The sequence below is a fragment of the Aurantimonas sp. A3-2-R12 genome (assembly GCF_036016755.1).
In the GTDB taxonomy this organism is placed as follows: domain Bacteria; phylum Pseudomonadota; class Alphaproteobacteria; order Rhizobiales; family Rhizobiaceae; genus Aurantimonas; species Aurantimonas coralicida_A.
Genome location: NZ_JAYXIH010000026.1, coordinates 1 through 56,250 on the forward strand (window position 1 = coordinate 1; position 56,250 = coordinate 56,250).

General features: G+C 62.8%; 55 protein-coding genes and 5 tRNA genes (1 of these 60 only partly in view). 26 read left to right on the forward strand and 34 right to left on the reverse strand.

All coding sequences use genetic code 11. The features are described from left to right. The 3 genes from VSX60_RS14080 to VSX60_RS14090 all read right to left on the reverse strand — a co-directional run. Nucleotides 1–246: GTP-binding protein (locus VSX60_RS14080; protein WP_327624856.1), on the reverse strand; the 246-nt coding region annotated here is incomplete at its 3' end. 58 nt (nt 247–304) lie between these two features. Further along, nucleotides 305–378 (reverse strand) — tRNA-Gly (locus VSX60_RS14085). Nucleotides 379–400: 22 nt separating this feature from the next. After that, nucleotides 401–485: transfer RNA gene (locus VSX60_RS14090), tRNA-Tyr, on the reverse strand. A 234-nt stretch (nt 486–719) separates the two neighbouring features. On the opposite strand from VSX60_RS14090, the gene rlmB reads away from it, so the two are divergent. Then, nucleotides 720–1,568, forward strand: coding sequence for a 23S rRNA (guanosine(2251)-2'-O)-methyltransferase RlmB (gene rlmB / locus VSX60_RS14095; protein WP_327624857.1), 849 nt, complete (start codon nt 720–722; stop codon nt 1,566–1,568). A gap of 122 nt (nt 1,569–1,690) precedes the next feature. Here rlmB and VSX60_RS14100 read toward each other — a convergent pair. Next, nucleotides 1,691–1,765, reverse strand: a tRNA-Thr gene (locus VSX60_RS14100). Between the two features lie 162 nt (nt 1,766–1,927). Here VSX60_RS14100 and VSX60_RS14105 point away from each other — a divergent pair. Beyond that, complete coding sequence (locus VSX60_RS14105; protein WP_327624858.1) at nt 1,928–2,701, forward strand: NAD kinase; 774 nt, start codon at nt 1,928–1,930, stop codon at nt 2,699–2,701. A 215-nt stretch (nt 2,702–2,916) separates the two neighbouring features. Here the strand turns inward: VSX60_RS14105 and VSX60_RS14110 are convergent, their stop codons facing one another. The 9 genes from VSX60_RS14110 to VSX60_RS14150 all read right to left on the reverse strand — a co-directional run bounded on the left by VSX60_RS14110 (nt 2,917) and on the right by VSX60_RS14150 (nt 10,578). Continuing rightward, on the reverse strand, nt 2,917–4,056 hold the full coding sequence (locus tag VSX60_RS14110) for a DUF2336 domain-containing protein (protein ID WP_327624859.1): 1,140 nt from the start codon (nt 4,054–4,056) through the stop codon (nt 2,917–2,919). Between the two features lie 111 nt (nt 4,057–4,167). Further along, nucleotides 4,168–4,788, reverse strand: coding sequence for a flavin reductase family protein (locus tag VSX60_RS14115; protein WP_327624917.1), 621 nt, complete (start codon nt 4,786–4,788; stop codon nt 4,168–4,170). 2 nt (nt 4,789–4,790) lie between these two features. Then, entirely contained in the window at nt 4,791–5,375 is a 585-nt protein-coding gene (locus VSX60_RS14120; RefSeq protein ID WP_327624860.1) for a nitroreductase family protein, read from the reverse strand. Between the two features lie 79 nt (nt 5,376–5,454). Beyond that, nucleotides 5,455–6,597, reverse strand: a complete 1,143-nt coding sequence (locus VSX60_RS14125; protein ID WP_327624861.1) for a hypothetical protein — start codon at nt 6,595–6,597, stop codon at nt 5,455–5,457. Nucleotides 6,598–6,898: 301 nt separating this feature from the next. After that, on the reverse strand, nt 6,899–7,873 hold the full coding sequence (locus VSX60_RS14130; RefSeq protein ID WP_327624862.1) for a hypothetical protein: 975 nt from the start codon (nt 7,871–7,873) through the stop codon (nt 6,899–6,901). A gap of 284 nt (nt 7,874–8,157) precedes the next feature. Next, complete coding sequence (gene msrB, locus VSX60_RS14135) at nt 8,158–8,565, reverse strand: peptide-methionine (R)-S-oxide reductase MsrB (protein WP_327624863.1); 408 nt, start codon at nt 8,563–8,565, stop codon at nt 8,158–8,160. A 112-nt stretch (nt 8,566–8,677) separates the two neighbouring features. Further along, nucleotides 8,678–9,376, reverse strand: coding sequence for a ribonuclease activity regulator RraA (locus VSX60_RS14140; protein ID WP_327624864.1), 699 nt, complete (start codon nt 9,374–9,376; stop codon nt 8,678–8,680). A gap of 99 nt (nt 9,377–9,475) precedes the next feature. Then, nucleotides 9,476–10,129, reverse strand: coding sequence for a bifunctional nicotinamidase/pyrazinamidase (pncA, locus tag VSX60_RS14145; RefSeq protein WP_327624865.1), 654 nt, complete (start codon nt 10,127–10,129; stop codon nt 9,476–9,478). Between the two features lie 101 nt (nt 10,130–10,230). Continuing rightward, nucleotides 10,231–10,578, reverse strand: a complete 348-nt coding sequence (locus tag VSX60_RS14150; RefSeq protein ID WP_327624866.1) for a hypothetical protein — start codon at nt 10,576–10,578, stop codon at nt 10,231–10,233. A gap of 388 nt (nt 10,579–10,966) precedes the next feature. On the opposite strand from VSX60_RS14150, the gene VSX60_RS14155 reads away from it, so the two are divergent. From VSX60_RS14155 to VSX60_RS14165, 3 genes are all read left to right on the forward strand, one after another. Continuing rightward, the gene (locus VSX60_RS14155; RefSeq protein WP_327624867.1) at nt 10,967–11,488 is read left to right on the forward strand and encodes a hypothetical protein; all 522 of its coding nucleotides are present in this window, start codon (nt 10,967–10,969) and stop codon (nt 11,486–11,488) included. 379 nt (nt 11,489–11,867) lie between these two features. Continuing rightward, entirely contained in the window at nt 11,868–12,017 is a 150-nt protein-coding gene (locus VSX60_RS14160; RefSeq protein ID WP_327624869.1) for an ABC transporter, read from the forward strand. Nucleotides 12,018–12,239: 222 nt separating this feature from the next. After that, nucleotides 12,240–12,800 (forward strand): hypothetical protein, encoded by a 561-nt coding sequence (locus VSX60_RS14165; protein WP_327624870.1) that lies wholly within the window; start codon nt 12,240–12,242, stop codon nt 12,798–12,800. Nucleotides 12,801–12,959: 159 nt separating this feature from the next. Here the strand turns inward: VSX60_RS14165 and VSX60_RS14170 are convergent, their stop codons facing one another. Further along, a complete protein-coding gene (locus tag VSX60_RS14170; RefSeq protein ID WP_327624871.1) occupies nt 12,960–13,694 on the reverse strand; it encodes a GntR family transcriptional regulator in 735 nt (244 codons plus the stop codon). Nucleotides 13,695–13,787: 93 nt separating this feature from the next. Here VSX60_RS14170 and VSX60_RS14175 point away from each other — a divergent pair, with 93 nt between their 5' ends. The 9 genes from VSX60_RS14175 to VSX60_RS14215 all read left to right on the forward strand — a co-directional run bounded on the left by VSX60_RS14175 (nt 13,788) and on the right by VSX60_RS14215 (nt 24,670). Beyond that, nucleotides 13,788–14,777, forward strand: coding sequence for a TRAP transporter substrate-binding protein (locus tag VSX60_RS14175; RefSeq protein ID WP_327624872.1), 990 nt, complete (start codon nt 13,788–13,790; stop codon nt 14,775–14,777). Between the two features lie 77 nt (nt 14,778–14,854). Beyond that, a complete protein-coding gene (locus tag VSX60_RS14180; protein ID WP_327624873.1) occupies nt 14,855–15,400 on the forward strand; it encodes a TRAP transporter small permease subunit in 546 nt (181 codons plus the stop codon). After that, a complete protein-coding gene (locus VSX60_RS14185) occupies nt 15,397–16,725 on the forward strand; it encodes a TRAP transporter large permease (RefSeq protein WP_327624874.1) in 1,329 nt (442 codons plus the stop codon). Before VSX60_RS14180 ends, VSX60_RS14185 begins: the two co-directional genes overlap by 4 nt. After that, nucleotides 16,722–18,080, forward strand: a complete 1,359-nt coding sequence (locus VSX60_RS14190) for a malonyl-CoA decarboxylase (RefSeq protein WP_327624875.1) — start codon at nt 16,722–16,724, stop codon at nt 18,078–18,080. Before VSX60_RS14185 ends, VSX60_RS14190 begins: the two co-directional genes overlap by 4 nt. Beyond that, nucleotides 18,077–19,606 (forward strand): malonate--CoA ligase, encoded by a 1,530-nt coding sequence (locus VSX60_RS14195; RefSeq protein ID WP_327624876.1) that lies wholly within the window; start codon nt 18,077–18,079, stop codon nt 19,604–19,606. The genes VSX60_RS14190 and VSX60_RS14195 overlap by 4 nt, the downstream gene beginning before the upstream one ends. 123 nt (nt 19,607–19,729) lie before the next feature. Beyond that, on the forward strand, nt 19,730–20,950 hold the full coding sequence (locus VSX60_RS14200) for an acyl-CoA dehydrogenase (RefSeq protein WP_327624877.1): 1,221 nt from the start codon (nt 19,730–19,732) through the stop codon (nt 20,948–20,950). A gap of 282 nt (nt 20,951–21,232) precedes the next feature. Then, on the forward strand, nt 21,233–22,243 hold the full coding sequence (locus tag VSX60_RS14205; RefSeq protein WP_327624878.1) for a DctP family TRAP transporter solute-binding subunit: 1,011 nt from the start codon (nt 21,233–21,235) through the stop codon (nt 22,241–22,243). Between the two features lie 115 nt (nt 22,244–22,358). Beyond that, nucleotides 22,359–23,039 carry a TRAP transporter small permease gene (locus VSX60_RS14210; RefSeq protein WP_327624918.1) on the forward strand — a complete coding sequence of 227 codons (681 nt, stop codon included), beginning with the start codon at nt 22,359–22,361 and terminating at the stop codon, nt 23,037–23,039. Between the two features lie 5 nt (nt 23,040–23,044). Next, the gene (locus VSX60_RS14215) at nt 23,045–24,670 is read left to right on the forward strand and encodes a TRAP transporter large permease (RefSeq protein WP_327624879.1); all 1,626 of its coding nucleotides are present in this window, start codon (nt 23,045–23,047) and stop codon (nt 24,668–24,670) included. Nucleotides 24,671–24,769: 99 nt separating this feature from the next. Here VSX60_RS14215 and VSX60_RS14220 read toward each other — a convergent pair whose 3' ends face one another. From VSX60_RS14220 to VSX60_RS14235, 4 genes are all read right to left on the reverse strand, one after another. Continuing rightward, nucleotides 24,770–25,471 (reverse strand): ABC transporter ATP-binding protein, encoded by a 702-nt coding sequence (locus VSX60_RS14220; RefSeq protein WP_327624880.1) that lies wholly within the window; start codon nt 25,469–25,471, stop codon nt 24,770–24,772. Continuing rightward, nucleotides 25,464–26,237 (reverse strand): ABC transporter ATP-binding protein, encoded by a 774-nt coding sequence (locus VSX60_RS14225; protein ID WP_327624881.1) that lies wholly within the window; start codon nt 26,235–26,237, stop codon nt 25,464–25,466. The genes VSX60_RS14220 and VSX60_RS14225 overlap by 8 nt, the downstream gene beginning before the upstream one ends. Next, the gene (locus tag VSX60_RS14230) at nt 26,234–28,096 is read right to left on the reverse strand and encodes an ABC transporter permease (protein ID WP_327624882.1); all 1,863 of its coding nucleotides are present in this window, start codon (nt 28,094–28,096) and stop codon (nt 26,234–26,236) included. The genes VSX60_RS14225 and VSX60_RS14230 overlap by 4 nt, the downstream gene beginning before the upstream one ends. Nucleotides 28,097–28,190: 94 nt before the next feature. Next, nucleotides 28,191–29,390, reverse strand: a complete 1,200-nt coding sequence (locus VSX60_RS14235; protein ID WP_327624883.1) for an ABC transporter substrate-binding protein — start codon at nt 29,388–29,390, stop codon at nt 28,191–28,193. A 552-nt stretch (nt 29,391–29,942) separates the two neighbouring features. Here VSX60_RS14235 and VSX60_RS14240 point away from each other — a divergent pair. Further along, nucleotides 29,943–30,698 (forward strand): YiiX/YebB-like N1pC/P60 family cysteine hydrolase, encoded by a 756-nt coding sequence (locus VSX60_RS14240; protein WP_327624884.1) that lies wholly within the window; start codon nt 29,943–29,945, stop codon nt 30,696–30,698. Nucleotides 30,699–30,813: 115 nt separating this feature from the next. On the opposite strand, the gene thrS is transcribed toward VSX60_RS14240, so the two are convergent. Beyond that, entirely contained in the window at nt 30,814–32,778 is a 1,965-nt protein-coding gene (gene thrS, locus VSX60_RS14245; RefSeq protein WP_327624885.1) for a threonine--tRNA ligase, read from the reverse strand. Nucleotides 32,779–32,933: 155 nt separating this feature from the next. Between thrS and VSX60_RS14250 the strand changes: the two genes are divergently transcribed. Further along, complete coding sequence (locus VSX60_RS14250; RefSeq protein ID WP_327624886.1) at nt 32,934–33,419, forward strand: LysM peptidoglycan-binding domain-containing protein; 486 nt, start codon at nt 32,934–32,936, stop codon at nt 33,417–33,419. Nucleotides 33,420–33,490: 71 nt separating this feature from the next. Here VSX60_RS14250 and yidD read toward each other — a convergent pair whose 3' ends face one another. Both yidD and VSX60_RS14260 read right to left on the reverse strand, forming a co-directional pair. Beyond that, nucleotides 33,491–33,829, reverse strand: coding sequence for a membrane protein insertion efficiency factor YidD (yidD, locus tag VSX60_RS14255; protein WP_442873103.1), 339 nt, complete (start codon nt 33,827–33,829; stop codon nt 33,491–33,493). Nucleotides 33,830–33,877: 48 nt separating this feature from the next. After that, nucleotides 33,878–34,324, reverse strand: coding sequence for an iron-sulfur cluster assembly scaffold protein (locus VSX60_RS14260; protein WP_327624887.1), 447 nt, complete (start codon nt 34,322–34,324; stop codon nt 33,878–33,880). Between the two features lie 249 nt (nt 34,325–34,573). Here VSX60_RS14260 and folE point away from each other — a divergent pair, with 249 nt between their 5' ends. The 3 genes from folE (at nt 34,574) to VSX60_RS14275 (ending at nt 36,706) form a co-directional block, all read left to right on the forward strand. Then, on the forward strand, nt 34,574–35,197 hold the full coding sequence (folE, locus tag VSX60_RS14265; protein ID WP_327624888.1) for a GTP cyclohydrolase I FolE: 624 nt from the start codon (nt 34,574–34,576) through the stop codon (nt 35,195–35,197). Between the two features lie 8 nt (nt 35,198–35,205). Then, the gene (gene hisI, locus VSX60_RS14270; protein ID WP_327624889.1) at nt 35,206–35,640 is read left to right on the forward strand and encodes a phosphoribosyl-AMP cyclohydrolase; all 435 of its coding nucleotides are present in this window, start codon (nt 35,206–35,208) and stop codon (nt 35,638–35,640) included. Nucleotides 35,641–35,707: 67 nt separating this feature from the next. After that, nucleotides 35,708–36,706 (forward strand): patatin-like phospholipase family protein, encoded by a 999-nt coding sequence (locus VSX60_RS14275; RefSeq protein WP_327624890.1) that lies wholly within the window; start codon nt 35,708–35,710, stop codon nt 36,704–36,706. Between the two features lie 70 nt (nt 36,707–36,776). Here VSX60_RS14275 and VSX60_RS14280 read toward each other — a convergent pair whose 3' ends face one another. After that, a complete protein-coding gene (locus VSX60_RS14280) occupies nt 36,777–37,208 on the reverse strand; it encodes a CBS domain-containing protein (RefSeq protein WP_327624891.1) in 432 nt (143 codons plus the stop codon). A 77-nt stretch (nt 37,209–37,285) separates the two neighbouring features. Next, entirely contained in the window at nt 37,286–38,038 is a 753-nt protein-coding gene (locus tag VSX60_RS14285; RefSeq protein WP_327624892.1) for a rhomboid family intramembrane serine protease, read from the reverse strand. A 393-nt stretch (nt 38,039–38,431) separates the two neighbouring features. Between VSX60_RS14285 and VSX60_RS14290 the strand changes: the two genes are divergently transcribed. The 3 genes from VSX60_RS14290 to VSX60_RS14300 all read left to right on the forward strand — a co-directional run bounded on the left by VSX60_RS14290 (nt 38,432) and on the right by VSX60_RS14300 (nt 41,501). Then, nucleotides 38,432–39,037, forward strand: a complete 606-nt coding sequence (locus tag VSX60_RS14290; RefSeq protein ID WP_327624893.1) for a PilZ domain-containing protein — start codon at nt 38,432–38,434, stop codon at nt 39,035–39,037. A gap of 356 nt (nt 39,038–39,393) precedes the next feature. Beyond that, nucleotides 39,394–40,491 carry an SMP-30/gluconolactonase/LRE family protein gene (locus VSX60_RS14295; protein ID WP_327624894.1) on the forward strand — a complete coding sequence of 366 codons (1,098 nt, stop codon included), beginning with the start codon at nt 39,394–39,396 and terminating at the stop codon, nt 40,489–40,491. 428 nt (nt 40,492–40,919) lie between these two features. Next, on the forward strand, nt 40,920–41,501 hold the full coding sequence (locus tag VSX60_RS14300) for a transglutaminase-like cysteine peptidase (RefSeq protein WP_327624895.1): 582 nt from the start codon (nt 40,920–40,922) through the stop codon (nt 41,499–41,501). Between the two features lie 294 nt (nt 41,502–41,795). Here VSX60_RS14300 and VSX60_RS14305 read toward each other — a convergent pair whose 3' ends face one another. The 3 genes from VSX60_RS14305 to VSX60_RS14315 form a co-directional block, all read right to left on the reverse strand. Then, nucleotides 41,796–42,005 carry a DUF3126 family protein gene (locus tag VSX60_RS14305; RefSeq protein ID WP_327624896.1) on the reverse strand — a complete coding sequence of 70 codons (210 nt, stop codon included), beginning with the start codon at nt 42,003–42,005 and terminating at the stop codon, nt 41,796–41,798. A gap of 71 nt (nt 42,006–42,076) precedes the next feature. Then, the gene (gene cysE, locus VSX60_RS14310) at nt 42,077–42,901 is read right to left on the reverse strand and encodes a serine O-acetyltransferase (RefSeq protein ID WP_327624897.1); all 825 of its coding nucleotides are present in this window, start codon (nt 42,899–42,901) and stop codon (nt 42,077–42,079) included. Nucleotides 42,902–43,099: 198 nt separating this feature from the next. Beyond that, entirely contained in the window at nt 43,100–43,858 is a 759-nt protein-coding gene (locus VSX60_RS14315; protein ID WP_327624898.1) for an alpha/beta fold hydrolase, read from the reverse strand. 155 nt (nt 43,859–44,013) lie between these two features. Between VSX60_RS14315 and VSX60_RS14320 the strand changes: the two genes are divergently transcribed. The 3 genes from VSX60_RS14320 to VSX60_RS14330 all read left to right on the forward strand — a co-directional run bounded on the left by VSX60_RS14320 (nt 44,014) and on the right by VSX60_RS14330 (nt 47,442). After that, nucleotides 44,014–44,259 (forward strand): zinc-finger domain-containing protein, encoded by a 246-nt coding sequence (locus VSX60_RS14320; protein ID WP_327624899.1) that lies wholly within the window; start codon nt 44,014–44,016, stop codon nt 44,257–44,259. Between the two features lie 4 nt (nt 44,260–44,263). Next, nucleotides 44,264–45,454 (forward strand): FAD-dependent monooxygenase, encoded by a 1,191-nt coding sequence (locus VSX60_RS14325; protein WP_327624901.1) that lies wholly within the window; start codon nt 44,264–44,266, stop codon nt 45,452–45,454. A 179-nt stretch (nt 45,455–45,633) separates the two neighbouring features. Continuing rightward, complete coding sequence (locus VSX60_RS14330) at nt 45,634–47,442, forward strand: OmpA family protein (protein ID WP_327624902.1); 1,809 nt, start codon at nt 45,634–45,636, stop codon at nt 47,440–47,442. A gap of 344 nt (nt 47,443–47,786) precedes the next feature. Here the strand turns inward: VSX60_RS14330 and VSX60_RS14335 are convergent, their stop codons facing one another. From VSX60_RS14335 to VSX60_RS14355, 5 genes are all read right to left on the reverse strand, one after another. Beyond that, nucleotides 47,787–48,947, reverse strand: a complete 1,161-nt coding sequence (locus VSX60_RS14335) for an AI-2E family transporter (protein WP_327624903.1) — start codon at nt 48,945–48,947, stop codon at nt 47,787–47,789. Nucleotides 48,948–49,116: 169 nt separating this feature from the next. After that, nucleotides 49,117–49,902 (reverse strand): amino acid ABC transporter ATP-binding protein, encoded by a 786-nt coding sequence (locus VSX60_RS14340; RefSeq protein WP_327624904.1) that lies wholly within the window; start codon nt 49,900–49,902, stop codon nt 49,117–49,119. A 362-nt stretch (nt 49,903–50,264) separates the two neighbouring features. Further along, the gene (locus tag VSX60_RS14345; RefSeq protein ID WP_327624905.1) at nt 50,265–51,743 is read right to left on the reverse strand and encodes an amino acid ABC transporter permease; all 1,479 of its coding nucleotides are present in this window, start codon (nt 51,741–51,743) and stop codon (nt 50,265–50,267) included. An 18-nt stretch (nt 51,744–51,761) separates the two neighbouring features. Further along, nucleotides 51,762–52,952: an amino acid ABC transporter permease gene (locus VSX60_RS14350; RefSeq protein ID WP_327624906.1), complete on the reverse strand. Its 1,191-nt coding sequence runs from the start codon at nt 52,950–52,952 to the stop codon at nt 51,762–51,764. Nucleotides 52,953–53,060: 108 nt separating this feature from the next. Then, nucleotides 53,061–54,080 carry an amino acid ABC transporter substrate-binding protein gene (locus VSX60_RS14355; RefSeq protein ID WP_327624907.1) on the reverse strand — a complete coding sequence of 340 codons (1,020 nt, stop codon included), beginning with the start codon at nt 54,078–54,080 and terminating at the stop codon, nt 53,061–53,063. A gap of 214 nt (nt 54,081–54,294) precedes the next feature. On the opposite strand from VSX60_RS14355, the gene metC reads away from it, so the two are divergent. Continuing rightward, nucleotides 54,295–55,476, forward strand: a complete 1,182-nt coding sequence (gene metC, locus VSX60_RS14360) for a cystathionine beta-lyase (protein WP_327624909.1) — start codon at nt 54,295–54,297, stop codon at nt 55,474–55,476. A 217-nt stretch (nt 55,477–55,693) separates the two neighbouring features. On the opposite strand, the gene VSX60_RS14365 is transcribed toward metC, so the two are convergent. From VSX60_RS14365 to VSX60_RS14375, 3 genes are all read right to left on the reverse strand, one after another. Then, nucleotides 55,694–55,769: transfer RNA gene (locus VSX60_RS14365), tRNA-Arg, on the reverse strand. Between the two features lie 57 nt (nt 55,770–55,826). Next, on the reverse strand, nt 55,827–56,135 hold the full coding sequence (locus VSX60_RS14370) for an ETC complex I subunit (RefSeq protein WP_327624911.1): 309 nt from the start codon (nt 56,133–56,135) through the stop codon (nt 55,827–55,829). A 49-nt stretch (nt 56,136–56,184) separates the two neighbouring features. Continuing rightward, nucleotides 56,185–56,250, reverse strand: a tRNA-Pro gene (locus VSX60_RS14375); it runs 11 nt beyond the window's last position.

Here is a 56,250-nt window from a genome sequence, read left to right on the forward strand (position 1 = left end):
GAAATACTTCGTGATCGCCGCCGTCAACGACGTCTTGCCGTGATCAACGTGACCAATCGTCCCGATGTTCACATGCGGCTTGTTGCGCTCGAATTTGCTCTTGGCCATCGCCGACTCCCAACTTCGCAGGCGGTTATTTTCCGGCGCCACATAGCGAGTGCAGCCGGCAATGACAAGCGTCTGAGCCGCGACGGGCCAAACCAGCCGACGCAACGCCTGGCGACACACGATCGATTTCAGGGACATGCGGGAAACGTCGGACCCGCGGGCCGGACTATGATTTTGAAGAGGGAGGCGGGGATTTTGGAGCGGGTAGCGGGAATCGAACCCGCATATTCAGCTTGGAAGGCTGCTGCTCTACCATTGAGCTATACCCGCACTTCTAGCAAACGGTCGGCAGTGGTGGAGGGGGCTGGATTCGAACCAGCGTACGCATAGCGAACGGATTTACAGTCCGTCTCCTTTAACCACTCGGACACCCCTCCGAACTGCCGCCGACACGCGCAAGCGCTTGGCCGTACATGGATCGCGGCGGCGCATTCGCCAACCCCCGCGGTTCCGAGCGGCCTTATGAAAGGCGCGGAGCGATCTGTCAACGGCGCGTGGCCGTTGCATCGACGATCGGCGGGGTCCGGCCTACGCATCGTGTTTCGCCGTATCCGCTCTTGCGACGATCCGCGCGCATTGAGCCCTGACGCCAGCTACGATAAGCAGCAGCGATGAGCGACGAGCCCACGACCCACACACCCAAGGATTCTCATTACGCCAATCTGCGGCGCGCCCATCGCGACCGCAAGCGCGGCGATGGCGAGTTGCCGGCTCGCCCGGACAAGCGGGTCCAACCCGGTCGCCCGGACCCGGCGGGTCGCGTCCGGCTCTACGGACTGCACACGGTCGCCGCGGCCCTCCGCAACCCGCGGCGCAAGCTCCATCGCTTGCTGGCAACGCGCAATGCGTTGGCTCGGCTCGACATGGCCGAGGATCAGCTCCCCTGCCCGGTCGAGCTCGTCGAGCCAAGGCAGCTTGATTCCGAGCTCGGAAGCGACGCCGTTCATCAGGGCGTGATGTTGGAGGCCGATCCGTTGCCGGCCGGTCGGCTGGCCGATCTCGGCGAGGCCCGCCTCATCCTCGTGCTGGACCAGGTGACCGACCCGCACAATGTCGGCGCGATTCTGCGCTCGGCGACGGCCTTCAGCGCCGATGCGTTGGTCACGACCGCCCGCCATTCGCCCCAGGAAGGCGGCGTTCTCGCCAAGGCTGCCTCGGGAGCGTTGGAGCACGTTCCGCAGATCGAAGTCGTCAATCTTGCCGAAGCGCTGATGGATCTGTCGAAACGCGGCTTTCGCACCGTCGGCCTCGATTCGGAGGGGCCGGAAAATTTCGAGGCGGCGCTGTCGGGTGACAAGATCGCCATCGTCCTCGGTGCCGAGGGCAAGGGACTTCGCCAGAAGACCAGGGCGACGGTCGATGTGTTGGCGCGGCTGGAAATGAGCGGCGCGATTCGCTCGCTCAACGTTTCCAATGCCGCCGCCATTGCGCTCTACGCGACACGGCGTCACCTCGGCTGACGGCTTCCGAGCGCGCGAATCCGCGCAGTTCGCGGGCGATTCGGAACGCGGTTGTCACCGATGTCGCAGGGATGCTGGTTGCCCATGTTTCTGGGTCGGACAGGGTCTGACGATCGGAAGAATGGTGCCGGATGAGGGGATTGAACCCCCGACCTTCGGTTTACAAAACCGCTGCTCTACCGCTGAGCTAATCCGGCCCGGCGCGGCCCATAGCATATTTGTCAGCCCTATGCAGCGGGTTTTTGACCCGCGGAAAGCCACGGCGGCGCTTGGCCTCAGCCGCCCGCCGCGCTAGGTCTCAAACCTCGACACTGCGGCGCCGATCCGCATCCTTGAAAAGCCGAGCCTCGCGCCGACCGATGTCACGCCCAGTCCAATCCATCACCTTCGTTGCCAGCGAAAGCCCGGCCGCCCAGGAGGCCGCCCACCGGCTTTCCGCGCTCTACGGCAATGATCGCGAGGAAAATGCCGAGGTGGTGGTCGCGCTCGGGGGCGACGGCTTCATGCTTCAAACGCTGCACCGCTTCATGGGCAGCGGCATACCGATCTACGGCATGAACAAGGGCACGATCGGCTTCCTGATGAACGATTATCGGGAGGACGGCCTGAGAGAACGTCTGGCGGCGGCGATCGAAAATGCCATCCATCCGCTCGCCATGACCGCCGTCGACGCCGCCGGCACCGTCCACAAGGCGTTGGCGATCAACGAGGTGGCTATTTTCCGACAGTCCTACCAAGCTGCCCGGCTGCAAATTTCGATCGACGGCAAGGTCCGGCTGGACGAACTCGTCTGCGATGGCGTGATGGTGGCGACCCCGATCGGATCGACGGCTTATAATCTGTCGGCGCAAGGCCCGATCATCCCGGTCGACGCGCCGTTGCTGGCCTTGACGCCGGTGAGCCCGTTCCGCCCACGTCGTTGGCGCGGAGCGCTGTTGCCCAATCACCAGACGGTCGAGATCGTCGTCCTTGAGCCCGAAAAACGTCCCGTGAATGCCGTCGCCGACGCCACCGAAGTAAAGTCGGTCCACCGGATCACGATTTGCGAATCGCTCAACGATACCGGTCTCATTCTGTTCGATCACGATCATTCGTGGGACGAACGGATTCTCGCCGAGCAATTTCGCTATTAGGGAGCGCGGCCCGAAAGCCCCCTCCCCAGCCCGGAAGCGGCCGGCAGATAAGGCTGCGACCGGGATTGCTCGGGACAGACTCCAGAATCGCGAAAACATTGCCCTCGGTGTCTTTGAACGAGACCAGAGACCCGACGTCGGGAATCAACGTTTTCGGTTGAATGATCGAGCCGGATTCCGCTTCGATTCGACTGGCACAGTTCTGTCGAACCCGTTCAGGCGGCCAGCTTCCTGGCCTGCTGCCGTGCCGCGTCCCGTTCGGTCTCGCCGGCCAGCCGATGCAGAAACCGCATCATGGCCTCAAAGCCCGCGGTCCGCGATCGGTCACCCGAGGTGGCAACGAGCCGCTGCATGATCAGCTGCGGCACGTCCTCTGCGGCGGCGATCCGTTTGCCGGATGCGATCTCGCGCCAGACCCCCACGGCGATCAGGAACAGCGGCGCGGCGACGGACGGAAGCCCGCATGTAATGACCATGGTCCGAAATGCGCCGTCGCGCCCCTCGGCGAGGATCGAGCGGACCCGCAGTTCCGACATCGACGACAACCGCACCAGCGCGGCGGCGAACAGGTCAATATTGCCGGCGCAGACCGTGCGCAGGAGGAAGGCGACATTGAGCTGACCGCTGGCCCGCAAATGTTCGACCAAGGCGGGAATTTCGACCTCCGGAACGGTTTCGGCGAGCATCGCCGTCGCCCGTTCACAGGCGTCGGAAGCCAGTCGCTCGGCCCGATCCGCGCCGACCAGATTGCATAACATCGGCAGCGCTGCGAGCGCCTGGCCCGTGCGCAGGATCATCGTCTGGCGCACAGTGGCAGGCAGTTCACGACGATCGAGCAGCGCTCCGCGCACCGACGCGTTGGCGCCATGCCGTTCGGCAATTCGCCGGAAACTCACACCAGCGATCGCGGCGCCTCGGTTTTCGAGCAACGATATGCAGCAGCCCGGTTCCGCGACCTCGGCGATCGCGGCCGCGACGCGCGTCGATACCACGCGCCGGGTGGCGATCGCAGTGCGCAATTCGGCGGACCCGCTTGCCGCCAGGTCGATCAGCTCGTCGTCACGAAGCGCCGGGGAACGGCTGGCGACGACGCAGGCGATCGCCGGATTGTCCTCGCAGAGGCTGAGGAGCACCGTCCGGGGAACCCGGCTGTCATCGGCAAGCCCCTCGGCGAGCGCCAGACGAACTTTCGGCGACGGATCGTCGAGCATCAGGGTCAAGGCCGCCTGGGCCCCGGACTGCTCCTCGGCCGTGATGCGGCCCTCGACGAAGGCGCGCGCGAGAATTGTCGCGCCCTCCGCGCGCTGGGCGCTATTGGCCGTCTCGCACCATTTGACGAACCGCTGGACGATCATGGGAAACGCGACCTCTACCGCTACCGACTTCACGGTCGATACTGGCCAGCAAAGGTTTAGGTTTCGTTCACCATAACGATTCGTCCCGGTACAGGCTGTCCGCAGGGCCCTCTAAACGTCGGCGCCATCGGGGGTTCGGGGCCGCGCCATCTGGAAAACCTGGTCGGTCACCGCATAGTCAAGATAGCCGAGCCGGGAGAGCGGCGCCGCAAGGGCCATGTCGATCATGCCGTCCCTAAGAATCGCCTCGTCGATATGAATCCCGACCACCTGACCGATCACGACGACGTTCTCCGACGCTTCGCCGTTCAGTCCGGTCGGTCGAAACGAATGGGTCACCCGGCACTCCAGCGCCGCCGGACTCTCGGCGACACGGGGTGCGGAAACCAGCCTGGACGGGGCCTCGGTCAAGCCCGAAAAACCAAACTCGCTGGTTCCGCGCTCGGCAACCGCGGACGTCCGGTTCATCTGCGCGGCGAGCTGGCGCGTCGCGAGATTGGCGACGAACTCGCCGGTTTCGATCGCGAAACTGGCGGAATCCTTCATGCCGACCGAGGAAAACATGACGAGCTTCGGCCGATCGCTGATCGCGTTGAAGAAGCTGTAGGGCGCGAGATTGACCGAGCCATCCTTGGCCCGCGTCGAGATCCAGCCGATCGGCCGCGGCGCGACGATCGCCTTGAACGGGTCGTGAGGCAGGCCATGATCGTTCCGGTCGGTCGTGTAGAACAGCATCACCCCTGACCCGGCGCGCGCGCTTCGCTGACGACATCGGCCAATGCCGGGCGCGGACGCTCCTTAGGCGGTTCCTGCGGCGTGCCCACATGGATGAACCCGACGACCTTCTCCTCCGCCTGAATGCCGAGGATGGCCTTGGCCTCGTCGTCATAGGCGACCCATTCCGTTACCCAATTCGCCGCGTAACCCTTGGCGTGAACAGCGTTGGCGAGATTCATCGCCGCCGCGCCGCCGGACAGGATCTGCTCCCAGACCGGTATCTTCACATGCTCTTTCGCGGTCGAAACGACGGCGATCACTAACGGACTGCGGCTGAAGCGGGTGGCTTCGACCCGCCGCCGCGTCTCGGACAACGGCTCGTCCTCACGTCGTTCGATCAGCGCGGCGAGCGCAGCACCGATCCGCTCGGCCGATTCGCCGCGATAAAGGATGAAGCGCCAGGGCGCGAGCTTGCCATGGTCGGGCACACGAATGGCGGCCGATAGTATCGCTTCGAGCTCCGCTCCCTCGGGCGCGGGTGCGGCCAGCATAGGGATCGGCACGGATCGACGGGTGGACAAGAGCGTGAACGGATCGGTCAAGAGGGTATCTTTCGCTAACGGTCAGGCGAAACGGTCGCGGGACTCGGGACGATTCGTGGACCGCGGGTTATGGCGAACGTCAATCGCCCGAACCGACGCCATCGGAGACGACCGCCGCCACGTCCGAGGTCAGAACCTCCACGTCGGTGTTCTCGCCGGCCCGGACTTCGAACTGTCGCTGATAGACCTTGTCGCGGTTCTTGGCCACGATCACGTAATCGCCCGCCGCAAGCACCATCGACGGGAAGGCGCCGACGCTCTCGCGCACCACGTCGCCAGAGGCGGTGGTGATCGACCAGGCGGTGTCGGCGATCGCCTCACCGCCTGGTTCGCGCACCAGCTTCATCGTCAGCAACGCCGCCCGGTGCTGCAGTCTGGCCTCGGTGAGTTTGCCGGATTCCACTCTGATGTCGGCACGAACCGATGCGTTCACCGAGCCGTAGCTGGAGACTACATGGTAGGTATCGGCGTTCAGCCGCAGCACCTTGTCCGGCGGAACGTCGCTGGCGACGAGATCGCGATCGGAATCGTCCTCGGCATCGGTGTAGACGTCGAATTTCAGCTTCGTCGGATCGATCGCCGATCCATCGGCGGCAATCGCCTCGAGCTTGAGCCCACCCGCCCCGAGCACGACGGTTTCCCGCGTCCTGACGCCGGAAAACTCGATCCGCTTGACGACGCCGGCCCGGCCGAAGCCGACATGCAGGATGTAGGAGCCGGCCGGCACTTCGAAATTCGCAACGCTGCTCTGCGAGGAGGCGATGAGCGTCGGTCTACCGTCGATCGCCGGGATCGCCGAAAACAGCCGCCAGACGAGGCCGTTCGGTATTGCCTCGCTATCCTCGGTCAGCCGCGCCTCGAGAATCAGTGGCGCGCGCGGGGTGATCACGTCCTTGCTCGGCATGTTCTGCGGAGCATAGGCCGGCAGTCCGGGAAGCGTGATCGCGGGCGCGTTCGGCCGCCCCAAGGACGATGGCAGGGCGATCGGCTCGAAGCGGCGCAGCGATCCTTGTGGCGCGGCGCCGACATCGCGCGAGTCCGGGAGCAGTTCCGTCGCCGAGGGCGAGACGTACCCGCCGGGCTCGCGCGATTCGTCCCCGTTGAAGAGCCCGCGAACGCTCCGGTCGAGCAGCGAAGGTATCGGGATGTCCTGCGCCGCCACCGGGGCGCCCGCCAGCAGCATGGCACCGAGGATCGCCAAAAGACGTGCGTCAACGAACAATGCTGCGACCCCTCACGATGCCACCCCTTCACAGGGTTCTTGATCGCAGATCATGGACGAATTCAAGGCGCCCGGTCTGCGATCGGGCGTAAACCGAACACATAGCATGGAAAATGTTCGCTCTGGCGTCGGGAAGGTCGCGACCGGGCGCACGCTTCCACGGCCTCGCTGAAATACAGCGCGGATCGCCAGGACGACGTGGTGAATCGGCTCAGACGGCGAGACGGCGGCGCGAACACCAACCGTGCCCCGACGCGATCATCGTCAGGGCACGGCGCTATGGTTTACTGGCGCAGCGGCGTCAGACGAAATCGATCACCTCGACCGCAATCTGGTTCGCGGCAATCAAATTGTGCCCGCCGTCATAGGCTTCAAGCCGGATGTCGAACTCGGCTGGGCCGAAACCCGGAGCGTAGGGTTGCTGACCTGGCGTGTTCGGATCCGCGTCGATGAAATCCTCGATAAACCCGAATGCGTAATTTTCCGAGTTCTGGGCCACATTGGCGTTGCCGCCGTCGTCGCCGATACGCGGGATTCCGTCCTGATCGACCCAGATAAAGCCGGTGTCGTTGGGGACCGCCACTCCCGGGTCAACCATCGTCAGCTCACGAAACTCGGTGCCGGCTGTCGGATCGACATCGATCAGTAGCTTGAAAGTGAAGTCGGACAGATCTGTCGTCGCCCCATCGAGCCCGGTGGCGATCGAGTAGTCGAAGCTCCACGCCGCCCGGTTCGCGTTGTTTGACGACGAGCCGTTCGTGGTGGACTGCGCTCCATCTTCCACCTGGAAATGGACCGTTCCGTCGGCATCTACCGATACCGGATCCTGGCTTGGTCCCTGTCGATACTTGACGGCAAGCGCCAGTTCGACTCCGGCGCTTTCGCTTTGCGTCACAACGAAATCGTTGACCGAGTTGCCACTACCAACGAACATCTTGCCACCGTCCTGTGCCGATGCGTCGATCTGCGTGTCGACGCGCGTGGTCGCACCCGTGGCGGTATTATAATAAACGTCATCGTCAAGATCGGCGGTGCCGTTGTTAAAGAGGATCGTTTCGACCTTCTTGAACTCGTAAATCCCGCCGGTGGAATCGGTCACGGTGACCTTGTCGTTGCCGGTCCCCTTGCGCGCGAAATCGAAATCCTCGAACGAACTTTCGAAGATCGCGATGTCGATGCCCTTCTTACCGTCGTAGCTGAAATCCGGGTCCCCAATCTGGAACACATCATCCAAATTGGTCCCTTTGACTTTCGAGAGTTTTGCGCTTTTTGCCATCGACTTTCCCCAAAGTTTTCACCGCACCGGAAAATATCCATCTGTCAGGCGGCTTAGTAAACCCCGGACACAGCATTCTCTTCGTCAAGCGGAGATACGTACTGCGGAATACGGCATGTCGTAATGTGATGCCGATTATTCATTCTTGGCACCAAGCCACTGTTAGGTCAGCTTTTGTAACTCTCCGCGCCCCGGTCATGGAGGGACCGGCTTTGCAGTCCGTTCTCCTCCGCTCCGTGAATATTTATACAGTCATAGACATGGACGGTGCCGAGATGGCGCGCCTACTCCCCCGCCTGCTCGAAATCCATTGCGACGCCGTTTATGCAGTAGCGCAAACCGCTCGGTGGCGGACCGTCGGGAAACACATGGCCGAGATGGCTACCGCAGCGGCTGCAATGACATTCGGTCCGCACCATGCCGTGGCTGCGGTCTTCAGTGATACCTACGGCGCCGTCCACCGGCGTATCGAAACTCGGCCAGCCGGTACCACTCTCAAATTTCCGACCGGCGACGAACAGCGGCTGCCCGCATCCGGCGCAGGTAAAGGTCCCTGCCCGCTTCTCGTCGAGCAGCGCACAACTTCCCGGCCTCTCGGTGCCGTGCCCGCGCATCACCGCGTATTGCTCTGACGTCAGCATTTCACGCCACTCGGCGTCGGTTCGTTTCACGGGATAGGTCTTGGTATCCATTTTCAGCTCCTTTCGGCAACGGGCCATCGATTCGGTTCAGTAATCAGAAACCGCGCCGACGAGCACGACCGCGCGTCGGGGCGCGGCGATTCGGCCCAAACAAGATCGAGGGTCAGCGGCCCCGGCTTTTCTCGTAGCGCGCGCGCGTCTCGGCATCGGGCGGATAAAGACCCGGCAGCGGAACTCCCTTGTCCACTTCGGACATGAGCCAGGCTTCCAGTCGCTCCTGTTCGAGGCAGGCATCCTTCACCTCCTCGACGATCGCGGCCGGAATGACGACTGCCCCGTCGTCGTCGACGACGATCAGATCGTCCGGAAAGATTGCGACCCCCCCGCAGCCGATCGGTTCCTGCCAGCCGACGAAGGTGAGCCCGGCAACGGAAGGCGGCGCCGCCACGCCGGCGCACCAGACCGGCAATCCCGTCCCCATCACACCGGCGACGTCACGCACCACCCCGTCGGTGACGAGGGCCGTAACGCCGCGTTTGGCCATGCGGGCGCACAGAATGTCACCGAAGATTCCCGCATCGGTCACTCCCATCGCATCGACGACCGCGATACAGCCGTCGGGCATGGCTTCGATGGCGGCACGGGTCGAGGTCGGGGAAGACCACGATTCCGGTGTCGCGAGGTCTTCCCGCGCCGGCACGAAGCGCAGGGTGAAGGCGCGGCCGACGAGCCTGTCTTGTCCAGGCACCAGCGGCACGGGCCCGCGCATCCAGACATTGCGCAGTCCACGTTTGAGAAGAATGGTGGTGATGGTCGCGGTCGTAACCGACCGAAATGCCGCAATGGTCGATGAGTCGCTCAAGTGTCTGCCTCTCCATGAATCGATTGCGAATGTGGGATAGCACCGGCCGAAGCGGCGTCAATGCGCGCGGTGGCGCCGCACCTTATTACCGAACGCGGATCAGTCCTGGAGGGGTGCGGCAAATGCAAGCTCTTGCGAGCCGCAGCGCCGCACGCCGGCGGTTGCCATGTCGCGCCAGGCGCGCTCGAGCGAGCCGTCGAGATCGATCCCCCGACAGACGTCCTCGATCACGGTGACATCGAATCCGGCCGCGCGCCCGTCGAGAGCGGTCCAATTGACGCAGAAGTCAGTGGCGAGGCCGACCACGAAGATGCGCTCAACAGCCCGTTCGGCGAGATAGCCGGCCAGGCCGGTCTTCGTGGCATGATCGGCTTCGACAAAGGCGGAATAGCTATCGACGGCCGGATGAAAGCCCTTCCGTACGATCATCTGTGCGCCGGGAACATCGAGGCCCGGATGAAACGCCGCGCCACTTGTGCCCATGACGCAGTGGTCGGGCCAAAGAACCTGGGGACCATAGGCGAGGCCGATCGTCTCGAACGGTTCGCGGCTATGGGTGGAGGCGAAAGACACATGTCCGGGCGTATGCCAGTCCTGGGTCAGGACCACGACACCGAAATGCCGGGCCAGACGATTGACCAGCGGCACAACGGCGTCTCCATCCGGCGCCGCAAGCGCCCCGCCGGGGCAAAAGTCGTTCTGAATGTCGACGACGATCAACGCGTCGGCGGGAGCAATCTCTATTATTGTCATCGGCAAAAGATGGCATCATTTCGCGACGCCGCAAAGCGCCTCACGACGATCAGCGCTGAGGCCCGCCATTGGATGGACCCCAGCGCCTTGTCATGTCTTTGTCAGCGTAGCGAGAGCGAGGCGCGCAGATCCGCCACCGGCGCCACACGCACCGCGTCGCCCGTCCGCTCGATGAGCAGCTCGGTGTTCGGGTTTCCAAGGCTTGAAGGAACCTGAATGGTCAGGCTCTCTCCGTCGGAGAGCATCGAGACGAAACGCAGGGCGCTTCCGGTCTCGCCCGCCTGGAGCGTCGTGACGACCCGGAAATCATCGCCTTCTACCGTGTAGTAGGCGGCGCCGGTGACGTCACCGAGCGCGATGCTCTGGGCGGCCAGCGGCTTCAACTCGGCACCGTGCGCAGCGCCGAGGCCGGCCACCGTGAGGGCGGCGGCAACTAAGATGGTCTTCATAATCCTGGTCCTTCGAAATTTTCAGACCTCCCGGATCGAAAGCTATGTCTGATTGCTGCGGCGCACAATGGCATGGCAGCCATGATAATTTGCGGGGGCGGAGGATGTCTGGCGCTCAAGGCGTATTCGGGCTCACCCGCTCAGATGATCCACCGTTCAGCCCCCAGAGATCGCAAGAGACAGGCAGACTCGACACAAAATCGCCATCTCGCCACACCTTAGCCGGAATTCTGCTCCTCACAGGGCTTTGGCGGGATTCCTAGCCCCGAAAAAGCTCAGGCAGCGGCCGTTTCGACAAGGGCCAATGGCTGTGCCATGGCTGCCTACAAGACCGCGACAGTCGACGATGAGTTCCGCGATGCGGTCCACTGAGCGAAAGTTACCGATCATGCGCCTTCCCGCAACCGTCGCGATACTCTTCACGCTTTCGGCGTGCGTGAGCGGAGGAGACGAACTCGACGTGCTGCGATTGACCGCGCCCGAGGACGATGCGCATTGCCGCAGCCTTCTGATTCAGCCGGGCGAATTGGTCTATGCCCAATGCAGACTGGCACTCCGAAAGACCTATTTGACCGATTACGGGACCCGAAAGGCCACCGTCGAACAGGCATACGGACCGGTGTCGGAAACACTCGACCAGGCTCTGCGAGCCGACGCGTTCTGCAACTACGACGAAAGCGTCAAGGCATCGGTGGAGTCGCAGGACGAAACCGCCGCTGCCTACCTCGCCTACGCCAATTGCGAGACGACACGGCAGCGCCTCCAGGACGAGATCACCGCCTCGACAGGTGCCGACGGCGCCGGTGTTATGGCTGAAGAGCAACCACGGATCATCCAGCAGAACATTCATGCGGTTCGCGAGGCAAAGGCCGTCATCAACGGCCCCATAACAGCTGACGCCACCCTATGAGACAAGTCGACGGGCTTGGACACGCCCTCTGTGGGGACCTTCTTTGGCCTCCCCGGGCTCGGGCCCCCGCGATTCTCGCGTTCCGTTGCAGGATTTAACGAAGGTTGAGGCCATATAGCCATAGGGGCCAGACCGCTTCCCTGAGAGACCCAATTCCGCAGGAATGTCGGGAATTTCGGGGAAATGGTCAGTAATGACGTCGAACACGCAAGTGACTGTTAACTTTACGGTCACAGCGGACTAAAGGTTCAAGGGCAGCTGTGTCTTTTCCGCACTTGCTCCTATCGCCTAAAAACAACAGGTTGCCCACGCACCGGCCGCACTAGCGTCGGGAACTTAAACTGCGGCATAAACCGTCAGAGACTGATAGGTAGTTATCATGAAGAAAATCGTCATCGCATCGGTCGCGGTCTTCGCTCTCGCAACCTTCGCCGGTTGCATGGGCAAAGGCATCGGCAAGGGTAAGGGCAAGGCGCCGATCGCGGCTCCGATCGTCGTCGAAGAGCAGACCTACGTCACCAAGGGTTAATCCTTGTCTCTTGGGGGAAGCGTTGAATAGCGCTTTCCCCAAGCGCCTTCAGGGCCGAGGATGTGTCGCGCGTGGGGACGGCGGCGATCGTATAGTCGACCTGCGGACGCGTGAGTTTCCAATCTCGAAAGGCCGACCATGGCTTCATCTTTTCTAAAATTCGCCGTCATCGCCCTGCTTGGCCTAACTGCCGCAGGCTGTTCCTCGACGGGACCAAACACTATGACGTCCGGGGCACCCCTGACGTCGGCATCCTCTCTCGTCACTCCCGCGGCTTATACGCCTGCGGTCGAGGACAGCGACGTTGCCCGGCGAGCCAAGCCTTATTTCGTTGAATTCCGCGCTCGTTCGGCGCAGAGCTACGGCCACACCTTCGCGGTGTTCGGCAAGCTCGACCAGAATGGCCGTGTGCCGATCGATTCGAATGGCGTGCTGATTCCGAGCATGACCGAGATCACCGGCTTGGCTCCGGCCTCGACCAGCAACATTCCCTATACGATCGGCCATGTCCTGCCCGTTCCATCCGAAACCGGACCGAGCGACGGCGACAGCGAGAACGCCTATATGACGGCGTATTACCGAATCGATCTGACAGAGGCCGAATACCGCGGCCTCGTAGCCAAGATCCGTTATCTCAAGGCGAACCGTCCAGTTTGGCATGCCGTGCTCTACAATTGCAGCGCCTACACCAATGAAATTGCCGAATATTTGGGCTTGGAGACCGTCAATCCGCTGCTCTTCCCCAAGAACTACATCAACGCTCTGAAGCGGGCGAACACCTGATTCAAACATCGTCGGCGGAGCGCCGGTCCGGTGAACGTGACGAAAAACCCGGCTTCCACGCCGGGTTTTTTTGTGCCGGACTCGTGCCGTTAGAGACTCGAAGATCGGCGGTCGACGACAGTGACCACGAGCGTTTCCGCCGAGACTGATTCGGGACCGCTACGGCCCCGGACGATCCAGGCTCGCTACCAGGTCGGCGAAGCGCTCACCCTGCACCGTGACATGGGCTCGCAACTCCCGTTCAGCCGCCTCGCCATCACCCGCGCCGATGGCCGCGACGATCCGCTCATGCTCGGCGAGCGACTGGGGTGTCCGTTGGGCCACACGCAGCTGCAGGCGCCGATACGCCTTCAAGCGCTGGTGCAGGCGTTTCGCCTCGGCAATGAGAAACGCATTGCCGCACGCTTCGTAGATCAAGTGGTGAAAGCGTTCGTTCTCGTAATAATAGGCATCGGAATCGCGCGAGCGCGCCGCCGCGGCGCAGGCTGCATGGGCCTGGTTCAAGCTCTGCAACGCCTTGGCATCCGCCCGGCGCGCCGCAAGACGTCCTGCCATTCCCTCCAGTTCGGCCATCACCTCGAACATCTCGACAAGCTGGGCGAGGCCGACTTGGCGCACGAAGGCGCCCCGATTCGGGATCTGTTCGATCAGCGCTGCCGATGCGAGTTGGTTGATCGCCTCCCGTATAGGAGTACGGGAGACGCCGAACCGCGCGGCCAACGCCGATTCGTCCAGACGATCACCGGCGCCCCAGGCTCCCGTGACGATCTCCTGTTCCAGAACATCGCGAATTTCGCCGGCCTTGGGACGCACCAGCGGGCCCCGACCTTCGCTGGAGGGCCGCGCTACGGTGGCCATGTCATCGGATGCGGCAAAGCGGTTCTGTGCGTCCATCTAAATCGTATACAATACGGTTGACATGGCATGCAATAGAATGTGTTTTAAAGGAATGCGCTGGGAGGCGTGATCACTCAACGGGAGGATTCCATGAAATCGATCTTGATGTCGGCCGTCTGCGGCCTCGCCCTGACCGGCACCGCGCTAGCCCAGGACGTCACGCTGAAAGCCTCGCACCAGTGGCCGGGCGGCAAGGGCGACGTGCGGGACGAAATGGTGCAAATGATCGGCAAGGAGATCGCGGCGGCCAATGTCGGTCTTGCCATGCAGGTTTTTCCTGGCGAATCGCTGTTCAAGGCGAAGGACCAGTGGGGCGCGGTGACCAAGGGCCAGGTCGACATAACCGCCTTCCCCCTCGACTATGCTTCGGGACGCCATCCGGAGTTCTCCGCCACTCTGATGCCCGGCCTCGTCGGCAGTCACGAGCGGGCGACGCGGCTGAACGATTCGCCCTTCATGGATGAGATCAAGAAGTCGATCGACGAAGCCGGCGCGATGGTGCTGTCCGACGCCTGGCTGGCAGGCGGCTTCGTGTCTTCCAAGAACTGCATCACCACGCCGGAAAGCGCCAAGGGCCAGACATTGCGAGCTGCCGGTCCCGCCTTCGAGGAAATGCTGGTGGGCGCGGGTGCCTCTATCGCCTCGATGCCATCGTCCGAAATCTACACCGGCATTCAGCAGAATGTGCTTGACGGAGCCAACACCTCGTCTGGCTCACTGGTTTCCTACCGCATCTATGAAGTCGCCAAGTGCCTGACCGCGCCGGGCGAAAACGCGCTCTGGTTCATGTATGAGCCGATTTTGATGTCGAAGCGCTCCTTCGACCGCCTCAATGAGGAGCAGCAGAAAGCCTTGCTCGCGGCTGGCCAGAAGGCAGAAGACTATTTTGCGGGCGAAGCCAAGAAACTCGATGGCGAACTGATCGAGGTCTACAAAAAGGCCGGCGTCGAGGTCACCGAAATGTCGAAGGAGAACTACGACGCCTGGCTCAAGATCGCCAAGGAGACCTCGTATAAAAACTTCGCCGAGAAGGTTCCGAACGGCCAGAAGCTGATCGACGACGCGCTCGCGGTCCAGTAAGGCCGACACCATCCAGGGCGGGCCGGAGAACCCGAGCCCGCCCTCTTACCTTCAATAATTTCAGCGAGGGAGCGCGCATGCGACTCATCATCGCGATCGTTTCGGCGATCTCGCGCGTTCTCGGCGTCATTGCCGCGCTATGCCTGCTAGCGGCGGTTCTATCCGTCAGCGAGATGGTGTTTGTGCGATACGTGCTCGGCCATTCGACGGTCTGGCAAACTGAATTTACGACTTACGCCATCGTCGCCGCGACCTTTCTCGGAGCCCCGTGGGTTCTGATCCAACGCGGTCACGTCAATGTCGATATCCTGCAGCTCGCGGCCGGGCCGAGGCTCCGGCTCGGCATGCAGGTTCTCGCGGCGCTCTTTTCGCTCATTTTCGTGGTGCTGCTCGCCTACGCCGGCTGGGTTCACTATGAAGAAGCCTGGTCGAACAGCTGGACCAGTGAGACGGTCTGGGCCGTTCCACTCTGGATGCCGCTGCTGCCGATGCCAGTCGGCACGGTCATGCTTGCCTTGCAATATGTGGCTGAAATCATGCGGTTATTCGTAGAGCCCGACGCCGAGCTTGGCACACCTGACAACACGCTGTTTTCCGACACCGCGAAGGGAGCCCGGTCATGAGCCCCATGATCGCCGGCCTGTCGATGCTTGTCGCCCTGCTCGGATTGCTCGCGATCGGCACGCCCATCGCCTTCGCGCTCGGGCTGGTCTCGATGGGAGCCCTTTTTTCGGTCTACGGGGCCTTCTTCCTCGAGACCCTCGGCGAACAATTCTTCGGCGCGCTGTCGTCGTTCAGCCTCGTGTCGATTCCGATGTTCATCCTGATGGGCGCGGCCGTTGCCTCCTCACCGGCCGGCAAGGATCTCTACGAGGCGCTCGACCGCTGGCTCAATCGCGTGCCCGGCGGGCTAGTCCTGTCGAATCTGGGCGCCTGCTCGATCTTCGCCGCGCTGTCCGGCTCGTCGCCCGCAACCTGCGCCGCTATCGGCAAGATGGGCATTCCGGAGATGCGCCAACGCGGTTATCCGGCCGAGATCGCCGCCGGGTCGATCGCTGCCGGCGGCACGCTCGGCATCCTGATCCCGCCATCCGTGACGATGATCGTCTACGGCATCGCGACCGAGACCTCGATCGGGCGGCTGTTCCTCGCCGGGCTGCTACCGGGTTTCATGCTGACCGTCTATTTCATGATCTGGACGATCATCGCCTGCAAGCGCCAGGGGCTCGGCCTGTCCGAACTCACCCAGAGCTTTTCGATGCGCGAGCGATTCGAGGCGCTACCGCGAGTACTGCCGTTCCTGGCGATCATCGTCGCGGTACTGTTCGTGCTCTATGGCGGTGTCGCCACCCCGTCCGAGGCCGCCGGCGTCGGCGCGCTGTTCTGCCTCGTCCTTGTCGCTGTGATCTACGGCATCTTCTCGAAGACCTGGAAGTTCTCGCAGATGCGCGTGATCTTCCGCGACACGCTGAAGGAGAGCGTGATGATCATGCTGATCATCGGCGCGTCCGAGTTGTTCGCCTTCGCACTCTCGTCGCTGTTCATCACCCAGTCCATCGCCCAGTACATTGCGGAACTGGACATCAATCGCTGGGCGCTCATGGGCGTGATCAACGTCTTTCTGCTTTTTGCCGGCTTTTTCCTGCCGCCGGTCGGCGTCATTTTGATGACCGCACCGATCCTCCTGCCGATCATCATCGGCGCGGGATTCGATCCCTATTGGTTCGCCGTAATCCTGACCATCAATATGGAGATCGGATTGATCACACCGCCGGTCGGCCTGAATCTCTATGTCATCAACGGCATCGCGCCCGACATCACGCTCGGACAGATCCTGCGGGGCTCCCTGCCCTATGTGATCTGCATGATCCTCGGCATCATCACGCTGTCGTTCTTCCCGCAGATCGCCCTGTTCTTGCCGGACCTGATCATGGGACCGGAATTGTGAGCCGGGTTTCCCTCCTGTCCGATCTGCTCGGCTCGATCGGCGCGCGCTCCTGGTTCCATGGCGAGGATGGCGGCAAGGCGATCAGCCTGCCGGAGCTCGCCGCGCTTTGCCATAAGCTCGTCTCATCACGTGGCGAGGCGACCGGGGTGCGCCTCGCGGCCGACATCCTCAAGGGTTTCCGTGCGCTCGATGACAAGGCAGCCAAACGCTTCTTCCACATGCTCGCCGAAGAGTTCATGCCCGACGCTGAAGCCTTACGCGCCGCGGCAAACGCCTATGCCGAAAGCCCAGGTTCCGATACGCTTGTCGCCCTTCAACGGCTCGCGGAACCGCCCCGCCAGGAATTGTTTCGCCGGCTGAATCTCGCGCCAGGCGGAACGGCCGAGTTGGTCAAGCTCCGCGAGCGGCTGTTGCCATTTTTGAAGTGCGACCGAGAGCGGCTCGGGGCCGTCGACGCCGATCTTCGCCATCTCTTCCAGTCATGGTTCAACCGCGGTTTCCTGATGCTGAAGCCGATCGACTGGGACACGCCGGCCAGCGTGCTGGAAAAGATCATTCGCTACGAAGCCGTCCACGCCATCGGTAATTGGGATGAATTGCGCCAGCGCCTTGCCCCGGTCGACCGACGCTGCTTCGGCTTTTTCCATCCCTCAATTCCGGACGACCCGCTGATCTTCGTCGAGGTCGCCCTGACCGACGAAGTTCCAGCCAGTATCGCATCGGTGCTCGACCCGGACCGGACCGTTCTGCCCCCGGAAGCGGCGCAGACAGCTGTCTTCTACTCGATATCCAACTGTCACACGGGGCTGGCGGGCGTGTCCTTCGGCTCGTTCCTGATCAAGCAGGTGGCCGAGGACCTCAAGGAGACGGTCCCGAGCCTGAAAGCCTTCGTCACGCTGTCCCCTGCGCCGGGCTTCGCATCCTGGATCGCCGGGCTGTCGGCGGAGGCGGCTGAAGGGCTGGAAGCCAACGAGAAGCGCACGCTGGCGATCATCGGCGAAGCCGGGTGGTCAGCGGATCCGACCAAGGCCGAGGCGGCCCGACCCGGCCTGCTCTCGCTCGCCGCCCGCTATTACCTGCGCGCCAAGCGCGGCGACGACCGGCCGATCGATCCGGTCGCGCGGTTCCATCTCGGCAACGGCGCCGTTCTCAACCGCATCATGCACCTGGGCGACACCTCCACGAGTGGCTTGGCGCAGGCGCATGGGCTGATGGTGAACTACCTCTATGATCTGCCGCGCATCGAGCAGCGTCACGAAGCCTACGCGGCGGACGGCGAGATCGCGGCCAGCCGGGCCGTCACCGCGCTCCTGCCGGGACGGGCCGGCAGCCATTCGATGAAGGACGTAGCATGACCAATCCGCTCTTCGACGGACTCCTCGCAGCCGGACAGCGCGATCCGGCGCGCCGTTTCGCCATACTCCCGGACGGGCGGAGCTACAGCTACCAGGACGTCGAGGCGGTTTCGGCGCGCTTCGCCAATGCCCTCGTCGATCTGGGCGTCAAGCCCGGCGACCGGGTGGCGGTTCAGGTCGATAAATCCATAGAAGCCTTGATGCTCTATCTCGCGACGGTGCGGGCCGGCGGCGTATTCCTGCCGCTCAACACCGCCTACACGCCGACCGAGGTGGAATATTTCCTCACCGACGCGGGTCCGCGGGTTTTCGTTTGCGATCCGGCCAGGCGTGACACGCTCGTCCCCGTCGCCGAAAAGGCCGGCGCGGCGATCGAAACGCTCGGCGTTTGGACCGCGCCGGACAAAAGCGCCGGCAGCCTCAGCGACAAGGCGCTGGCGGCACCGACAACATTTGAGACGGTCGCTCGGGATGCCGGCGATCTGGCGGCGATCCTTTACACCTCGGGGACCACCGGGCGTTCCAAGGGCGCCATGCTCACCCAGGACAATCTCCTGTCGAATGCCGAGGTGCTACGCGACTATTGGCGATTCACCGACAAGGACGTACTCCTCCACGCGCTGCCGATCTTCCACACCCACGGGCTGTTCGTCGCGTCGAACACCGCCATGATCGCCGGCGGGGCGATGATCTTCCTACCGAAATTCGACGTCGAGGAGGCGTTCCGCTTCCTGCCGGACGCGACGGCGATGATGGGCGTTCCCACCTTCTACACGCGGCTTCTCGCCGATAAGCGTCTGACCCGCGAGGCCACGGCCCATATGCGGCTGTTCATGTCGGGCTCGGCGCCGCTACTCGCCGAGACCCACAAGGCCTTTGAGGAGCGCACCGGCCTGCGCATTCTCGAGCGCTACGGCATGACCGAGACCAATATGTCGACCTCGAACCCGCATGACGGCGACCGCCGGGCCGGCACTGTTGGCTTCCCCCTGCCCGGCGTCACCTTGAGAATCGTCGATGCCGAGACCGGCGAGGTACTCCCCAAGGGCGAGATCGGCGTGATCGAGGTCAAGGGGCCGAACGTCTTTTCCGGCTATTGGCAGATGCCGGAGAAGACCGCGGCGGAATTTCGCGACGACGGGTTCTTCATTACCGGCGACCTCGGCATGATCGACGCAGACGGCTACGTGACCATCGTCGGACGCGGCAAGGATTTGGTGATCTCGGGCGGCTTCAACATCTATCCCAAGGAGGTCGAGCTTGCGCTGGACGAACTGCCGGGCGTCGTTGAGAGCGCGGTGATCGGGGTGCCGCACCCAGATTTTGGTGAGGGCGTCGTTGGCGTCGTCGTCGGCGCGTCGGGCCTGAAGGAAGAGGAATTGACCGGGGCGCTGAAGGAGCGGCTCGCCCGGTTCAAACAACCGAAGCGGATCGTCTTCGTCGACGAATTGCCACGCAACACCATGGGCAAGGTCCAGAAGAACGTCCTGCGCGACCGTTTTGCCGATCTGTTGTCCAACGCCTGAACCGGACGAGAGGTCGCCATGCAGTAGACGAGCGCGCCGCAAGCTCTTAGGACGATGGGCACAGCGAAGATCGGCGAATGTGGCCAGCCGCGCCAGCGTATCAGACACAAGAAAGAGGGATCCATGTCCACCGCCCCTGCCGCGACCTCCTCGCACGCTCCCACTATGGCGGCCTTCGACTGGGCCGATCCGTTTCGGATTGAGGATCAGTTGAGCGAGGACGAACGCCTGATCCGCGACACGGCCAGCGCTTTCGCGGAGGAAAAGCTGCGTCCCCGGATCGTCGAGGCCTATCAGAACGAGACCACCGACCGGACGATCTTCAACGAGATGGGCGAGCTCGGCCTGCTCGGTCTGACCGTTCCGGAAGAATACGGCTGCGCGGGTGCGTCTTATGTCTCCTATGGGCTTGTCGCGCGGGCAGTCGAGGCGGTCGATTCCGGCTATCGCTCGATGATGAGCGTCCAGTCCTCCCTGGTGATGTATCCGATCTTTGCCTATGGCGACGAGACGCAGCGCAAGAAGTACCTGCCGAAGCTGGCGAGCGGCGAGTATATCGGCTGCTTCGGCCTCACCGAGCCCGACGCCGGCTCCGACCCCAGCGGCATGAAGACGAAAGCCGAGAAGGTCTCCGACGGTTACCGTCTGTCCGGCGCCAAGATGTGGATTTCCAATTCCCCGATCGCGGACGTCTTCGTCGTCTGGGCGAAATCGACCGCCCATGACGGCCAGATCCGGGGCTTCATCCTGGAAAAGGGAATGAAGGGCCTGTCGGCGCCGAAGATCGAGGGCAAGCTGTCCCTGCGGGCTTCGGTCACCGGCGAGATCGTCATGGACGGGGTCGTCGTGCCGGAGGAAAATCTCCTGCCGAATGTGTCCGGCCTCAAGGGTCCGTTCGGCTGCCTCAACCGCGCGCGCTACGGCATATCCTGGGGTGCCATGGGCGCCGCCGAGGATTGCTGGAAGCGGGCCCTCGCCTACACGATGGAACGCATCCAGTTCGACCGGCCTCTGGCCGCGACCCAGCTCGTCCAGAAGAAGCTCGCCGACATGCAGACCGAGATCGCGCTGGGGCTGCAGGCCTCGCTTCGCGTCGGCCGCCTGTTCGACGAGGGCAAGATGGCGCCGGAGATGATCTCGCTGGTCAAGCGCAACAATTGCGGCAAGGCGCTCGACATCGCCCGCGTCGCCCGCGACATGCATGGCGGCAACGGCATCATGGGCGAGTATCACGTCATGCGTCACGCCCAGAATCTGGAGACGGTCAACACTTACGAGGGCACGCACGACGTTCACGCGCTGATCCTCGGCAAGGCCCAGACCGGAATCCAGGCGTTCTTCTGATCCTCTACCCTACGTTAGTATAAGGGCACGCAATCACACGCCTATCCGTTCGACAGGCAGGCGCAGTACTTGTTAAGGTCGACGCGGCGCAATCTCGGGAGCGTGTCGGCGAGGCGAAGCCACGGTGGAAAGTTCAGGAGCGCCTGTTTCGGCCGCTCTTGCCGCATGTGTCCAGCCTCGGCACCGCATCGTTCCCGCGTGACCAAATCGACGGTGCCGAATGGTCGGCATCATCGCTCGTTTTGAACGGACGTCGTTTGCGTCCGCAGTGGAGGACTACCAATGAAAAATCTGCTTCTTGGCACCATTTCCGCCGCCGCCCTCTGCGCCGGCGCATCCAGCGCTTCGGCCGCCGCCGGCTGCGACGATGGCGAGATGGTCATCAAATTCGCCCACGTGGTTGCCGCGACAGGCCATCCCAAGGGTGACGCCGCGACGCTTCTCGCCGAACGCGTGAACCAGGAGATGGATGGCAAGGCCTGCATGGAGGTATTCCCGAACTCCACACTGTTCGACGACGACAAGGTGCTCGAGGCGCTGCTTCTCGGCGACGTGCAGCTCGCCGCGCCGTCGCTGTCGAAGTTCGAGGCCTACACCCTGAAATATCGCCTATACGACCTGCCGTTCCTGTTTTCGAACCTCAAGACCGTCGAGGCCTTTAACGACGGCGAGACCGGCAAGAATCTGCTGACCGTCATGGAGGACAAGGGATATACGGGCCTCGGATATTGGCTGTCCGGCCTGAAGCAGTTTTCGGCCAACAAGCCGCTGCTCGTACCGAGTGATGCGTCCGGGCTGAAGTTCCGTATTCAGACCTCGGACGTCGCCGAAGCGATGATCGAGGCGATGGGCGGTTCGGCGCAGAAGCTCGCCTTCAAGGAGGTCTATGGCGCGCTGCAGACGGGGGTCGTGGACGGCCAGGAAAACACCTGGTCGAACATCTACACCCAGAAGTTCTTCGAGGTGCAGGACGGTATCACCGAGACCAACCATCAGGTCCTCGCCTATCTGCTGGTCACCTCGACCGAATGGCTGAACGGTCTCGAGCCCGAGTTCCGCGACCAGTTCATGAAGATCGTCGACGAAGTCACCGCCGAGGCAAACGGGAACGTCGCCAAAACCGAAGCAAAGAATCGGCAGAACATCATCGACGCCGGCGGCGAGATCCGCGAGCTTTCCCCTGAGCAGCGCGAAGCGTGGGTGTCCACGATGAAGCCGGTCTGGGACAAGTTCACCGACGACATCGGCCAGGACGTCATCGACGCCGCTGTCGCCACGGGCTCGACAAACTAACCGCTAAACGGCCGGGCGCGCCTACGGTGCGCCCGGTCTATTTCGCTATCTCGAGCAACGTTAGTTAGTGCACAGGCTGCTCGCAACGGGCGCCGTCGTGCTGGGGGACTATGCGATGGCCGGCCTGTGGCCCTACCTGGCAATATTGGCCCTGATCGTAGGCTTGCATCTCATCGAACGCCGGCACGCCGAGGCGGTCACCCGGCTCGAGGAGAATATCCTCGCGATCCTTCTGGCGACCATCACGCTTGTCTCCTTTTCGCAGGTGATCGCCCGTTATGGCTTCAACTCCGGTTGGTCCGGCGCCCTCGAACTGACCCGCATACTCTTCGCCTGGATGATCCTGTTCGGCATGGGCTACGGGCTGAAGCAGGGGCTGCATCTGGGTGTCGACGCAGCGATCCGGCTGTTCCCCAGGCCTGTGTTCCGGATCGCCGCCCTGTTCGGTGCGCTTTGCACCGCCCTTTACGCCATCATTCTGCTGTCGGCCGATTGGCTGTCGATCTTCGGCGCGAACTCCTCCGGCGGCGCCATCTTCTATTGGACCAAGTTCTTCAATCTCGGGCTTGGGCTCGACGACGTGCGCTATCCTGAATGGGTGCAGGAAACCTTCGGCGTTCAGGAGCGCGTCCAACGCTGGATCGCCTATCTGATGCTGCCGATCGGCTTGGCCCTTCTGGCCTACCGTTCGCTACAGGCGATCGTTCAGATCTGGACCGGCCAGCGCGAACTCGTCATCGCCGGCCACGAGGCGGAAGACCTCGTCGCGGAAAACAAAGATCTCCTGAAAGACTGACCGCGATGGAAACGCTCATCCTCTTCATTCTGGTTCTGGGGCTGCTGTTCCTCGGCGCGCCGGTGGCCATTTCGCTCGGCCTCTCCTCGGTCATCACCATCGCCTTTTTCTCCAGCGACTCCATGTCGTCGGTGGCGCTGCAATTGTTCACCGCCTCGCAGAACTACACGCTGCTGGCGATCCCGTTCTTCGTGCTCGCCTCCGCCTTCATGTCGACCGGAGGCGTCGCCAAGCGGCTCATTAACTTCGCCATCGCCACGGTCGGCCATTTTCGTGGCGGCCTCGCCATGGCCTCCGTTTTGGCCTGCATGCTGTTCGCCGCCCTCTCCGGCTCGTCTCCGGCCACCGTCGTCGCGATCGGCACCATCGCCATCGCGGGTATGCGCAAGGTCGGCTACAGCAAGGAGTTCGCGGCTGGCATCATCGCCAACGCCGGCACCCTCGGAATCCTGATACCGCCATCCATCGTCATGGTCGTCTATTCGGCCGCCACTGACGTGTCCGTCGGGCGCATGTTCCTCGCCGGCGTCGTTCCTGGCATCGTCGCCGGGCTGATGCTGATGATCGCGATCTACATCATGGCGCGGATCAAGAACCTGCCGGCCGAGCCCTGGCGCGGCTTCCACGAGATCGCACGCCACGGCAAAGACGCCGGCTGGGGCCTCTTCCTGATCATCATCATCCTCGGCGGCATCTATGGCGGCGTGTTCACGCCGACGGAAGCGGCGGCGGTGGCGGCGGTCTACGCGTTCTTCGTCGCTTTGTTCATCTATCGCGACATGGGACCGCTCAAGGACGAGCCCTGGCTGCGCGAGACCGACTCGTCCCGCGCCCGCGTCGGATTTTCGGCGTTGGTCTATGCCGTCTCCTTTTTCTCCGTCTGGATGATCCTCTCCTTCTTCGCGACCTCCGGTCCCGGCGGCGCGAGCTTCGGCTTCGGCGAGCGGGCGACCGTCGGTCTTGTGCTGTCTTTGGCGATCCTCGTCGCCTACACGCTCTGGCGCGGCGAAAGCGCGGGACTGGCGGGCGTGCCGAAGCACCTGGCCGCCAGCCTGCCGATCTGGGGCCGCAACCTGGGAATGACGGGGCGCTCCTTCTTCAGGGCGTTCTTCAACGAGGACACACGCAAGGTCACCGTCGACGCGGCACGCACGACGATCATGCTGATGTTCATCATCGTCAACGCGCTGCTGTTCGCCCATGTGCTGACGGCGGAACGCATTCCCCAGGCGATCACCGGCCTGATGCTCGATGCCGGCTTCAACTGGTTCACCTTCCTGATCGCGGTCAATATCCTGCTGCTCCTCGGCGGCCAGTTCATGGAACCGTCCGGGCTACTTCTGATCGTCGCGCCGGTGGTGTTCCCGATCGCGATGGAACTCGGCGTCGATCCGGTCCATCTCGGCATCGTCATGGTGGTCAACATGGAGATCGGCATGATCACGCCGCCGATCGGGCTCAACCTGTTCGTCACCTCAGGCATTACCGGGATGAGTCTGGTTCAGGTGGTCAAGGCGGCGCTGCCCTTCGTCGGAGTGCTCTTCCTGTTCCTGATTCTGGTGACCTATGTGCCGATTCTGTCGACCTGGCTGCCCTACAGCCTGATGGGACCGGAGCTCGTCACGAGGTAGGCGGGCCTGTGGCGGGTCGCCGCGGCAGGCCAAGCAAGGCATTGTCGCTGCGCGCGCCGACAGTGCCGACCCGATCGATTCGACGACGTCGCCGGCGTTCTAGACCGAAAGGTGCGCATCGCGGATTTCGGGGTGGTGTTCGAGCTCGGCGAACGAGCCGTCGAATTTCTTCTCGCCGCTTTCGATGATCAGCGCGCGGTCGGCGACGATCCGGGCGAAATGCAGGTTCTGCTCCGAGAGCAGCACCGTCAGGCCCTCCGCCTTGAAGCGTAGGATGGTCTCGGCCATCTGCTCCATGATCAGCGGCGCGAGGCCCTCGGATGGCTCGTCGAGCAGCAGCAGGCGCGGATTTCCCATCAAGGTGCGCGCGATGCTCAGCATTTGCCGCTCGCCGCCGGAAAGTGTCTTGCCACGGTTGTTGCGGCGCTCGCCAAGGTTGGGAAATAGCTGGAACAGCATCTCGACGGTCCATGTCGGGGCCGCGTAGCGGGCAGACTGCCGGCCGACTTCGAGGTTTTCCAAGATTGTGAGATCGGTGAATATCCGCCGCTCCTCCGGCACATAGCCCACCCCGTGGCGGGCGACCTTGTACGCCGGCCACCCGGTGATGTCCTCACCCTCCAGCCGCACCCGGCCGGAGCGGGCGCGGACAAGCTGCATGACGGATTTCATCGTGGTCGTCTTGCCGGCGCCGTTACGTCCGAGCAGCGCCACGACCTCGCCGGAGTTCACCGAAAGACTGAGATCGTGCAGAATATGCGCCCTGCCGTAGAAGCTGTTGATCGCGCTAATCTCAAGCATCGCGACCGTCCCGCGAAAACAGTGTTCCGCCACCCAGATAGACTTGCTGAACCCGCTCGTCGGCGCGGATTTCAGCCGCGGTGCCCTCGGCGATCAGCTCGCCGCGGTTGAGCACCATGATGTGGTGGGCATGGGTGAAGACAACGTCCATGTCGTGCTCGGTGAAGAGCACGCTGATGCCTCGCTCCTCAACGATATCGGCGGTCAGCTGCATCAGCTCCACCCGCTCCCGCGGTGCCATCCCCGCGGTCGGCTCGTCCATCAAAAGAAGACCCGGCCGGTGGCTGAGCGCGATGGCCAGCTCCAGGCGCTTCAGGTCGCCATAGGCCAGGATCGAACAGGCACGGTCTGCCTGGTCGACCATCCCGACAAGCTCGAGCAGCGCCAGCGCTTCGTCGCGATAGAGCCGGTAGGCATAGGGAACTACCGCGAACAGCCGCCGATGATGGCTGATCAGCGCCGTCTGCACGTTCTCGGCGACCGTCATGCTCTGATAGGTGCCGGTGATCTGGAAGGTCCGCCCGACGCCCATGCGCCAGATCCGCCGGGGCGGCAGGCCGGTGATCGGCTTGCCGTGCAGAAACACCTTGCCGCTGCTCGGCTTCAGCTGGCCCATCAGCATGTTGAAGCAGGTAGATTTTCCAGCGCCGTTCGGTCCGATCAGCGCCTTCAGCTCACCCGGCATCACGTCGAAGCTGACATCCTTGACCGCGTCGACGCCGTCGAAGGATTTGGCCAGATGTTCGACCTTGAGGACGGGGCTCACGAAACGCCCTGCCTGTCACGGGTCAAACCGAAGCGCTCGCCCAGCTTGCGCAGCGATCCGACAATGCCGTCGGGCGCCACGATCACCACGGCGATGATCAAAAGGCCGAGGATCAGCCGCCAGTATTGGAGCCGGGTCAGCCAGTCCTTCACCGCTTCCAGCGAGGCGGCGCCAACGACGCCGCCCGAAAGGGTTTTGACCCCGCCGAGGAAGACGACGATCAAGGCGTCGAAGCTCTTGGCGATCTCCAATTCGTTCGGAAAGATCGACCCCTTGGAGAAGACGAACAGGCCGCCGGCAAGGCCCGCCAAAGCGCCGGCAATCGCGAAGGCGACCCACTGCACCGTCTTGACGTTGATACCCGTCGCGGCAGCCTGGCGCGCGCTGTCGCGGCAGGCGCGCAAAGCGTAGCCGAAGGGCGAATGGGTCATATGACGGAGGAAGATGATCCCACCCACGCCGAACAGAAGCGTGAAATAGTAATAGGCCGTGGTGTCGGAGAGCCACGGGGCCGGCCAGATATTGACCAGCCCGTCGTCGCCACCGGTGACCGCGCCCCACTGAAAGACCAGCGACCACACGAGCTGGCTGAAGGCCAGCGTCAGCATGGCGAAATAGACCCCGCTGAGGCGGATGCAGAACCAGCCGATGACGATCGCCAACAGCCCGGCCCCCAGCGGCGCCATCACAAAGGCGATCTCCATCGGCGCGTCGGCGTAGACGACCACGAGCGCCGCCGCATAGGCGCCGCCGCCGAAGAACACCGCGTGACCAAAGCTGACCAGCCCGCCCCAGCTGAGGATGAATTGCAGCGATGCGGCGAACAGGCAGACAATGAGGATATCGGTCACCAGCACCTGGGTGAAGTTCGAACCAAACACAGGAAGGAGCAAGAGAGCCGCGAGAAGTGCCGCGACGAACAGCCGGCCCCGCGGTCCGGCGGGGCGCATCGGCTGTTCCGGCTCGCCCGCTTGCCCTTGCTCGCCGGCCACCTCCTCGCGCCCCAAGAGACCGTAGGGGCGCACCATCAGCACCACGGCCATGACGACGAACATCAGCACCAGCGTGCTTTGCGGCAGGTAGAGGACGCCGAAGACATTCAGGACTGAAATGAGCACCGCGGCGAGAAACGCCCCGGGCAGCGATCCCATGCCGCCGATCACCACCACCACGAAGATGGCGGCAAGGATATTGAAATCCATCAAGAGGTCGGCGCCGCCCTTGGGCAGTTGGATCGCTCCACCCAGCCCGGCCAGCGCCGAGCCGAGAAAGAAGACGCCGGTGAACAGCCAGGCCTGGTTGACGCCGAGCGCGCCGACCATCTCCCGATCCTGCGTCGCCGCCCGCATGAGGATGCCGACGCGTGTCCGGTTGATCAGCCACCACAGGCCGAACAGCACGAAGGGGGTGATCGCAATCAGGGCCAGGTCATATTGCGGCACCGGCTCGCCCATGATGCGCACCACGGATTTCAGTCCTGGCGCGCGCGGCCCCAAGCGGTCTTCCGGCCCCCAGATGATCAGCACCAGATCCTGAATGACCAGGATCACCCCGAAGGTGGCGACCAGTTGAAACAGCTCCGGCGCCCGGTAAATCGGGCGAAGCACCAGGATTTCGACGACCACGCCGACGAGACCGACGGCTATTCCCGCCAGGACGATCGACCCCCAAAAGCCAAAATGCCCCGGAAGGTAATCCATCAGCGAAAGGCCGATATAGGCCCCCAGCATGTAGAACGAGCCGTGGGCGAAATTGACGATGCGGGTCACGCCGAAGATGAGCGACAAGCCGGAAGCGACCAGGAACAGCGCTGCCGCGTTCGCAAGCCCGGTGAGGAGCTGTGCCACAAAAAGTCCCATGGCGTCCGTTCTGTCGCGAGTGATGCGGGCGGATCAAGGCGCCGGCGGAGTCCCAGGACGAGCCCCAGACCTCCGCCGGCGATAAGGCCGGGTGTCAGTCACCCGGGCGCATGGCTTTGATCTCTTCGTCGCTCGGCATGTAGGGGGTCGGATCGACATAGGCCCAATCGACCATCACCCCTTTGCCGTCCTCGACCGCGGTGGTGCCGATAAAGGCGCCCATCGTCGACTGATTGTCGATTGCGCGGTAGGTGATTTCGCCGTCGGGCGTTTCGACCGTCAGCCCTTTGAATGCTTCGAGCAGGGCATCGGTCTCGGTGGAGCCTGCCCTTTCGATCAACGCGGCAACACTCTGGGCGGTCATGTAGCCGACGAGGCTGCCGTTCTTCGGGCTCTCGCCGGTTTCAGCCGTATAGGCATCCACGAATGTCCTTCCCGGTCCCTCGCTGAGCGCGTACCAGGGATATCCGGTCACGACCCAGCCGACTGGCGCCTCATCGCCCAGCGGCTCCAGATATTCCGGCTCGCCGGTCAGCAGCCCGTAGACCTTGCGGCCTTCGAACAGACCTCGCGTGCCGCCCTCGCGGACGAATTTGGCAAGATCGGACCCGAAGGTGACATTGTAGATCGCGTCGGGCTTGGCGGCCTCCAGCGCCTGAACCTCGGCGCCGGCGTCGATCTTGAACAGCGCAGGCCACTGTTCGGTGACGAATTCGACCTCAGGCTTCAGCCGCTTGAGATTGGTCTTGAACGCCTCGACCGCGTCGGTGCCGTAGGCATAGTTCGGCGCGATCGTGGCATAGCGGACCGCGTCGGTCTTCGCGGCCTGTTCGGCCAGCATGGCGGCCTGCACGAAGGTCGAGGTCCGCAGGCGGAACGTGTAGGGATTGCCCGAGCTCCAGACCAGGGCGTCCGCCAGCGGTTCGGCGGCCAGATACAGATAGCCCCTCTCGGCCGCGAGCGAGGAGATGGCGAGGCCGACATTCGACAGGATCGTCCCGGTGAGCATCACCGCGCCCTCGCGGGTCATCAGTTCCTCGGCGATCTTCACGGCCTCGCCCGGCTTGCCCTGGTCGTCGCGGAAGATGAATTCCAGCGGCTTGTCGAGAACGCCCCCCGCCTCGTTGATCTCCTTCAGCGCCAGTTCGATGCCCTTCCTGTAGGGCTCCGCGAAAGCCGCCATCCGCTTATAGTGATTGATATCGCCGATCTTGATCGACTCCTGAGCGACCGCGCCCCCCGAGATGGCAGTCAACAGGGCGGTTGCGACTGCCAGTTTCCGGATAATTCTCATGAGTCTCTCCTGATGGCTTCGGGCACGAAACTCGCACCCATAACGACACAATCATGGTCGGCGAAGACCGAAGCGGGTCGACTTACCGCCCCTGCGCTGTCCATCGCCGGCACCTGGTCGATCCGATCCGCGATCGACCATCGGTACCTGCTCGATCGCAATCGGGATCGGGCAACGCTCCTACCAGCGCTCACTTCCCTTCCTCACCGCTTCCGGCTTTTCCTTATCGTCCGAAGCGCCAATACGGAATAGCGCGTCGATGCGTGTGGTCTATGACCTGCCATGGGCGGCCGTATCGCGAAGCCGCCCGCAGCCCCGGATCGTCAGACAGGGACCGGTCGTCGGCTCCCCGACTGCCCTGCTGCGTTTGCTTGGGGAGTAACAATGCCCGCGACTCCGGCGAAGACTTTCATGACGGCACACACGCGCCGTCGGATCGATTCCAGTCAGAGCACGGAACGCGAGCGGAAAACCGGTTCTGGTTTTTCCTCATTCCGCGCTAGCGTGGTCAGAAGGGAACCGTACGGACGGCCATCCGACAAGGGCGCGCGAATGTTAGACCGAATTGGACGTCTGATCGCGGCATTCCTTCAGGAGCCCGTCATCGATTGTGCCGGGGCCACACCATTCCCGTTCGATGCCTTGCTCCAGGCGTTGCGCCCCTGCGACGTCATTCTGATCGAGGGCAACACCCGCATTTCGTCGCCCATCAAATACCTGACCCAGTCGACCTGGTCGCACTCCGCCCTCTACGTCGGACAGCATCGCGATCTTCGTCACGCCATCATTGAAGCCGACCTCGAACAAGGCGTCATCATCGCGGCGATCGAGAAATACAAGAATGTTCACATCCGGATATGCCGGCCGAGCGGCCTCAACCCCCGTGACCAAGCGCGCATCACCCGATTCGCGGCAGAGCGCGTGGGCAACGGCTACGACCTCCAGAATGTCTTCGATCTGATCCGCTATCTGGTTCCACTGCCCGTCCCGCGCCGGTTTCGCCGCCGGATGATATCGCTGGGTTCGGGCGACCCGACGCGAGCGATCTGCTCGACGCTGATCGCCCAGGCCTTTCAGCATGTCGGCTACCCGATCCTGCCACGCATCGAGACCCATGATCCCCGACGGAGCCGTTGGGGAAACGAGGCCGAGATCATGCATATTCGGCATCACTCGCTGTTCGTGCCGCGCGATTTCGATCTCTCGCCGTTCTTCGAGATCGTCAAACCGCCGCTGCGTCCCGACTTCGACTTCCATGATGTCGAGTGGAGTTCGGCGCACGGCGGCGCCGAGGTGGCTAACACATGATCGGATGATGCGGCCCCGAACCTTCGGCCGGCGGTCCGATAATCCCCGGCAGAGGATCGGTAAACCGTAACGCCCGGCGCCCCCCTGTGAGAAGAGCTCCGGGCGAACACAGTCATCAGGCGGCGTCATCCGCCTTCCCGCGAAGATCCGGCGGAACGGCTTCTTTGCTGAGCGATGCGACCGCGTCCGCGAGACTCATCGACGTCTGGTCGCGCGAGCCGATCCGGCGCAGATTGACCGTCCGCTCCTCGGCCTCGCGCTTGCCGCAGACGAGAATCACAGGGACCTTGGCGACGGAGTGCTCGCGGACCTTGTAGTTGATCTTCTCGTTTCTGAGATCGGTTTCGACCTTGAGGCCTGCCCGCTTCAATTCGGCCGCGACTTCCTCAGCGTAGTCGTCGGCGTCCGACGTGATCGTCGCCACCACCACCTGCAGCGGCGCGAACCACAGCGGCAGATGTCCGGCATAGTTTTCGAGCAGGATTCCGAGGAATCGCTCCATCGAACCGCAGATCGCCCGGTGGATCATCACCGGGGTCTTCTTGTCGGAATCCTTGTCGATGTAGAACGCGCCGAAGCGTTCCGGCAGGGTGAAGTCGACCTGGGTGGTGCCGCATTGCCAGTCGCGCCCGATGGCGTCGCGCAGGACGTATTCGAATTTCGGCCCGTAGAACGCCCCCTCGCCCGGATTGATCGCGGTCTTGATCTTGCCGCCCGACTGCGCCGCGATCTGCTCGAGCACATCGGCCATGATCTTTTCGGCGTGGTCCCAGTTGGCGTCCGATCCGACGCGCTTTTCGGGCCGGGTCGACAGTTTCACCGTGATCTCGTCGAAGCCGAAATCGGCATAGGTCGACAGGATCAGATCGTTGATCCGCAGGCATTCCGACTCGAGCTGATCCTCGGTGCAGAAGACGTGAGCGTCGTCCTGGGTGAAACCGCGCACGCGCATGAGACCATGCAGCGCCCCGGACGGTTCGTAGCGATGGACGTTACCGAATTCCGCATAGCGAATGGGCAGATCGCGGTAGCTTTTTAGACCGTGTTTGAAGATCTGCACATGGCCGGGGCAATTCATCGGCTTAATCGCGAAGACGCGTTCGTCCTCGGTCTCGGTGACGAACATATTTTCCTTGTACCAGCCCCAATGGCCAGAGGTTTCCCACAGCGCCTTGTCGAGGATCTGCGGCGCGTTGACCTCGTCATAGGTGCCTTCGAGACGGCGGCGCATGTAGCTGACGAGGTTCTGGAACATCCGCCAGCCATGCGCGTGCCAGAAGACGACACCCGGCCCCTCCTCCTGGAAATGAAACAGGTCCATCTCCCGGCCGAGCCGGCGGTGATCGCGCTTTTCCGCCTCCTCCAGCATGTGGAGATAGGCTTTCAACTGCTCCTGATTGGCCCAGGCGGTCCCGTAGATGCGGGTCAGCATCGGATTGTTCGAGTCCCCGCGCCAATAGGCGCCCGCGACCTTCATCAGCTTGAAGGCGTCGCCGACCTGGCCGGTCGAAGCCATGTGCGGCCCGCGGCAGAGATCGAACCAGTCGCCCTGGCTGTATATCTTGACGTCCTGGTCCTCGGGGATCGCGTCCAGCAGTTCGACCTTGTAGGCCTCCCCCTTGTCGGCGAACACCTGACGCGCCTTGTCACGCGGCCAGACTTCCTTGGTGAAGCGCGCGTTGCGGCGAATAATCTCGGCCATCTTCTTCTCGATGGTCGTCAGGTCGTCGGTGGTGAAGGGCGTATCGCGGGCGAAATCGTAATAGAAGCCGTTCTCGATCACCGGGCCGATCGTCACCTGGGTGTCCGGCCACAACTCCTGAACCGCTTCGGCCATGACGTGGGCGGCGTCGTGCCGAATGAGTTCGAGCGCGCGCGGGTCGTCGCGGGTGACGATCTCGAGCGCACCGCCGCGCCCGAGCGGATCGGCCAGATCGCGCACTTCACCGTCGAGCGCATAGGCGACGGCTTTCTTGGCAAGCGATTTGGAAATGCCGACGGCAACGTCGATACCGCGCGTCGCGGCGTCGAATTCGCGCGCGGAGCCATCGGGAAAGATCAGGGAAACGGCCTCAGCCATGGTGCGTACTCTCTCATCCAGTCCCGCCAACGAACGCGGGTGGTTCGATTTGCCGGTGATCCGGCGCGAAATCGCAGTGCTTGATCGTGATTTGCACGCGATGGTCGCGGCCGATATATTTGACGGGCGCGTGCCTATGCAAGGGAGCCGCAGTCATGAACATCGAAATTCTGCAGCCGAAGGCCTTCGATCTTGTGGGAAGCCGCATCCTCATCGCGGGCAACGCGGTCGGGTTTGAAAGCCATCTGACGATCAGGGTCAGCGACGGACATGACGAGGTGACAGCCGCTGCCACCGTGGGTTCGCTATCCATCAGGCAGTTCCAGGCGGCCGTCGACATCCCGTCCAATGCCGCCTTCACGCTGAGCCGGCTCTTCGTCACCGTCACCGACGACAGCGCTGGCGGCCCCAACCCGCCGACCGTGACCGTGCCGGTTCTCTACGGTCCGAAGATCCTTCCGGGATATGTCGGGTATTGGGAGCACATGGTGATCAGCGGCGAGACGCTCTCGGCCCTGGCGAACCGGTACTACGAGGATGCCTCGAAATACCCGGTCATCCAAGCGGCCAATCAACAGTTTGTCGCCGATCCGAACCTGATCTTTCCGGGACAGTTGCTAAGAATCCCGCGGGACTTCTGAACCGGTTGGAACGCGCCGCCCTCTGCGTCGATCGGGTTCAATGCTGGGGTCCCACCTGGCGACGATGAGGTCTATTTCGTTTTTTCCGTCCTATCCGTAGGCACCGGGTCGAGGCCCGCGGTCCCGAACGGGCCGCAGCGGGCAACCCGCCGCGCGCTCAGGAACCCGCCTCGCATCAGCCCGTGCCGGGCCACCGCCTCATAGGCGTATTCCGAGCAGGTCGGGATGTGCCGGCAATGGCCACCCACGAACGGCGAAAAGACGATCTGGTAGAAACGGACGAGCGCCATTCCGACCAGGCGGCCCGGCGTCCGTTGCCAGGGCCCGTCGTAATTGCGGCTCAAGGGTCGAGCGCGGTCACGCAAACCCTTGGGCGCCGCGTGATCGGGTTTTTGGTCAGACTTGCACATCACCAGACCAGTTCGACGCGCTTGTGGAACCGAAGCCCGGCGTAGCAGTCATGCCGCCGCGCTCTCGTCCTTGCGGGCGATCTGATCGAGCGCGTCGACCACCGCGTCGAAGGTCAGCATGGTGGAGGCATGCCGGGCCTTGTAGTCGCGGACGGGCTCCAGATATTTCAGATCCTCGAAGCGGCCCGACGGCGGTGCTCCGTTCTCCTTCAGCATCCGGCGCATCGTCTCACGGACCGCACGCAATTCGTCAGGTGTAGCGCCGACGATATGGCTGGCCATCACCGACGACGAGGCCTGTCCGAGCGCGCAGGCCTTCACCTCATGGGCGAAATCCGACACGACCCCGTCGGCGAGCTTCAGATCGACCGTCACCGTCGAGCCGCAAAGCTTGGAGTGCGCGGTCGCGCTCGCATCCGCGCTGTCGAGACGCCCGATCCGGGGAATGTTGCCGGCCAACTCGAGAATGCGGGAATTGTACACGTCGTCGATCACTGCAACACCATCCGTCGGCTTCGGCCGTTTGCCCTGTCATTTCGCTTTTTCCGAAACTATATAGTTGCTCGGGCACCGGTTCGAAAGTCGCCGTCCTCGGTCGCATTGTCATGGCCCGGTGGCGCCGGAAGTGGGGTAGGTGTGGACAGGATATCGATTTCGAGCCGTAATGACGCTCCGGCGCAGGCTCCAGACCAACATTCCCTATGGATTGCCGCACGAATTCCGACTGGCACGGAGCGAAGCAAGATGGACGCTGTCGTCAAGAAATTTCCCGACGTTGCCGACGAGAGGCACACCGAGCGGCCGAGCCGAGCGGAAGCGGAGGCGGCGGTGGAGACGTTGTTGCGCTGGGTCGGCGAAGATCCGACCCGTGAGGGCCTGCGCGAAACCCCGGCCCGCGTCGTGAAATCCTATGAGGAGCTGTTCGGAGGCTACCGACAGGAAGCCGGCGACGTTCTCGGCCGCACCTTCGAGGAAATTTCCGGCTACGACGACATGGTTCTGGTTCGCGACGTGGACTTTCATTCGCACTGTGAGCACCACATGGTGCCAATCATCGGCAAGGCGCATGTCGCCTATGTCCCGGACGGTCGCGTTCTCGGCCTGTCGAAGATCGCGCGCGTCGTCGATATCTATGGTCGCCGCCTGCAGACGCAGGAATCGATGACCGCGCAGATCGCCACGGCTATCGTCAGTATGCTTCGGCCCAAGGGCATCGCGGTGATGATCGAAGCCGAACATATGTGCATGTCGATGCGCGGTATCCGGTCCAAGGGCTCGCTGACCGTGACAACGTCGTTCCAGGGCGTCTTTGCCGACGATGGCGAGTTGAAGGGGCGGTTCTTCTCGCTGACCGGCCACCGGGTGTGAGAATGGCGATGTCGGACAAGCAGGTGTTTGATCGTCCATCAGCCGACGCGAGTGAACAAGAGGAAGGAACCCGGCTTCGGCCGCGATTCGACGCGGCCGGCCTCGTCACCGCCGTCGTCACCGATCACGCCTCCGGCGAGCTCTTGATGGTCGCCCATATGAACGAACGGGCGCTTGAAGCGACCCTGTCGACAGGATTGGCACATTACTGGTCGCGTTCGCGCAACGCGCTCTGGAAAAAGGGCGAAACGTCCGGCGCCCTACAGAGCGTTCGCGAAGTCCGCGTCGACTGCGACCAGGACGCCGTCTGGCTGAAAGTCGCGGTCGCCAAGCCGAACGACACTTGCCACACCAGCCGCTCGACCTGTTTCTATCGTGTCGTCGCGGACGATGGGCAGAGCCTTGCGGTTCGCGAGACGGGAGATGGTCCCGTCGCCTCTTAATCGGATGATCAGACCTTTGCCGTAGCCTCACATTAGATAAACGGAGAACAATCGGGGGCGACGCAAGATGCTTGATAGGGTCTTCGGTTGGGGGGCGGAACCTCCCCTAGCCAGCTACGCACCTCAAGAGACCGCGACGCGGCGCTCCCCAGGCATCGCGCTGGCCCTCGGCGGCGGAGCGGCCCGCGGATGGGCGCATATCGGCGTCCTCAGAGCGCTCGACGAATCCGGCATTCGCATCTCCATGATCGCCGGCACGTCGATCGGTGCCCTCGTGGGCGGCTGCTACCTGGCTGGAAAACTCGACGATCTGGAAACGTTTGCCCTGTCGCTGACGCGACGGGGAATGATGCGGTTTCTCGATCTGCGCTTCGGCGCGGGTGGACTGATTGGCGGGATGCGGCTCAGCCGTCGCCTGTCGGAATCGCTGGAAGGGATCCAGATCGAGGATTTGGACCGTCGCCTCGTCTGCGTCGCCACCGAGGCGCAAAATGGTCACGAGGTGTGGATCGATTCCGGCTCCCTGATCCTGGCGATGCGGGCGTCCTATGCTCTTCCCGGTGTTTTCGAGCCCGTCTCCTGCGGCAACCGGCGACTACTCGACGGCGCCCTCGTCAACCCGGTTCCGGTGAATGTGTGCCGCGTCAACGAGGAAAAATTCGTCGTCGCCGTGAACCTGCACTACGACCTGTTCGGACGCGCGGCGATCGTTCGCATGCGGGCCGTCGCGGATGATGTTGCGGATGACGGAAGCGCATCGCCGCAGGGACTGGGGCTGACCGATATCGTAACGCCAAGGTTGGAAGGCGCCTCTCCCCGGAGAGAGAAACTCAGCATCGCGCGCTCCATGGTCGATGCGTTCAACATCATCCAGGACCGAATCTCCCGCGCTCGTCTTGCCGGCGATCCTCCCGATCTTTCTCTACAACCGCGCGTGCGCGACATCGGCCTTTCGGAGTTCTTCCGGGCCGAGGAGGCCATCGCGCTCGGATACGAAGCGACGAAGAGCCGGATCGGCGAGATCGAACGAATGACCGACGTCGCCCTCGAAGCGGGCGGACGGTAGGCGACGACCGATTTGTGTCCGGGCTGGCATGAGGCCGACGCATTGCCCCACCGCCCATTTTCGCTTTCGTTCAGCCGGCGGCGATATATTCGCGCATCTCGTTGGCCTCACGTTCCACTTCCTCGATGCGGCGTTTGACGACGTCGCCGATCGAAATGATCCCGACCAGCTTATCCTCCTCGCAGACGGGCAAGTGGCGGAACCGGCCGTGGGTCATCAATTCCATCGCCTCGTTGATCGAGGTCGATTCCGTACATGTGGTCACCGCCATCGTCATGACGTCGCGCACGCTCTGAGAAATGCTGGCGACGCCAGACGTTCCGATAAGGCGAACGATATCGCGCTCCGATACGATGCCGGCGACCGCTCCCTGAGCGTCGACGAGGACGATGGCACCAATCTTCTTGCCCGCGAGTACTTGGACAGCCTCTTCCAGTGTCGCCTCTGGACGGAGTGTCACGACCTCCCGCCCCTTCTCTTCCAGTATCTGGCGCACGGACATGTCTTCAGCCTCCCCTTCGTGATCGTTTGGAAAGGTGAGCCAGAGTCGCGCGAACCGCAAGGGGCAAGGCGCGCGCGTCAGGGCAAGCGGACGCGCGAAAGGGGATCGAACAGGCGAAATGCCAGGAACCCGAACGCAAATCCGCCCAGATGGGCTTCCCAGGCGATCGCGCCACCGCCGAGCGCACCGCCCACTCCACTGCCGATCAGCAGGTTGGTCGCGAAAAAGACCCCGATGAAAACAAGGACGGTTCGGTTGGCCAACGCATCGGTGATCGGCACGACCGGCATGTCGGCCCGCGCCGGGTTGAACCGCGTCCGCCCCCGCCCCCCGAAGGCAAAACGGCAGGCTCCTCCCATCAACGCCGATACAATTCCCGAAGCGCCGATGACTGGAGCGACAAGGGTCGGGTTCAAGATCGCGAAAGCAGCCACGCCCGCGAGCGCGCCAACCCCCGAGAAGGCAACGAAACGAACGGTCCCGAGCCGCCGCGCGACCGGTGTCCCGAAAGCCAGCAGCCACACCGCGTTGACCCCGAGATGCGTCCAATCCCCATGCAAAAAAGCATAGGAGAGTGGCGACCAGATATCGGCGCCGGCGGAACGCAACCCGCAGATTTCGTCAAGATCGCCGTAGCATCCGGGAATGAACGCGAAGTCGAGCAGCACATCGGACGCGGCGACGGGACCCAGGACGAAAACCCTGATCGCATGGACGGTCGCAAGAACCGCGATGAGGATCAGAATGATTGCCGGAACGTTGAAGGCCGGGGGATGCGGCCTTCGATCGAGGGTCTCGTCGCCCGATTGGCCGGAATGGTGCGGGGTCACGCTTCGTGCTCCATCGTCGTTTCGGTCCTCTTCCACTGCTAGCCGACGACCGCGAGGGTGACGCATCGGCCCGCCGAACATGGGGCGCGGGACGCAGACTGACACCAATAGAAAAAACCGCCCCATAACATGGGGCGGCCAAAGGTCTGCGTGAATCTGAACTGGAAAACCAGGGAAGCGCAGGTGGGTGCTGCCAGACCGGATCGAAATCCGTCCTGCGTCATTCGTAAGCCTTCCAGCGCAATTCGACAAACAGATTTGCAATCGAGAGTTAACACGGCATCACTGCATCGCAGCATGACGATTCCTGCACCGATCGTTAAGCTTCGGGCTGTAAAAAGTCCCGGTAAGCGCGGTTGTGCGCGACCGTGGCGAAACGACGGTTGAGAGATTATGCAGGCTCAGGCTCAAGCACGGCAGACGGGATCGGATGAGCGGCGTCGCTTCAATCGTGTCGACGTCAATCTCCTCGGCCGCTTCATGCGGGAAGACCGAACCGAATATCCTTGCCGCGCCGAGAACATGTCCCCTGGGGACGTCGCGATCACCACCGCCGTGCACCCGTCCAAGGACGAGCGGATCATCGTCTACATCGATCATATCGGTCGATTGGAGGGCACGGTGGTTCGCGTTTTTGACGGCGGCTTTGTGCTCATGCTCAACAGCAGCGAACGCAAGCGCGAGAAGCTGGCCGCCCAGTTGACCTGGTTCGCCAACCGTCATGAACTCGATCTACCGGAAGATCGCCGTCATGAGCGGGTGGAGCCACAAAACCCATTCGTGGACGTGGTCCTCGAAGACGGCCGTCGCTACCAGACCCGGATCATCGACTTGTCACTGTCCGGCGCCGCCGTGACGAGCAGCGTTCGGCCCGCCATTGGCTCGCGGATTACGCTGGGCACGACGAAAGGACGGGTCGTCCGCCACCTCGAAGAGGGATTCGCGATCGAATTCGCCGCGATGCAGTCGCGCGAAACGATCGAACGCAGCATGCTCTGACAGCCTGACGGTATCTGTCCGGAACCCTTGTGCTGAAAAGAAGGCGCGCCCAGGCGGTATCGCCATGTCCGACTGCCCGAATGTAGGTTCCTCGCTACCCCGATAGGGCTGCGCCCTCTTGCGAGCGGACCATTCTTGCCCGGGCGTCAGAGAAGGTCATATGCCCCTCATGCATCGACATGCACCTACGGCATTCCAACGCTTTCATTATGCACCCGAATTCTCGATGCCGGATACACTTTCTGATCCGATGCATTCACCGCTCGGTGCAAGCCCGGCGGCCGTAAAGGCGCCGAGATAGCAAACCGTCGTCAACAGCGTTAAGCTTCCTGCCGCACACGCCTAGTTGGAGTATGATGAGCAACGCAATCCGGCGCGTTCTCAAGATCGGCCGGCGGGAGGACGACATGAACATGGACCGACGTGCATTTCTGTCCGGCAGCGCCGCGCTGGGCGCCGTTCTGGCGACCCCTGGACTCGCGGAGACGCAAGAGATGTCGCTGCCTCCGCAGCCGTCTCGTTATCCCGATGACGCCTGGGTCGTTCTCGACCCGCGCTTTTCCCAGTACATGATTGGCAACACGCCGTTGCAGAGGCAATGGACCGGCGCTCTTTGGGCCGAGGGACCCGCCTGGAACGGCGTCGGCCGCTACGCCGTGTTCAGCGACATTCCCAACAACCGCCAGATGCGCTGGGACGCGGTAACCGAGACGGTGACGCCGCTGCGCCACGTCTCGAACTTTTCCAACGGCAACACCTTCGACTTCGAGGGACGACAGATTAGCTGTGAGCACTCGACAGCCCGGGTCGTGCGCTATGGGCGGGAAGGTTCGCCGAACGTGCTGGCCGAAACCTTCGAGGGCAAACCGCTGAACGCCCCGAACGACGCGGTGGTCCACCCGGATGACGGCGGCATCATCTTCACCGATCCGGGCTATGGCAGCCATTGGTATTACGAAGGCAATGTCCGCGAGCTGGAACTGCCGACCAGCATCTATCACATCGATGCGACCAGCGGCGTGCTGACCAAGCTGACGGACGAGATTTTCAAGCCGAATGGACTCTGCTTTTCGCCGGACTACCGCATCCTCTACGTCGCGGATTCGGCCGCCACACACCATCCGGAACCGGCCCGCATCATTGCCTGGGACGTCGAGGAGAACGGTCGCAAGCTGACGAACCGGCGCGAGTTCGCGACGCTGGAAAGCGGGTTCCACGACGGTCTGCGCGCAGATGTCGATGGCAATGTCTGGGCGGCGACAGGCTTTGCCGGAGAAGGGCAGGACGGCGTGCAGGTATATGCACCCGATGGCACCAAGATCGGCCAGATCAAAACGCCGGAAGGCTGCGCCAACCTCACCTTTGTCGGGGAACAGCGCAACCGGCTGTTCATGACGGCGAGCCAATCGATCTACACGATCTACACGGCCGCCCAAGGCGCCCATATCGCCTGAGGTCGCTCGACCAGCCCTGGGCCGTCGGCAATCACGAGATTGAACTGATGCCGCAGGTGCCAGGGCGCGCTCCGACGCGCGTCGCCACAAGCTGGCCTGGCTTGGCCCTCGGCGCCAACCGATCCGGCGTCGCGGGTGCAGGCTGACTATGGCGCGGCTGCCCTGCCCTTCCTTCCCCGACCTGCGTCAATCTATGCGGATCTCACCAGCAACTCGGTCGGCCGGCATGTCCTTTATGGTTGACGAAACCCCACTGATCGGAAGAAAATTCTCTGGAAAAATTTTATGTTACCTAAAGTATAGAATCGATAGGAATCCGATAAAATTTGATATAATTTGCACTACTACATTTTGTGTAGAAGTAAAACGGATGTGACATTCTCCCTGAACGAACGGGGAGAAAGAAAATGTCAAAATTCTTCAGCAAGATGGTGGTCGGTCTCGGATTTCTGACGGTGGCATTTTCCGCTACGTCGGCCTCCGCACAATCCTCGGCTATGATCACCACGGGGATCACGTCGCAGCCGATCGGGCATTATGAATTCTGCAAGCGCTATCCGGGCACCTGTCAGCCAAACGCGTCGGTTGGCGTGGTAAGCCTGACCCGGGCGATGTGGACCAAGCTCGTCGAGGTCAACAACGCCGTCAATTCTTCCATTTTCCCCCGCACGGACCAGGACATGTATGGCGTCCCGGAAGTCTGGTCGTACCCAACAGTTCAGGGTGACTGCGAAGACTACGTGCTGTTGAAGCAATACATGCTCCAGCGCGAAGGCGTGCCCGCATCGGCGCTGCTGATCACCGTCCTGCGTCAGTCAAACGGCGAAGGCCATGCGGTATTGACGGTCCGCACCGATCAAGGCGATTACGTTCTCGATAATCTCGACGATCGCGTTCTTGCTTGGAGCGATACGGATTACGAATATTTGAAGCGTCAGTCGGAACGCGATGCCGGAAAATGGCTCGCCATCGCCGACGATCGCAACATTCTGGTGGGCAGCGTCCGCTGAAATCGACGTCCCCGCGCCTTGGAGCAATGGGCTCCGCGCCGGAAGCTGCTCCAGCCGCTTTGTCGGCATTCAAATCCCGGCCCGCCTTGCCCGCCGAAATCCCGTCACGCACCCCACCTCGCCGCCGCCAGGCGAGGTTCAGCTAGGCTGCTCAGGCTTTTCCCCGTCCAATGCCTGAACGGTCACGGAGCCGGCCCTTCTGGAAGGGCCGGCTCCTCTATCCACGATCACCAATACGCCGCGCCCCCTCGCCAGTGAGGGACGAGCCGACCGGCTCAGCTGGGCGCCGTCGTCCTATTCCAGATCGATGTCGAGGATCGTCATGGTGAAATGATACGACAGTTCACCCTCCTCCGTATCCTTCGCGAGCAGCCCGACGAATTCACTGTTGAGATAGACCTCAGCCGAATCGGCACTGCGCGCAAGCGCACGAACCTGGAGGTCGGCTCCTTTGAAACTTTGTCTCAGATAGGCTTCGAGCTTGCGTATTTCGTCGGGCTTCACATCGTTCTCCTGGACCAACTTCGAACGGCTGTAGCTAGGCCTCCGCTCGCAAATTCAATGCGCCGCCGCAATCAATCGGGGCGTTCGAAGCTCTGATCCATGGCGCGGCCCGGCTCGTCGCAATCGTCGGTCGTGCCGATCACCCGCGCCGGAACGCCGGCCACGGTCGTATGCGGTGGAACCGGCTTGAGGACGACCGAGCCGGACGCGATTTTGGAGCATTTTCCAATTGTGATGTTGCCGAGGACCTTCGCGCCCGCGCCAATCAGGACCCCGTAGCCGATCTTCGGATGGCGATCGCCGAACTCCTTGCCAGTGCCGCCGAGGGTGACGTTCTGGAGAATCGAGACGTTGTCCCCGACGACCGCTGTGAAGCCGATGACGAGGCCGGTGGCGTGATCGAGAAAAATCCCTCTGCCCATTCGGGACGCCGGATGAATGTCCGTCTGGAACACGGCGGACGATCGCGCCTGAAGATAGAGGGCGAAATCGCGCCGGCCCTCGTTCCAGAGCCAGTGCGCGAGCCGATGCGTCTGAATCGCGTGAAACCCTTTGAAGTAGAGCAGCGGCTCGATGTAGCGCTCGCAGGCCGGGTCACGGTCGAACACCGCCTGGATGTCGGTTCGCAACGTCGCGCTGAACTCCACGTTGGATTCCAGCATGTCGGCGTAGGCTTGCGCGATCACGATCGCCGGCACGTCCGGATGATCCAGCCGTTGTGACACGCGGTGGATCAGTGCTGCCTCAAGGCTGCGCTGGTTGAGAATGGTGGCGTAGATGAAGCAGGACAGAACCGGTTCGCGCTCCGCGACCTCAATTGCTTCCGTCCGCACTTTTGCCCAGATCGGATCGACGGCCTGGATCTTGTCCTGGACCTGCGGGCTGCTCTTGCTCATGGCGCTCTCCCGAAACGGCGCTTGGGGAAACCTCGATGGTTCCCGCATCTGAGTACAGATAGGCGCGTTGCCGCCCGAGGAAAAGCCGCAGACGCTCGTAGGCCCCATGGAGATGATCGTCAGCGCGTATGTGACACCTTTGGTGCGGCACATCCCGGCCGCAACGCCGGGCACCGCTGAAGCGGTCTGGATAGGGCGTCAGGCGTCGTCGCTCAGAAACCGCAGCACCTCGGCCTTGAACCGACGATCGCCGACGGACTGCATATGGTCGCGGCCCTCGATAGCGAGCACGCGAGCATTCGGCATCAGCGCCGCCAACCGGTGCGGCGAGCCGGCGATGTCGTCCGTCGTGCCGACGCCGATCAGCACGGGCTGAGTAATTTGGCCGACCTCGGCCTCCGTCAATTCCTTTCGGGACGTCGAGATGCAGGCGGCCAGCGCCTCCCTGTCGCTGTTCGTCCGATCGGCAAAAGCCCTGAACATGCGACCGCGCGGATCTTTGACGTCCTCCAGTGAAGGGGCGCGTAGCGCCGCGGCGATCGGGTCCCAATCGCCGACGCCGTCGACGAGGCCAGAACCGAGGCCGCCGAAGACGACGCGCGCAAAGCGATCGGACGCGGCAAGCGCTCCAAAGGCCGCGACCCGCGCGCCCATGGAATAGCCGAAAACCGTGGTCTCCCGAATCTCCAGATGGTCGAGCAGCGCCACCGCGTCGTCGGCCATTTTCTGGGGCGTGTAAGCCGCCTCATCCGTCGGCTTGGCGCTTTGGCCATGACCGCGATGATCGAAGGCGACGGCCCGGTAGCCAGCGTCGGTCAGCGTCCTGACCCAGCCGGTATCCACCCAGTTGACCCGGGTTGATGACGCGAAGCCGTGCAGGAGCAGGACGCTTGGAGCATCGCGCTCGCCCGCATCGAGAAATGCGAGTTCAAGCCCGTCGCTGATGAAATGATCCATGATGGGGCCAAGCCTCGCATTCGTATCCCGTTGGCGGCGTCAAGTCCGTGGACGTTTGGATAAGCACCAAGTGGCGTCTTCGCCACCCCTGTTCATTCCGTTCCACCGACACTATGGTCCGCGACGTTGCGAACCATAGCCGAGAGTGAGCCGCGATGGCTGGACACGTGATTCCCCATTTTCAGAACGACGCAGGCTACGACACGATCGAGGTCGGGGTGACCGAGTTCATGTGCTGCGGCGCCAATCCGCCGCACGATCATCCCCATGTCTATCTCGACATGGGCGACGAGAGCGAGATCGTCTGCGGCTACTGCTCTACGTTCTTTCGGTTCAACCCGGCATTGAAGGCTACGAAAACCAGCCCGGCCGGTTGCGGCTTCGGAGAAAAGGCCGCTTAGGTCCGTGTCCGCGGCCGACCAGGCGCGACCGATCACGATCATCGGAGCGGGAATCGGCGGACTGACGGCGGCGCTGGCGCTGGCGGATCGTGGTTTCGCGGTGGATATCTTCGAACGCGCGCCGCAGATGCAGGAAGTCGGCGCCGGCCTCCAGCTTTCCCCGAACGCGTTGAGAGTTCTCGGCCGCCTCGGACTCATGAAGGACTTGCTGGTCCATGGCGCGCGCGCTCGTGAGGTAATCTTGCGCCGGGCGTTCACCGGTCGGCCGATCGCCTCGGTCCCGGTCGTCGCCAGCGACGGCATGCCCTATGTATCGATCCACCGCGCCGACCTGCAGGCAGTTCTCCTGCGCGCCGTCGACCGTTCCCCCGCGATCACGCTTCACCTTGGGGCTACGCTCCAGGCGCTGACCCCGGCGCGTGGCGGCCTCGATCTCTGGTTCATCAGCGGCGAGGGTCGGCACAGACTTCAGGCCAGCCTGGTGGTCGGCGCCGATGGCGTGCGCTCGTCCATCGCGCGCCGGCTGGGGCTTGCGGCGGCCACACCTAGCGGCGCGATCGCCTGGCGCGGCTACGTGAGCCGCGACAACGGCGGCGGCCCGCCGCCTGGCATCACGGCGTGGCTCGGCCCCCGGCGTCACGCCGTCGCCTATCCGATTTCCGGCGGGCGCGAGACGAACCTCGTCCTCATCGAGCCAATGAAGCGAACGACGCTCGCCGATCCGGCGGGGCTTGCCTACCGCTTCCGCTCATGGGATCGGCAACTTACATCGATGATCGCGGCGGCCGGCGACATGACCGGCTGGCCTTTGAACGTGGTGCCGCCGGACCGGCCCTGGCGCCATCTCGACGATCGGCTCATTCTGATCGGTGACGCGGCTCATGCCATGCTACCGTATGCTGCGCAGGGCGCCGGCATGGCCATCGAGGATGCAGCGGTGCTCGCCGACGCCCTGGCGCGGGCACCCAGCCGGAGCGCCGCGTTGGCCCACTACGAAGCCGAGCGGAGGCCCCGCATCGCCAAAGTCCGCCGTCGCGTCGCCTTCCACCAGCGTGTCTATCATCTGCCCTGGCCGCTCGATCTGGCGCGCGACGCCGCACTCTCGTTGCGATCGCCGGACAGTCTTCGGGACGACCTCTCTTGGCTCTACGATTGGCGCCCGCCCGCCGAATCTGACGACCGCGAGACGATTTGACGAAACCCCGAGCGATCTCGGGCGTTGTGTGTGCGTCTGGACAAACTTCGACGCTTTTCCTAGCTAGCGGCGATCGGAGTGGACGCCGACAACTGGTCGGGATGCCGATTAACGGTGCATGGGAGCGTCGAGGCGTCATCCGGGTCTGCAAGGGACTTATTTCAACAAAGGTAAAAGATATGCCGAATTTCAAGAGAACCGGCAGGCTGTTTGGCGTGGCCGCGCTTGCCGCTTCGACCGCGATCAGCGGACCGATTGCGGCCTATGCGCAGGACGCGGCCGCGTTCCGCGTCGCTCAGGCCGACCCGACCGCCTGCGATCCGACGGCTGTGGCACCGGATCCGGCGGCCTGCGAACCGGCGCCTGCCGGCGAGACAGCCCCTGCCGAGGTGGTCCCTGCTGAACCAGCCCCGGTCGAGGAACCCGCTGCCGAGGCGCCGGCCGAACCAGCCCCCGCCGAACCGGCTCCTGTCGAGGAAGCCCCTGCTGAACCAGCCCCGGTCGAGGAACCTGCGGCCCAGGCTCCGGCCGAACCCGTCCCCGCCGAACCGGCTCCTGTCGAGGAAGCCCCTGCTGAACCAGCCCCGGTCGAAGAACCCGCTGCCGAGGCTCCCGCCGAGCCTGCGCCCGCCGAGGCGGCACCTGCGGAGGCAGCCCCTGCCGAACCTGCGCCGGTTGAACCCGCACCCGCTGCTGAGGCTCCCGCCGAAGCCGCACCTGCTGAACCCGCGCCGGTTGAGCCCGCACCCGCTGCCGAGGCTCCGGCCGAACCAGCACCCGCCGCGGCAGAACCAGCGCCCGCGCCGGCAGCAGCTCCGGTCGAAGATCCGAAGCCCGTATCGGCCGAGATTCAGGAAGCCCCTGTCCCCGCCGGCCAGATCAGCGCAAGCGACGCGCAAGTGCAGCAATTGAGCCAGCCTGTCGAAGTGCCCTCGATCACTGCGGAGCAGGGAGAGCGGATCTCGGCGCCGGCCGAAGGCTCGTCGCAGACCACTATCAACGATAACAGCACGACCAACAACGCGACCGTGAACAATACGACTGTCAACAACACCACTGTGGTTGGGCAGCCGGAACTTCCGCCCGGCGCCGAGGTGGTCGAGCGTGTCGGCGATCGTGACATCCTGTCGATCGTGGGCGCCGGCGTCGCCGGCGCGCTGGTCGGTGGCGCCGCGGCCTACTTCATCCGCGGCAATGACGACGACCGTATCGCGGTCGACGCCGAGGAGCGCTACTATGAGCGTCTTTCCGGCGGTCGGACCCGCCAGACCGTGGTCCGACCGAACGGCATCCAGGTCGTAACGATCACCAACCGGTATGGCGACGTGATTCAGCGCTCCCGGGTACTGCCGGACGGACGCGAGGTCGTTCTGTTCTACGATCCGTACCAGGACGGTGCCGAACGCCCGGATTACTATTATGATCCGGCGGCGGATCTCGCTCCGGTCGTTCTGACGATTCCGGAAGACCAATACATCGTCGACGTGGCGGAACCGGACGAGGAACTCTACTATCGCACGATCGTCGCACCGCCGGTCGAGACCGTCGAGCGCATCTACTCGATCGATGAGGTCAGACGCTCCGAGCGCATCCGCGACAAGGTGCGCCGTATCGATCTCAATACGATCAACTTCGCATTCGGCTCCGCCGCGATCGAGCAAAGCGAAGTCGATGATTTGCAGGCGGTGGCCGATGCGATCGCGCGTGTCATCAAGGAAAATCCGGCCGAGACCTTCCTGATCGAGGGCCATACCGACGCGGTGGGCAGCGAAATCGCCAATCTGGCGCTGTCCGATCGCCGGGCGGAGGCTGTCGCCTCGGCGCTGTCGCAGTACTTCGACGTACCGCCGGAAAACCTGATCACGCAGGGCTATGGCGAGCAGAACCTGAAGGTCAAGACGCAAGCGGCGAACGCTGAGAACCGGCGTGTCACGCTCCGGCGCATCACCGCGCTGGTGAAACCGGTCGCAACGACCGCCAAGCGCTAGTCAGACGGATTCATATCCGGCACACCGACCGGCGGCCCTCTGGGCCGCCGGTTTTTTATTGGGCATCTGTGAAGGGCAGCAACGAGCGCGGCATCATACCTATCTGCGGTGGTAGGTAACAACTCGACCGGCCACTCCCGGCACCTTCACGCCGATACCCGGCGAGGCGCGATACGGCGCATCGGGCGAATTCGCAACGCCGCAAGGCGCGCCGAGCGCCTGACCTGCGGTGGGGCTTTGAACCGGGTCTGCTAGGGGGCGTTCTACCGAGCCCCGCGCGCCGCGCCTGGCCGGACACCCCCGTTCGGCATCCTCGAACAGGTCTCTGTCACCGCGCGCCGTTATCAGTCGTCTTCGTCCGGCGTTCGTTTTGTTTCGGCCGATAGAAAATCGCCGAGCGGCGCGAGCGGTTCGACATAGCTGGCGAAGACCTTGATAGCGACCATGACCGGGACTGCCAGGAACATGCCGACCACGCCCCAAATCCAACCCCAGAACGCCACCGAGAGGAAGACCGCGGCGGCATTCATCTCCAATCGTCGGCCGACGATCGTTGGCGTCACGAGTTGGCCTTCGATTGTCGTGCAGGCGAGGTACAGCAGCACTGGAACCAGAGCTTGGGCCAAGTTGCCGAAATCGGCGAGAGCGATCACCCCGACAATCGCCATGCCAATCAGCGCACCGATATAGGGAATGAAGTTGAGCAGCATCGCCAGAGCGCCGAAGACGACGGGAGTCGGCATGTCGACCCACCACAACAGCGTCCCGACCGCGATCCCGAGAGAGGCGTTGATCATCGTGATAGTGAACAGATAACGCGAGAGTTCGCGCTCGATGTCGTGCGCGATGTGAAGCGCGCGCTTCTTGTCGGCCAGCGTCGGCATCGACCGTATGAGTTTCTGGTAAAATAGGTCGCCCGAAGCGAGAAGGAAAAACAAAAACACCAGAGTGAAGCCGACAGAAGCCAGCATCTGCGGCACTGCGGTCGTGGCATTGTCGACGAGGCCGGGGTTCTTGACGACAACCTCATTGTCCTCCGCCCCTCCGGCGGCGCTTTTCGCGGTTTTCTCAACATTCTCCTGTGCCGAGCGGAGGCGTTCGAGCCGGTTCTTGACAGTCCGCATCTCCGCATCCACGGCCGCGGCGTAACGAGGCGCGTCGTTGACGATCTTCGCGATGGGATCGCTGAGCATGTAGAAGCCTGAAATCAGCGTCATCGTCGTGCCGATCACGAGGACGAACGCAGAGATCGGCTCCCAGATTTTCAACCGGCGACGCAGGAATCGCACCACCGGGCTCATCACCAACGCGAACAGCAGGGCAATGATGACCGGCAGCACGAAGCTTGCCGTCAGATACAATCCGCCGAACAGGAGGATGAAGAAGATTCCAATGATGGCCCAACTCGGGGTGGACGCGATTGCCTGCGCGTCGACCAGTTCGATCGTCGCGGGAACAGGAGCCGGCGACGGCGCCGCTCTGCTTTCGGATGTTCGCTCGGACAAATCACCAACCCTCGCGCGAAATGTTCATCGAAATCCGGGGAACCGAAGTCCTGACAGGCAACATCGCGTCCGCGCAAGACGTCACGTTGCTGCCCCGCACGGCGTCGCTTATCGAACGCCGATCATCTGCACGACCAGGCGATTCGCGTAAACGCGCCCGACGACCAGGTCAATGAAGGATCTGCGAGAGGAAGAGCTTGGTGCGCTCGTGTTGCGGATTGGTGAAGAACGGCTCCGGCTCGTTCTGCTCGACGATCTGGCCGGCATCCATGAAGATCACACGATTGGCGACCTGGCGTGCAAAGCCCATCTCGTGGGTCACGCACAACATCGTCATTCCCTCTTCGGCGAGCCCCACCATAACATCGAGCACTTCCTTGATCATCTCCGGGTCGAGCGCCGAGGTCGGCTCGTCGAACAGCATGATTTTCGGGCTCATGCACAACGATCGGGCGATGGCCACGCGCTGCTGCTGGCCGCCGGAGAGCTGGCCGGGGTATTTGTTCGCCTGCTCGGGGATCTTCACCCGCGACAGGTAATGCATGGCCACCTCTTCGGCCTTCTTCTTCGGCATCTTGCGCACCCAGATCGGGGCCAGCGTGCAGTTCTCCAGAATGGTCAAATGCGGGAAGAGATTGAAATGCTGGAACACCATGCCGACTTCGCGCCGCACCTCGTCAATCTTCTTCAGATCGTTGGTCAGCTCGATGCCGTCCACGACGATGCGGCCTTTTTGATGCTCCTCCAGCCGGTTGATGCAGCGGATCATCGTCGATTTGCCGGATCCCGACGGACCGCAGACGACGATGCGTTCGCCCGTGCGAACGGTCAGATTGATGTCGCGGAGAACGTGGAATTCCCCGAACCACTTGTTGACGCCCGAGAGTTCGACGGCGATCTCGTCGGAGACCTGCATCGGTGTCGGTTGCGCCTTGGTTTCGGTATCGACAGCCATGGTCGGATCCTTAGAGCATCGGAAGATAATATGGACGCGGTTCTGTTTCCCGGTTCGCCGAGGTGATCCACGCGGAGGGCGGCGACGAACGTAGCGGCGCTACGGTCGAGCCGGCCGACAAAGTGGGCACCCGGCGACCGGAAACCCACCCGCCTGTTTGCCTTTGGCAAACGGCAGGTCTTAGAATCCGCCGATCGACCTCACCGCGCCATCCGGCGCGGGGCGACCGGTGGGCCAGGGGCTTTCGGGACAATTCCTTCGGGGCTCGTCTTGGCCGTAGCGCCGCTACGACCTGCGCCGATCCCCTCGACCTTGTCCCGAAATCCCGCTGGCAGAACGCATTCATATTGTCGTCCGATGCTCTAGCGTGTGTGTCCGGTATCCAGTCGCCGCTCAGTGTAGATCGAGTAGCGCGACATGGAAAAGCAGAACAACCAATAAATGAACGCGGCGAAGACGAGGCCGGTCGCCGGCGTGGAGGGGGTGATCCAGCTTGGATCGTTGAAGCCACGGCGCACCGTCCCGAGAAGGTCTGCCAGACCGATGATGTAGACCAGGCTGGTATCCTTGAAGAGCCCGATGAAGGTGTTGACGATTCCCGGAATCACCAGTTTCAGAGCCTGCGGCAGGATGATCAGGCGCATCTTCTGCCAGTAGGTCAGCGCCATGGCGTCGGCGCCTTCATACTGACCTTTTGGTATGGCCTGGAGGCCGCCGCGGATCACCTCCGCCATGTAGGCCGCCGAGAACAGCGCGACGCCGACGAGTGCCCGCAAAAGCTGATTGAAGCTGACGCCCTCGGGCAGGAACAGCGGCAGCATGAAATTCGCCATGAACAGGACGGTAATCAGCGGCACGCCGCGCCAGAACTCGATGAAGATCACCGAGAATAGCCGCACCGCAGGCATGTCCGATCGCCGGCCGAGAGCGAGGATGACACCCAGCGGAAGCGAGGCGGCGATACCGCTCAGCGCGACGACGAGCGTCAACATCAGGCCGCCCCACAGATTGGTTGGCACCGGCCGCAACCCAAAATTGGCGGTCATCACGAAGACAAAGAGAACGACCGCGACAATCGGCATCAGCAGGCGGAGTCGACTGATCTCTTGGGAACGGAATCCGGTGAGGACAGCCACCGCTATCGAACCGAGGCTTGCCAGAAACGCGACAAGCGTGAGCGTCGAGAATCGCAGATCAAGGAAATCGACCGAGGCGCCGCTGACAATATTCGACAACAACAGCGCCAACACGCCGAACAGAGCCAACCCGACGGCAGTCTTCATCAGGCTACCGAAACCGATCTCCGGGCGCGATGCCACATCGCTGATCGTGATGGCGGCAGCGAGCAAAAGCAGCAGCGTCACCCCGCCACCGGAAAACGAGAACCGCCCGCCGGTGAGCAGGATCAGCGTCACCACCGGATAGACCGCGAACAGCAGCATCGCATTGATCCGCTTGAACGGAATACGCGGTATGGCGATCCCGGCAACGAGCACGATCAGCATTACCACCGACACGTCGATCCGCCAGCGCGCACCGAACGGATAGACGCCGTACATGAACTGGCTGAATTTCGCCCCGACAAAGGCCCAGCATGCGCCCCCCTCCCCGAGGCAGGCTTCCCGGTCGCTTCCCGTGAAGGTGGCGTCGATCCAGGCCCAGTTGACGATGTTCCACGCCCCCCAGACAATGATCAATCCTGCAAGGATGCTCAACACCGAATCGAGCGGCGTGGCGAACAGGTTGCGGCGGGTCGTTCCGATGATGCCCCTCTCGCTCGGCGGGGGCGGGAGCGGCTGTTTCTGCTCGGTCGCGACGAAGCGGGCGACTTGTTCTTCCATGGTCCTACGCGCCCTTCATCAACGCTCGACGAGCGCCATTTTCGAGTTGAACCAGTTCATCAGCAGCGAAACCGTGATGCTGATTCCCAGATAGACGACCATCCAGATGACCACGACCTCGATCGACTGACCCGACTGGTTGAGGACCGTAGATCCAACCGCGACGAGCTCGGGATAGCCGATCGCCAGCCCGAGGGAGGAGTTCTTGGTCAGGTTGAGGTACTGGCTGGTCAACGGTGGGATGATCACCCGGAAGGCTTGCGGCACCACGACCAGTCGCAGCAATTGCCCGCGCTTCAGGCCAAGCGCCGACGCCGCCTCGGTCTGCCCCTTGGAAACCGAGAGGATGCCGGCGCGCACGATCTCGGCGATGAAGGCAGCCGTATAGATCGACAGCGCCAGCAACAGCGCGATGAATTCCGGCCGGAGCTGGAAACCGCCGGCCAGGTTGAACCGGCTCGCCTCTGGAAACTCTAGCGCGGCCGGCACGCCGGTCACCAGGAACACGACGATCGGCAGCCCGACGATCATCCCGATCGCGGGCCAAAGCACAGGCGTACGCTCGCCGGTGGCCAATTGCTTCTTCCGGCTGTAACGGGCAAGCCACATCGTCGCCAGGATGCCGACCAGGAAAGCCGCGAAGGCAGCCCAGGCAAGCGGCTGGAACAGTACGCTCGGGATCTGCAGGCCGCGATTGGTGAGATAGACCCCAATCGGGCTTTCCGCGATCCCACGCGGTCCGCTCAGAACGGAGAGAACCCCGAAATACCAGAACAGAATAACCAGCAGCGGCGGAATATTGCGGAACGTCTCGACATAAATGGTCGAGAGCGTGCGGATGAGAAAATTGTGCGACAGCCTGCCGATTCCGACCAAGAAGCCGATGATCGTCGCCACGATAACACCGCTCGCCGCGATGATCAGCGTGTTGGCGATGCCAACAAGGATCGCTTGTCCGTAGGTGGAATTGCTGGAATACGCGATCGGCGTCTGGGCGATGTCGAATCCGGACCGGGATTCCAGGAATCCAAAGCCTGATGCAATATTCGCTGCGGCGAGATTTTGCGCGGTGTTGTCGATGATCCACCAAGCGAAAGCCACCAGACCGACAACCAAGAGGACCTGGATCACGATACTGCGGACGGTCGGATTGGTCAGAAGCGAGTCACCGCCACGCTCGCGTGACGACGGATGGATGTCGGCGGTCATTTCGGTTCCCAAGCAGTGCACAAAATCTCGCTCCCGCCACCCGATGGGCGACGAGCGTCAATGCCGGTCGGAGCGGACGCCGAAAGGCGCCCGCTCCGTTGTTACCGATTAGCGGACCGGCATACCGTACTGCAGACCGCCCTTGGTCCAGAGGGCATTCTGGCCACGCTGGATCTTGAGCGGCGTGTCGACACCGATGTTGCGCTCAAAGATCTCGCCGTAGTTGCCGACGGCCTTGATGATGTTGACCACCCAATCCTGCGACACGCCGATCGACTCGCCGAAGTTCTTGTCCTTGCCGAGGAGGCGACGGATTTCCGGATTTTCCGAATCCAGCATCTCTTCGACATTCGCCTGGGTGACCCCAAGCTCTTCGGCGTTGAGCAGCGCGTAGTGCGTCCACTTCACGACGTTGAGCCACTCCGTATCGCCTTGGCGCACTGCGGGTCCAAGCGGCTCCTTGGAGACGATTTCCGGCAGGATCGCGTGATCGTCCGGACTGCCCATTTCGAGGCGCGAGGCGGCAAGACCGGAGGCGTCCGTCGTCAGGACGTCGCAACGACCGCTGTCATAGGCCGAGTTGACGTCCGACTGCGACTCGATGACGACCGGATTGTACTCCATGTTGTTGGTCCGGAAAAAATCCGCGAGGTTGAGTTCGGTGGTGGTGCCACTCTGCACGCACACCGTCGCACCGGAGAGCTCCAGCGCCGAGCTGACATTGAGTTCCTTCTTCACCATGAAGCCCTGGCCGTCATAGTAATTGACGCCGGCGAAGGTGAGCCCGAGCTTCGTGTCCCGGTCCATGGTCCAGGTGGTGTTTCGGGCCAGAACGTCGACTTCGCTGTTCTGGAGCGCCGGAAAGCGCTGTACCGCCGACAGCGGCGAATATTGAACCTTGCTGGGGTCACCGAACACAGCGGCGGCGATCGCCTTGCAATAGTCGACGTCGAGGCCCTGCCAAGCGCCCTGATCATTCTGCGAGGCGAAGCCTGGCAAACCCGTATTGACGCCGCATTTAAGGGCCCCGCGATCCTTTACAGTCTGGAGGGTCTGCGCCGAGGCGCCGCCAGCTGCCAGGCCCGCGATCGAGAGACCGAGCACCGCGGTCAGAAGCTTCAATTTCATCAGGATACCTTCCCGGTTGGGTTTTGGGTATGACTTTATTGACAAACGAAGTACCCAGTCCGATGCGGCAGATGGCGGCCTCGGGACAAAGTCCCTCATTTCGCACAGCAATCACATGTCATAAAAAAGTGCAGGTCAAGCAGTTGACGTTTTTTTCCCCTCGCTTTCGGCAAGTCCGATCAGTCGTCTTGAGTACAATCAGAAAGCCGAACAATTGAGCACCGACAACTCCTCCCGGGGACGGCAGGACGGCATCAACACCCGTCTGGCGCATGGGCCTTACGATCCACAGTCCCAGCACGGCTTCGTGAATCCGCCGGTTGTCCATGGCTCGACCGTCCTCTTTCCCTCGATGGAGAGCCTCAACAACAGAATTCGCGCGCCGTTCACCTACGGCCTGTGGGGCACGCCGACCACCAAGGCCCTGGAAGACGCTCTGACTGAGCTGGAAGGGGCCGCCGGGACGATCCTGCTGCCGTCCGGGCTCGCCGCCGTCACGGTCCCGTTGCTCGCCTACCTGTCGAGCGGCGACCACTGTCTCGTTGTGGATTCGGTCTATTACCCCACTCGTCGTTTCTGCGATGGAACCCTGTCGCGCTTGGGTGTCGAGGTCGAGTATTTCGATCCGCACATTGGCGAAGGTATAGCCGGGCTGATGCGGCCGGAAACGAAAGTCGTCTTCCTCGAGGCGCCTGGTTCGAACACGTTCGAGATCATGGATGTCCGCGTTGCCTGCGATGCCGCCCACGCCGGCGAAGCGGTCACCATGATGGACAATACCTGGGCGACGCCGATGTTCTTCAAGCCGCTCGATCACGGCGTCGATCTGTCGATTCATGCCCTGACGAAATATCCGGGCGGTCATTCCGACGTGATGATGGGCAGCGTATCGGCGACCCAGACGACCTACGGTCGGCTCCGCGACACCCAGATGCAGATCGGCGTCAACGCAGCGCCCGACGACGTCTACCTTGTCCTGCGCGGACTGAAGACGATGGGCATCCGCCTGGAACGCCATCAGGCCTCGGCGCTGGCCCTGGCGGAATGGCTGGAAAGCCGGGAGGAGGTGAGCGAGGTGCTTCACCCCGCCCTTCCCTCGTTTCCCGGCCATGCGCTTTGGCGGCGCCAGTTCAGCGGCGCCAGCGGCCTGTTCGCTTTCGTGTTGAAGGGCGATGCGCGAAAGGCGGCGGCCTTCCTGGACGCGCTGCGGATCTTCGGGCTCGGTTATTCCTGGGGCGGGCACGAAAGCCTCGCCGTTCCGGTCGATTTGAGCGACCGGACCATCGCCAAGGGTCCCGGCGGCGGTGCGCTCATTCGACTTCAGGTGGGGCTGGAGGACGTCGCCGATCTCAAGGCCGACCTGGAAGTCGGATTTGCGGCCGCGAATACGCTATAAAAGCGCTCGTCGCGGAGGAGCTTGGGGTGCGCGAATGGCCGCCTGCTGGACCGCGCGGCACCTCCACGGACCGAAAATGTCGCCCATGTCNGAATACGCTATAAAAGCGCTCGTCGCGGAGGAGCTTGGGGTGCGCGAATGGCCGCCTGCTGGACCGCGCGGCACCTCCACGGACCGAAAATGTCGCCCATGTCTCCCGGCCGGACATTTGTGATGATGGTGACCCCGGCAGGATTCGAACCTGCGACCATCGGCTTAGAAGGCCGGTGCTCTATCCACTGAGCTACGGGGCCGGCGTGACCGAAAGGTCATGCAAATCGAGCAGTGCCCCGATCACGAACGCCGGAGCGTCAATGGGTCCAAGGCTGATTTCGGTCGTACCGGAAGTTGTCGGCATAAGCCACTTTGGACCGCTTTGCGAGGTGGGGTTCCTCGACCCGAAACGGAATATCGTTGCGCTCGGCATATTCGATCGCCAGCTCTTTCGTGGCGAAGGAGAGGCGGAGCTGCGAATTCATGTCGCCAGATGACGTATAGCCCATCAGCGGCTCGATCCGCTTGGGCTCCTCCGGCTCATAGACGAGGATCCAGTCGCGGGTCTTGGCCTTGCCTGACTGCATGGCGGTTCGGGACGGACGGTAGATTCTCGCAACCATCATGGCCTCGTCGGGAGTGCGGGATTCGCGTCGAAATACGGGCGGGTCGCGATGGTCGGAGCGGCAGGATTCGAACCTGCGACCCTCTGGTCCCAAACCAGATGCGCTACCAGGCTGC

Excerpts from the sequence above, each read along its gene's own strand:
- rlmB (WP_327624857.1), top strand. The coding sequence starts at position 720 with ATGAGCGACGAGCCCACGACCCACACACCCAAGGATTCTCATTACGCC.
- VSX60_RS14105 (WP_327624858.1), top strand. The coding sequence starts at position 1,928 with ATGTCACGCCCAGTCCAATCCATCACCTTCGTTGCCAGCGAAAGCCCG.
- VSX60_RS14110 (WP_327624859.1), bottom strand. The coding sequence starts at position 4,056 with ATGATCGTCCAGCGGTTCGTCAAATGGTGCGAGACGGCCAATAGCGCC.
- VSX60_RS14130 (WP_327624862.1), bottom strand. The coding sequence starts at position 7,873 with ATGGCAAAAAGCGCAAAACTCTCGAAAGTCAAAGGGACCAATTTGGAT.
- msrB (WP_327624863.1), bottom strand. The coding sequence starts at position 8,565 with ATGGATACCAAGACCTATCCCGTGAAACGAACCGACGCCGAGTGGCGT.
- pncA (WP_327624865.1), bottom strand. The coding sequence starts at position 10,129 with ATGACAATAATAGAGATTGCTCCCGCCGACGCGTTGATCGTCGTCGAC.
- VSX60_RS14150 (WP_327624866.1), bottom strand. The coding sequence starts at position 10,578 with ATGAAGACCATCTTAGTTGCCGCCGCCCTCACGGTGGCCGGCCTCGGC.
- VSX60_RS14155 (WP_327624867.1), top strand. The coding sequence starts at position 10,967 with ATGCGCCTTCCCGCAACCGTCGCGATACTCTTCACGCTTTCGGCGTGC.
- VSX60_RS14160 (WP_327624869.1), top strand. The coding sequence starts at position 11,868 with ATGAAGAAAATCGTCATCGCATCGGTCGCGGTCTTCGCTCTCGCAACC.
- VSX60_RS14165 (WP_327624870.1), top strand. The coding sequence starts at position 12,240 with ATGACGTCCGGGGCACCCCTGACGTCGGCATCCTCTCTCGTCACTCCC.
- VSX60_RS14170 (WP_327624871.1), bottom strand. The coding sequence starts at position 13,694 with ATGGACGCACAGAACCGCTTTGCCGCATCCGATGACATGGCCACCGTA.
- VSX60_RS14175 (WP_327624872.1), top strand. The coding sequence starts at position 13,788 with ATGAAATCGATCTTGATGTCGGCCGTCTGCGGCCTCGCCCTGACCGGC.
- VSX60_RS14180 (WP_327624873.1), top strand. The coding sequence starts at position 14,855 with ATGCGACTCATCATCGCGATCGTTTCGGCGATCTCGCGCGTTCTCGGC.
- VSX60_RS14185 (WP_327624874.1), top strand. The coding sequence starts at position 15,397 with ATGAGCCCCATGATCGCCGGCCTGTCGATGCTTGTCGCCCTGCTCGGA.
- VSX60_RS14195 (WP_327624876.1), top strand. The coding sequence starts at position 18,077 with ATGACCAATCCGCTCTTCGACGGACTCCTCGCAGCCGGACAGCGCGAT.
- VSX60_RS14200 (WP_327624877.1), top strand. The coding sequence starts at position 19,730 with ATGTCCACCGCCCCTGCCGCGACCTCCTCGCACGCTCCCACTATGGCG.
- VSX60_RS14205 (WP_327624878.1), top strand. The coding sequence starts at position 21,233 with ATGAAAAATCTGCTTCTTGGCACCATTTCCGCCGCCGCCCTCTGCGCC.
- VSX60_RS14210 (WP_327624918.1), top strand. The coding sequence starts at position 22,359 with ATGGCCGGCCTGTGGCCCTACCTGGCAATATTGGCCCTGATCGTAGGC.
- VSX60_RS14215 (WP_327624879.1), top strand. The coding sequence starts at position 23,045 with ATGGAAACGCTCATCCTCTTCATTCTGGTTCTGGGGCTGCTGTTCCTC.
- VSX60_RS14220 (WP_327624880.1), bottom strand. The coding sequence starts at position 25,471 with ATGCTTGAGATTAGCGCGATCAACAGCTTCTACGGCAGGGCGCATATT.
- VSX60_RS14230 (WP_327624882.1), bottom strand. The coding sequence starts at position 28,096 with ATGGGACTTTTTGTGGCACAGCTCCTCACCGGGCTTGCGAACGCGGCA.
- VSX60_RS14235 (WP_327624883.1), bottom strand. The coding sequence starts at position 29,390 with ATGAGAATTATCCGGAAACTGGCAGTCGCAACCGCCCTGTTGACTGCC.
- VSX60_RS14240 (WP_327624884.1), top strand. The coding sequence starts at position 29,943 with ATGTTAGACCGAATTGGACGTCTGATCGCGGCATTCCTTCAGGAGCCC.
- thrS (WP_327624885.1), bottom strand. The coding sequence starts at position 32,778 with ATGGCTGAGGCCGTTTCCCTGATCTTTCCCGATGGCTCCGCGCGCGAA.
- VSX60_RS14250 (WP_327624886.1), top strand. The coding sequence starts at position 32,934 with ATGAACATCGAAATTCTGCAGCCGAAGGCCTTCGATCTTGTGGGAAGC.
- yidD (WP_442873103.1), bottom strand. The coding sequence starts at position 33,829 with ATGTGCAAGTCTGACCAAAAACCCGATCACGCGGCGCCCAAGGGTTTG.
- folE (WP_327624888.1), top strand. The coding sequence starts at position 34,574 with ATGGACGCTGTCGTCAAGAAATTTCCCGACGTTGCCGACGAGAGGCAC.
- hisI (WP_327624889.1), top strand. The coding sequence starts at position 35,206 with ATGTCGGACAAGCAGGTGTTTGATCGTCCATCAGCCGACGCGAGTGAA.
- VSX60_RS14275 (WP_327624890.1), top strand. The coding sequence starts at position 35,708 with ATGCTTGATAGGGTCTTCGGTTGGGGGGCGGAACCTCCCCTAGCCAGC.
- VSX60_RS14280 (WP_327624891.1), bottom strand. The coding sequence starts at position 37,208 with ATGTCCGTGCGCCAGATACTGGAAGAGAAGGGGCGGGAGGTCGTGACA.
- VSX60_RS14290 (WP_327624893.1), top strand. The coding sequence starts at position 38,432 with ATGCAGGCTCAGGCTCAAGCACGGCAGACGGGATCGGATGAGCGGCGT.
- VSX60_RS14295 (WP_327624894.1), top strand. The coding sequence starts at position 39,394 with ATGAGCAACGCAATCCGGCGCGTTCTCAAGATCGGCCGGCGGGAGGAC.
- VSX60_RS14300 (WP_327624895.1), top strand. The coding sequence starts at position 40,920 with ATGGTGGTCGGTCTCGGATTTCTGACGGTGGCATTTTCCGCTACGTCG.
- cysE (WP_327624897.1), bottom strand. The coding sequence starts at position 42,901 with ATGAGCAAGAGCAGCCCGCAGGTCCAGGACAAGATCCAGGCCGTCGAT.
- VSX60_RS14315 (WP_327624898.1), bottom strand. The coding sequence starts at position 43,858 with ATGGATCATTTCATCAGCGACGGGCTTGAACTCGCATTTCTCGATGCG.
- VSX60_RS14320 (WP_327624899.1), top strand. The coding sequence starts at position 44,014 with ATGGCTGGACACGTGATTCCCCATTTTCAGAACGACGCAGGCTACGAC.
- VSX60_RS14330 (WP_327624902.1), top strand. The coding sequence starts at position 45,634 with ATGCCGAATTTCAAGAGAACCGGCAGGCTGTTTGGCGTGGCCGCGCTT.
- VSX60_RS14340 (WP_327624904.1), bottom strand. The coding sequence starts at position 49,902 with ATGGCTGTCGATACCGAAACCAAGGCGCAACCGACACCGATGCAGGTC.
- VSX60_RS14345 (WP_327624905.1), bottom strand. The coding sequence starts at position 51,743 with ATGGAAGAACAAGTCGCCCGCTTCGTCGCGACCGAGCAGAAACAGCCG.
- VSX60_RS14350 (WP_327624906.1), bottom strand. The coding sequence starts at position 52,952 with ATGACCGCCGACATCCATCCGTCGTCACGCGAGCGTGGCGGTGACTCG.
- VSX60_RS14355 (WP_327624907.1), bottom strand. The coding sequence starts at position 54,080 with ATGAAATTGAAGCTTCTGACCGCGGTGCTCGGTCTCTCGATCGCGGGC.
- VSX60_RS14370 (WP_327624911.1), bottom strand. The coding sequence starts at position 56,135 with ATGATGGTTGCGAGAATCTACCGTCCGTCCCGAACCGCCATGCAGTCA.